The sequence below is a fragment of the Pelomonas sp. Root405 genome (assembly GCF_001425165.1).
In the GTDB taxonomy this organism is placed as follows: Bacteria; Pseudomonadota; Gammaproteobacteria; order Burkholderiales; family Burkholderiaceae_C; genus Pelomonas.
On sequence record NZ_LMDU01000001.1, the window covers coordinates 1,345,530 to 1,402,824 of the forward strand.

The following is a 57,295-nucleotide window of genomic DNA, read 5'->3' on the forward strand; positions in this document are numbered from 1 at the left end:
GATCCACATCCATGTCGCCCGCCATGCGCAGGGCTTCCTGGATGCTGACGACGCCGATGGGTTCGTTCTCGGGGCCGTTCAGACGGACTTCGGGAGCCATGATTTCGCGGTTCAACCGGTGCTTGCGCTCCGGAATAGCACGACGGTCGGCAAACGTAGCGATGGTGTAGACCTTTCAAAGAGCCCCAAGGCGAAGGGCTCAAACAAAACAAATCGCGCCCGGCGGGCTGGTTCAGACCTTGTTGGTGATGTCTGCGGAGATCCGGTTGAGGAAGTCCTGCAGGGGCATCACGCCGAGATCCTGGTTGCCACGGGCGCGTACCGCAACGCTGCCATTCGCCTTTTCCTTGTCGCCTACGACGAGGATGTACGGCAGCTTTTGCATTGAATGCTGGCGGATTTTATAGGTGATCTTCTCGTTGCGCAAATCGGCTGAAGCCCTAAGCCCTTGTTTTTGCAGCGATTTCACAATTTCAGACACGTAATCGGCCTGCGCGTCGGTGATATTGGCCACGACGACCTGTGTTGGTGCGAGCCAGACGGGCAGGGCGCCTGCGTGCTGCTCGATCAGGATGCCGATGAAACGCTCCAGGCTGCCAACGATGGCACGGTGCAGCATGACGGGTGCCTTGTGCTGGCCGTCTTCGTCGACGAACTCGGCCCCCAGGCGCACCGTCATGTTGAAGTCGACCTGCATGGTGCCGCACTGCCATTCGCGGCCGAGCGCGTCCTTCAGCGTGTACTCGATCTTCGGGCCGTAGAAGGCACCGTCCCCGGGCGCCAGGATGTAGGCGACGCCGGCACGGCGCAGGCTTTCCATCAACGCATGCTCGGCCTTGTCCCACAGCTCGTCAGAGCCGATACGCGCCTCGGGACGCGTTGCCACCTTGTAGAGGATGTCGGTGAAGCCGAAGTCCTGGTAGACCTTCTGAAGCAGCTCGGTGTAGGCCACGCACTCGGGCAGGATCTGGTCTTCCGTGCAGAAGATGTGGCCGTCGTCCTGGGTGAAGGCACGCACGCGCATGATGCCGTGCAGGCCGCCCGACGGCTCGTTGCGGTGGCACTGGCCGAACTCGCCGTAGCGCAGCGGCAGGTCGCGGTAGCTCTTCACGCCCTGCTTGAAGATCAGGATGTGGCCCGGGCAGTTCATCGGCTTGAGCGCGTACTCGCGCTTCTCGCTCTCGGTCGTGAACATGGCGTCCCGGTACTTCTCCCAGTGGCCGGACTTTTCCCACAGCGTGCGATCCACGATCTGCGGCCCCTTGACCTCCTGGTAGCCGTTGTCCTGGTAGACACGGCGCATGTACTGCTCCACCTGTTGCCACAGCGTCCAGCCTTTGGGGTGCCAGAACACCGTGCCGGGCGATGCTTCCTCCATGTGGAACAGGTCCAGTTCCTTGCCGAGCTTGCGGTGGTCACGCTTCTCGGCTTCTTCCAGGCGGACGAGGTATTTCTGCAGGTCGTCCTTGCTCGCCCACGCCGTGCCGTAGATGCGTTGCAGCATCTCGTTGCGGTGGTCGCCGCGCCAGTAGGCGCCAGCCACCTTCATCAGCTTGAAGTGCTTGAGCTTGCCCGTGCTGGGCACGTGCGGGCCGCGGCAGAGGTCCTCGAAAGCGCCCTCGGCGTACAGCGACACATCCTGGTCGGCCGGAATGCTCTCGATGATCTCGGCTTTGTAAGCCTCGCCCATGGCCTTGAAGTGGGCCACGGCCTCGTCGCGCGGCAGGACGCGGCGTGAGACCTTCTCGTCCTTCTTGGCCAGTTCGGTCATCTTGGCCTCGATGGCCGCGAGGTCCTCCGGCGTAAAGGGGCGCTTGTAGGCAAAGTCGTAATAGAAGCCGTTCTCGATGACCGGGCCGATGGTGACCTGGGCTTCGGGGTAGAGCGACTTGACCGCATAGGCCAGCAGGTGAGCCGTCGAGTGGCGGATCAGCTCCAGGCCGTCGGCGTCCTTTTCGGTGACGATGGCGAGCCGGACGTCATGGTCGATGACGTGGCTGAGGTCAACGACCTTGCCGTCGACCTTGCCGCCGAGAGCGGCCTTGGCGAGGCCGGCGCCGATGCTGGCGGCGACGTCGCCGACAGACAGCGCGGCGGGAAACTCACGGCGCGAGCCGTCGGGAAGTTGGATGGAAATCATGGGGTGCTCCGTTCGGGGCAGAAATGAAAAAGCGCGGCCAGGTGCCGCGCTTTTGTTCGTTGCCCGAAGGCGAGAAGACGTGACGTGCCGCGGCCGACTAGTTACCGGTGAAGGTGGTGGTCGTAGTTCGCGGTGTCATAACCAGGGTGCCTTTCTCGCTCTTGTAAGGGGAGGGAGGCGCGATTCTAAAGCGGCAGGGCCGAAACGGAGTCGCGCTGCGCCAACGCCGCGAATTGGTCGGCCAGGCGCTGACTTTCCACCGCGGCCATGCGCCAGCGGCGGCGGCGCTCCTCGGCGTCCAACGCAATGAAGTCGTTGCGGTCGGGCAGTTTGGCGCCTGGCAGCCCGGCGATCCACTCGGGCGACGGGCAGAGCAGCACGACGTTGTCGAGAAAGGCCGTCGAGCCGTGTCTGGATTTAAGCGCCTTGTCCAGCCACCCCGGCACCACCTGGCGCTGGAAGTGCGGGTAGAGCACCAGCGGTGCGGTCGACGACTGCAGCGCGCGGTAGTCCAGATGCAGGTGGTAGTCGGTGATGCCGCCGTCCCAGTAGGCGCCGCGCGGCGCGCCGGGCAGGTCGTGCTGGGCCTGCAGCCAGAAGGGGATGGAGCAACTGGCCAGCAGCGCACCGCGCAGGTTGGCGCGCGACAGATGCACCTCGCGGGTGGTGAAGTCGTTCAACTTCAGCGGCAGAGGGTCGCGTGGGTCGGAGAAGACCACGCGCTCAAGAAAGCGGCCCAGCAACGGGCGCGACACGGCGTTGGCCGCAAACGCGCCGAGGTAACCCAGAGGCGTGCGCAACCTCCCTTCGCGCGCCAGCAGACCAGCGCGGCCGCGCGACGTGATCACGTGCAGCCGCAGCCGTGGATGGGCCAGCACCTCCGATTCACGGCCTTCGAAGATCTCGCCCAAGATCTCGCCGAAGCGTTTGCTGACGCCCTCGGGGCGCGGGCGCTTCTCGCCTGGCAGCACGTCGTACTGCTGCGTCACATAGGCCTCGGCCATCACATTGAACGCTTCGGCAACGTCGCGATGGGCCAACGCTGCGGTCGCCATGCGCCATGCGCCGATGCTGGCGCCGACGAGGTGGACGGTCTGGCGGCTCTGCGCCAGCCAGTCGCCAAAGATGAAACGGTCCAGGCCGTTGAGGATCAGGCCCTTGGGACCACCCGCAGCGGCCGGAATCAGGCCGACGTCCTCCGCGCGCAGGCCCCGCTCGGCCAGCCGCGCTTTCGCGGCCGGGCCGGCAAAGACCTGCAGGGCGCCCGAACTCATGCCGGGAAGATAGCCGCGATCAGAACTTGTGTTCCCAGTTCACCGACCACCAGGCCACCGGCTGACGACGGTTCAGGTTGTAGTCCGGCGTGTCGATGATGACGACGCGCGTGCCCTGCTTGGGCTGGAACAGGCCGTTGACGCTGACTCGCACGCTGTCCTGCTTACTGACCTGCATGGCCGCAAAGGCGTCCAGCGAACGCGAGGCCAGCGAAGTCTGGCTTTGGATGACGCTCTGCCTGACATCGAACTCCGGGGCGATCTGCGCGCTGAAGCCCATGTTGATCGGCAAGCTCTTGAGTCGGTAGTCCGCGCCGAAGTTGAACTGCCAGGGTTGTTGGCCCTCCAGCCGGTTGTCGGGGCCGGGAATATCAGCCACCCGCGAGCGGTAGACGTTCAGCGAGGCGCGCATATTCAGCGCGGTGCTGGGATCGAAGAGGCTTGGGAAAAGCTCGCTGGCGCGGCCCTTGATTTCCAGCTCCAGGCCCTGGGTCGTCGCCTTGGCGAGGTTGACCTGGGTGATGACGTAGCGCTGGGTGTCCGCGTAGTCCACAGTCATCAGGCGCGGGCGGTCAGTGCGGATCAGATTGGTGATGCGACGGTGGAAGACGCCGACCGACACCAAGCCACCGGCTGGCAAGTATTTCTCGTAGGCGATGTCCAGACCGGTGGCCAGCTCGGGCTTGAGGCGCGGGTTGCCGATGCGGTCGGGGCCCAGCTCGGTGTTGATGCGCGCATCCGGGCCGCGAACCTCGTAGTCCGTGTTGACCGTCGGGCGGGCGATGAGCTGCTGTACGTCCGCTGCCTTGTAGCTGCGCGTCAAGCTGGCGCGCACCAGGTCGCGGCCCTTGGGGTTGGGTTTGAAGTTCAAGTGCAGCAGCGGGGTGGTGACCTTGCTGGTGCTGCTGAACTGGCTCCCGATGCCCTCGCTGCCCATCTTGATCTGCTCATGGCGCACGCCGCCATACGCCGACCATTGCGGGTTGATTTCCCACTCGTCCTGCACGTAGATGGCACTGCGCATGATCGTTGCGTCAAAGGGTTGTCCTTCCACGCCGGTCAGCAGGTCCTCGAGTGCAGGGTTGGCCTTGCGGTAGTCGATCTGCTTGGTGCTGCGCGTCTCGTCGCGGGTGCGACGCTCCAACTCGGCGCCGGTCGTGACGGTATGCGCCTCGCCAGCGTACTGGCTGTACTTGCCCGACAGCGTCGCATTGCGGTTGCGGTTCTTGCCGGAAGTGAAACGGTCGATGGCCGGCGCGCCGGCGGCATTGCGGCCGAAGAAGCCGAAGTCGAAGTCGGCGCCACCGCTGCCCGCACCGGCGCGCAGCTCGATGCGGCGGTCTTCGCTGAACCGGTTGTTGTACTGGAGGTTGACGCGTTGAGCGGCGAAGGTGCCGCGGTTGCGCGTGGTGTCGAGCAGGCTGGGCGGCAGCACGCTCTTGCTGGGCGTGGCCGGGTCAGAGAACAGCACATCGGTGGTGTTGCTGCCCTCGTTGCGGAACTGGTTGTTGATGAAGAAGCCTTGCAGGCTCAGCGTCTCGTCGTCGCCCAGCTTCCAGTTCAAGCGTGGCGCGATGTTGATGTTGTGGCCGTAGGCGCGGTCGCGGCCGGCATTGCGCAGGCCCGTCAGGCCGCCATCGCGAACGCGCTCTCCCTCAGATTTGTTGACGAAATTCCACTGCTGGAAGTTGATGGGCAGCACGAAGCCCAGGCCGCCCACGATGCGGTCACCGTAAGTGAATCCGGCGTTCACGACCGGCTTCTCACTCGCATAGGCGAGGCCGACCCGCAGGTCCTTTTGCACCACGCGCGGTGCGTCCTTCAAGATGATGTTCAGCGTGCCGGCGATGGCCTGGGCGCTCTGGTCAGCCGTCGGTGCCTTGCTGACTTCCAGGCGTTCGACCTGGGCGGGGTTGAGGTTGTCGAGGCTGAAGCCCGGGGGCGCGGGCTCCCCGTTGACGAGGATTTGCGTGTAGGCGCCGCCGAGGCCACGCATGCGCAGCTGACCGCCGGAGACATTGATGCCGGGCAGCCGCTTGAGCACGTCGCTCAATTGCGTGTCGCCGTACTTGTCCAGCTCGTCGCGCCCGTAGAGCTGCTTGGCCACGGGCTCGCGGCGGCGCAGGTCGGTGTCGGTCTGCTGGCGCGTCACCGAGACGCGCTCCAGCTGGTTGCCGGGCGCGGCGGGGGTGGCAGCGCGGTCAACCTCCTGCTGTGCCAGGACCAGGGCGGGGCTGAGCAAAAGCAGCGAGGCGAAGACGGGGGATTTCAAAGGACGCTCCGGAAGACGGGGTGGGGGCGGCGCGCACATTAGCGGCGCGTGTGCCGGGGCGCAGCGATGCTGCGACCGGTTGCAAGTTCCGAGGCATCAATCGACGCTCGGCGGTGCAGGCCGCAATCATGGCAGCCGCTGGTGAATGATGCCGAAGGTCAGCCTTTCAGCGCTTGAGCTTGGCAAACGCAGCAGCCATCGCGCCGCCGGCCGGCTGGGCGTCGCGCCCGCCGCCGCTCGGGCGCTCATTGCGGGCGGCGGGGCGGAAGGCGTTGTCGGGCTTGGGCCCGCGCGGCGCCTGCGCATCCAGCTTCATCGTCAGCGAGATGCGCTGGCGCGCCAGGTCGACCTCCAGCACCTTCACCTTGACGATGTCGCCGGTCTTGACCACCTCGCGCGCGTCGGTGACGAACTTGTTCGACAGCTGGCTGACGTGGATAAGGCCGTCCTGATGCACGCCCAGGTCGACGAAGGCGCCGAACTGCGCAACGTTGCTGACCGTGCCTTCCAGCAGCATGCCGGGCTGCAGGTCCCTGACGTCCTCGACACCCTCGTTGAAGCGCGCCACCTTGAAGTCCGGACGCGGGTCGCGACCGGGCTTCTCCAGCTCGGCCAGCACGTCCTTGACGGTGATGAGCCCAAACTTCTCGTCCGCCAGCAATTCGGGCTTGAGGGTGCGCAGCACCTCGCTGCGGCCGACGACGTCGGCGGCCGGGCGCTGCAGGATGCCGAGCGCCTTCTCGACCAGCGGATAGGTCTCGGGATGCACGCCGCTGAAATCCAGCGGGTTGTCGCCGCCGCGGATGCGCAGGAAGCCGGCGGCTTGCTCAAACGTCTTGGGGCCCAGGCCCGTCACGTCCAGCAGCTGCTGGCGGCTGCGGAAGGCGCCGTTGGCGTCGCGCCAGCGCACGATGCTGCTGGCCACCGACGCCGACAGGCCCGACACCCGCGCCAGCAGCGCCTGCGACGCGGTGTTCAGGTCCACGCCGACCTTGTTCACGCAGTCCTCGACAACCGCATCCAGCGCGCGCGCCATCTCGCTCTGGTTGACGTCGTGCTGGTACTGGCCAACGCCGATGCTCTTCGGGTCGATCTTGACCAGCTCGGCCAGCGGGTCTTGCAGTCGGCGGGCAATGGACACCGCGCCGCGCAGGCTGACATCCAGGTCAGGCAGCTCCTTGGACGCGAACTCGCTCGCCGAGTAGACCGACGCGCCGGCCTCGCTGACGACCACGCGCTCGATCTGCACGTTAGCGTCCAGCGCCTGCAGCTTCTTGATGAGCTCACCGGCCAGCTTGTCGGTCTCACGGCTGGCCGTGCCGTTGCCGATGGCGATCAGGTTGACGCCATGCGTGGCGCAGAGCTTGGCCAGCGTGTGCAGGCTGCCATCCCAGTCGCGCCGCGGCTCGTGCGGGTAGACGGTGGACGTGTCCAGCACGCGGCCCGTGTCGGAGACGACGGCCACCTTCACGCCGGTGCGGATGCCCGGGTCCAGCCCCATGACGACGCGCTTGCCGGCGGGCGCCGCCAGCAGCAGGTCGCGCAGGTTCTCGGCAAAGACCTTGATGGCCGTGGCCTCCGCCGCTTCACGCAGGCGGGCGAACAGGTCGCGCTCCAGGCTCAGGCTCAGCTTGACCTTCCAGGTCCAGCCGATGGTCTTGCGGATCAGCGCGTCGCCGGGGCGGTTGGCGTGGCGCCAGCCGAGGTGGCTTGCGATGCGGCCTTCCGCCAGCGTGGGCTGGCCTGCGACGACTTCTTCGTCCAGCACCAGCTTGGCGTCGAGCAGCTCCAGCGTCCGGCCACGGAAAACGGCCAGCGCGCGGTGTGAGGGCACGGTCTTGATGGTTTCGGCGTAGTCGAAGTAGTCGCGGAACTTGGCGTGGTCCGGCACGTCGGGGCTCTTGCCGTCCATCAGCTTGGACTGGAACAGGCCGACGTCCCACAGCCACTCCCGCAGCTTGCCCACCAGCACGGCGTCCTCGGCCCAGCGCTCGGCCAGCAGGTCGCGCACGCCGTCGAGCACCGCATGGGCGTCGGCAAAACCGGCCTCGGCGTTGATGTAGCTGGCGGCTTCATCGAGCGGCGTCAGCGCCGGGTTGGCAAACAGCTTGTCCGCCAGCGGTTCTAGCCCCGCCTCTCGGGCGATCAACCCCTTGGTGCGGCGCTTGACCTTGTAAGGCAGGTAGAGATCTTCGAGTTCCTGCTTGGCCGGCGCAGCGCGTACCGCGGCCTCCAGCTCGGGCGTCAGCTTGCCTTGCTCGGCGATGCTCTTGAGCACCGCTTCGCGACGTTCGGCCAGCTCGCGCAGGTAGACGAGGCGCGAATCCAGCTCACGCAGCTGGATGTCGTCGAGGCCGTCGGTGGCTTCCTTGCGGTAGCGGGCGATGAAGGGCACGGTGGCGCCGCCATCCAGCAGCTCGACAGCGGCCTGCACCTGGGCGGGCCTGACCTTCAGCTCGGCGGCAATCTGGGAGACGATCAGTTGGGAGATCAAGTGGTCCAAAACGGGGGCCTCGGAATGGCGGTTCAGCGCGGCAAAAAGCCCGCGATTTTGCCATGCGGCCCCCGCGCCGGCCCTGCTCAGGCGGCCTGGGCGCCGAGCCGCGCCGCGGCCACGTCGCGCACCGGCGGCTGGCCGAACAGGCGACCGTACTCGCGCGTGAACTGGGGCACGCTTTCGTAGCCCACGGCAAAGGCGGCGCTGCTGGCGAGCAGGCCCTCCGCCAGCATCAGCCGCCTGGCCTCGATCAGCCGCAACTGCTTCTGGAACTGCAACGGCGACAGTGAGGTCGTCGCACGGAAATGGCGGTGGAAGGCGGAGGCGCTCATGCCGGCCACGTCAGCCAGTTGCTCGACGCTCCAGCGGCTGGCGTATTCGCGCCGCAGCAGCGCCACGGCGCGGCCTATCCGTTCGGCATGCCCGCCCGGCCAGCCCAGTCGGCGGATCGCCGCGCCATGCCGGCCGGCCAGCAGCCAGTAGTGCAGCTCGCGCAGCAGCGAGGCCTGCAGCACCGGCACGGCCTCCGGCCGGTCCAGCAACTGCAGCAGCCGCAACCCCGAGCCGGCCACTTCGGCGTCGGTAGGCAGCGTGCGCACGGCCGCGGTCTGCGCTGGTGCGCCGGCTTGCATCTGCCCGGTCAACTCGGCGATGACGGCCGGGTCCAGCTCCAGCACCAGCGAGTAATAGGGCTCGGCCAGCGATGCGCGCGTGACCTGGCTGACCGTTGGCACATCGGCCGTGATCAGCAGCGACTCGCCGGCCGACAGGTCCAGCACCTGCGCGCCCTGCGTGACCTGCTTGCCGCCCTGCATGAGCAGCGCCACCAGCGGCCGCGAAATGGCATAGACCAGACCGCCGGGCACGGTGGCCCGCACGGTGGTCAAGCCGGCGATGGAGGTGGGCGCGATGCCGTGGGCGTCGGCCCGGGCGTCGGCGTGGCGGCGGACAGCATCGAGCAAGTCGTTCATGGCCGGCAGCCTACAGCGGGGGCGCACGTTGGATGCCTGCTGCGGCGGGATCAGGCAAGGGATGGGCAGCTTCCGGCAACCGCGCCGGGGCTTGCGCGCCGAGCATGAAGGCCTTCGTTCAAAGGAGCCTTCATGACCACCATCAGCCTCATCACCGGTGCCAGCCGCGGCCTCGGCCGCAACACCGCCCTCAGCATCGCCCGCCGCGGCGGCGACGTCGTCATCACCTACCAGCGCCGCGCGGATGCGGCCGAGGCCCTGGTGGCCGAGATCCGCGCGCTCGGCCGCCAGGCGGTCGCGTTGCGCCTGGACGTGGCGGACGTCGCCGGCTTCGCTGCCTTTGCCGAACAGTTGCGTGCGGCGCTACGCCAGCACTGGGCGCGCGCGACGTTCGACCACCTCGTCAACAACGCCGGCCATGGCGACCATGCGCTGATCGCCGACACCACCGAGGCGCAGTTCGACGGCCTCGTCAACGTCCACTTCAAGGGCGTGTTCTTCCTGACGCAGGCGCTGCTGCCGCTGCTGGCCGACGGCGGTCGCATCGTCAACCTGTCGTCGGGCCTGACCCGCGTGTCCTTTCCCGGCTACGGCGCTTACGCCGCGGTGAAAGGCGCGGTCGAGGTGCTGACCGTCTACCTGGCCAAGGAGCTGGGCGCGCGCGGGATCGCGGTCAACACGGTGGCGCCGGGCGCCATCGAGACCGATTTCGGCGGCGGCGCGGTGCGGGACAACGCCGAGGTCAACCAGCTGTTCGCCGGCATGACGGCGCTGGGCCGCGCCGGCGTCCCCGACGACATCGGGCCGATGGTGGCCAGCCTGCTGTCGGCGGACAACCGCTGGGTGAACGCCCAGCGCATCGAGGTGTCAGGCGGCCAGGCGATCTAGGAGACCTTGAGCCGCCACCCGACCGCTGGCCATGCTGGCGGTCAGCAGGTAGCCGCCGGTGGGTGCTTCCCAATCCAGCATCTCACCTGCAACGAATACGCCGGGCAGCGCCTTCAGCATCAGGCCGTCGGTCAGCGCCTCGAAGCGCACGCCGCCGGCCGTGCTGATCGCTTCAGCCACCGGGCGCGGGGCATGCAGCGTTAACGGCAGGTGCTTCATCGCGGCAGCCAGCTGCACGGGATCGAGCATCTGTTCGCGGGTCAGCAGCTCGTGCAGCAGGCCGAGCTTGAGCGGGTTCAGGTGCAGGCGGCTCTTCAGGTGCGACGACAGCGAGCGGCTGCCGCGTGGGTGCCTCACCTCGGTGAACACACGCTCGGGGCTGAGCTGGGGCAGCAGATCGAGGTGCAGCGTGGCCGAGCCGGTGCGCGTGATCTGGTCGCGCAGCAGGCTGCTGACCGCGTAGACGAGCGAGCCCTCGATGCCGGTGGCCGTGATGACGAACTCGCCGGCGCGCTTGGCAAAGCCTTCGGCCTCCAAAGCGACCGGTTTGATGGGCTGGCCCGCAAACTCGGTGGCGAAGCGCTCGCTCCAGCCCGCGCCGCTCGGGTGGGCGGCCGTCGGCCCGACATCGAAGCCGCAGTTGGCCGGCTGCAGCGGTGCGATGTCGACACCGCGCGCCGCCAGCCAGGGCGCCCAGGCGCCGTCGGAGCCGAGCTGCGGCCAGGAGGCGCCGCCCAACGCCAGCAAGGTCGCGCGCGGCTTGACGAGTCGCTCGCCATCGGGCGCGTCGAAGCGCAAGGCGCCGTCCTCCGCCCAGCCGGTCCAGCGGTGGCGGATTGCGAACTTCACGCCCGCAGCTCGCAGGCGATGCAGCCAGGCCCGCAGCAGCGGCGCGGCCTTGAGGTCCGTGGGAAAGACGCGGCCGGAAGTGCCGACAAAGGTCTCGACGCCCAGACCGGCAGCCCAGTCACGCAGCATGTCGCCATCGAAGCTGCGCAGCAGCGGCTCGATGTGCGTCGCGCGCTCGCGGAAGCGGCCGACGAAGAGCTCGAACGGTTCGGAGTGGGTCAGGTTGAGGCCGCCCTTGCCGGCCAGCAGGAACTTGCGGCCGACGCTGGGCTTGGCGTCGAAGACGGTGACGGCGTGGCCCGCGGCGGCCAGCCCCTCGGCCGCCATCAGGCCGGCGGGGCCGCCGCCGATGATGGCGATGTCGGCCATGAGAACTTCATTGGGATGCATGCCGGATTCTAGGAACCCGTTCGGTCAGCGCCCCGATGGAGACGTTCCCGCCGTTCAGGCCCTGACCGTCGCGTTCGACCCCTCGGGCGCCAGCGCGTTGTTGCCCCAGCACTGTTCGTACTTCCAGCCGGTCAACTCCTCCGCGACGGCGCGGGCTTCGGCAGGGGCGTCGGCGATGCGGCCACCGGCCTTGATGCGGGCAATCTCCTGCAGCAGGACCGCATGGTTCTTGCGGTCCAGCTTCATCTGGTAGGTGTAGTAGACGCCGCCCAGGCCCAGGGCGATCACGCCCAGCGTGAAGATGCCGACGATGGCGTTGACGGCCGTGTCCGGCTGTGTGGCCTGGCCCGACAGGAAGCCGAATTGACCCAGCACCCAGCCCATCGCGAAAACGATGATCGAGCGGGTGATCTTGCCGGCGAAGGTCATCGCGCCGGCATAGATGCCTTCGCGCCGGCGGCCGGTCAGCACCTCGTCGACATCGGCCAGGAAGGTGTAGACCGTCCAGGGGATGTAGTAAACGCCGCCGGTGCCCAGGCCGAACACGGCGGTGATGGCGAACAGCGCGATGACGGTGGTCTCCTTGGACCAGCCGAGATAGAACAGCGCCGCGTAGGCCAGCACGCTGCCGCAGACGACCAGCAGGGCAATCCGGTACGGCCGGGCAAAACCGAATTTGATGCACAGGCCGATGAACAGCATGGTCGATATCAACTGCATCACCGAGCTGAAACTGTTCAGATAACCAACCGTGGCCTTGTCCTGGCCGATGGCGAAGATGATGAAGTAGGTGAATATCGAGGCGAACAGCCATTCCGCACCAAACCCCAGCAGATACATGCCGAGGTGCTTGCGGAATATCTTCAGGTGGAAGGTGGACAGCATGTCCTTGCACAGCTTCTTGAGCGCTTGCCACAAGCTGCCGGCACGCTCCTGCACCACCTCGTGCACGGGCCGCTCCCAGGACATGAAGTAGAGGGCCGCCATGGCGCCACACATGATGAGGGCGTAGATGATGCCGGTCAGCAGGAAGGGCGTGGCCGAATCCTTGCTGTAGACCAGGAACAGCTGGGCCGGGATGAAGGCGGCCAGGAAGTTGGCGACCTTGCCGAACATGGCCTTGGAACCCGTGAGCTTGGAGCGCACGGCGAAATCGTCGGTCATCTCGGTGGCTAGGGTTTCATACGGCACCATGATCATGGTGTAAACCAGCTCGAACAGCACGAACATGCTCAGGTAGTACCAGAACCCGAAACCTTCGAGCCACAGCAGCGGATAAATCAGGACCGCCGGAATACCGAGCAGGATGAAAAATCGTCGACGCCCGAATTTGCGGCCCAGTCGCGTGTTGTAGAAGTTGTCGCTGACATAGCCGATCACCGGGTTGCTGATGGCATCGATGATGTTGGCCACCGCGAAGATCGTGGCCGCCTCGACCACCGTGAGGCCGCAGAAGGTCGTGTAGAAATAGAGCAGCCAGGCCGATGCAATGGCCAGGGCGCCGCTGCCCAGCAGGTTGGCACTGCCGTAGCTCAGCGTGTGCTTCAACGAGATCGTTCTGCTCATGAAATGCTGTCTCTTGTTGGAATGGAAGGCAGTTTCATTTTTTGTGGCCTGTCGTTCCGTGAGACAAGTATCCCATTTGCTGATGCGTCGTGGCCTGTCGTGAACCCTGAGCGCCGCCACGATCAACGGCGGAATTTCAGCGCCTTCCAGCTGTCGCGACGCGCAGCGCGGCCGCAGGCCGCGCCCGATCCGGCGCGCCTGTCATTGGCTTGATCAGCAAAAGCGTGTCGTCCCGCTAGCGTGGCGCCAGCGGGGGCGAGGCCGCCCGGCGGTCGGCCCCGCCGGGCGGGCTCAATCGGCCCGCAGCTTGGCCCGCAAACCGGCGCCGATCTCGGGCCGGTCGGCGAACGGGTCGGTCGGGTTGCGCAGCAGCATGACGTCTTCCAGCCGCGTCTGCACGCCGGCCAGCGCCTGGGGGTGGCTGAAGATGTAGAACTTGTTGTGGTCGATGGCGTCGAAGACCATCGCCGCCACGTCGGCAGCGGTCAGCTTGCCGGAGGACACGGCCTTGTCGGTCTGCGCCTGGGAGATCAGCTGGCTCTTGGTGGGCTTGCTGACAGCGAACTCGCCCGGGCGGTTGCGGTGGCTCTGGTTGATGCCGGTGGGCACGAAAAAGGGGCAGAGCACCGAGGCGTGGATCTGGTCGGTGACGAGGGACAGGTCTTGATAGAGCGTCTCCGACAGCGACACGACCGCGTGCTTGGACACGTTGTAGACGCCCATGTTGGGCGGGTTCAGCATGCCTGCCATGGAGGCGGTGTTGACGATGTGGCCCGCGTAGTTCGCGTCGGCTTTTGCCGCGGCCAGCATCATGGGCGTGAACAGGCGCACGCCGTGCACGACGCCCATCAGGTTGACGCCCAGCACCCATTCCCAGTCGGCCAGCGAGTTCTCCCAGATCAGGCCGCCCGAGCCGACGCCGGCGTTGTTGAAGACGAAGTGGGGCGCGCCGAAGCGTTCCTGCACGGCGTCGGCCAGCGCCTGCATCTGGTCGGCCCTGGCGACATCGACGACGCGGGACAGGACTTCGACCTGGCTGAACTCCGCGACGGCTTTCTCCAGCGCATCGGCCTGCACGTCGACGAGAACGAGGTTCATGCCGCGTGCTGCGGCGAGGCGGGCGGTTTCGAGGCCGAAGCCGGAGCCGGCGCCGGTGATCACTGCGGTTTTCTTCGTCATGGCTTTCTCATCTCGATGTGGGGGATGCCGTCCTCGATGTAGGGATCGCCGACCGGCCCGAAGCCGAAGCTGCCGTAGAAGCGCTCCAGATGCGCCTGGGCATGCAGCGTGATGGCATGGCCAGGCCACAACCGCTCGCACTTCGCGACGGCCTCGGCCATCAGCACACGGCCGGTGCCGCCGCCGCGCGCGGCAGGCGACGTGACGACGCGGCCGATGAGGGCGTCCGGCGCCTTCACGTCAGGCGGGATCAGCCGCGCATAGGCCTTGAGGGCGCCGTCGTCACTGCTGCCGAGTAGGTGCAGCGTCAGCGGGTCCAGCCCGTCGATGTCGAGAAACACGCAGTTCTGCTCGACGACGAAGACCTCGGAGCGCAGCGCCAGCACGTCGTAGAGCTGCTGCACGCTCAGCTCATCAAAGCGCAGGCAGGTCCAGCGCATCAAGTCAATTTCACCAGCTGCTTGCCGAAGTTCTTGCCCTTGAGCAGACCGATGAAAGCTTCGGGCGCCGAGGCGAGGCCTTCGGCGATGGATTCCCGGAACTTGAGTTTGCCGGTGGCGACCATGCCGCCCAGCTCCTTCAGCGCCTCGGGCCAGACTTCCATGTGCTCGGACACGATGAAGCCCTCGACCTTCATGCGGTTGACGAGGATGAGCTGGGGCGCCGCCATCGGAATGGGCTGGCCGTCGTAACCCGAGATCATTCCGCACATGGCCACGCGGCTGAAGGCATTGGCACGCAGCAGCACGGCGTCGAGGATGTAGCCGCCCACGTTCTCAAAGTAACCGTCGATGCCGTTCGGACACTCGGCTTTCAATGCCGCGGACAGCGAGCGCACATCGGCGTGCTGCTTGTAGTCGATGCAGGCGTCGAAGCCCAGCTCCTCGACGACGTAGCGGCATTTGTCGGTGCCGCCGGCGATGCCCACCGCGCGGGCGCCGCGCGCCTTGGCGAGCTGGCCGACGACGCTGCCCACGGCGCCGCTGGCGGCGCTGACGACGACCGTTTCACCGGCCTTCACGTTGATGATCTTCATCAGGCCGTACCAGGCCGTCACGCCGGGCATGCCGACCGAGCCGAGGTAGGCGGACAGGGGGATGTGGGTCGTGTCGACCTTTTGCAGCACGCCGCGCTGCGTCGCATCGACGGTCTGGAATTCTTGCCACCCGCCCATGCCGACGACCTTGTCGCCGACGGCGAAGTTGGCGTTTTTCGACTCGACCACCTCACCGACCGTGCCGCCGATCATCACCTCGTCCAGCGGCTGCGAGGCCGCGTAACTCTTGCTCTCGTTCATGCGGCCGCGCATGTAGGGGTCGAGGCTCAGGAAGTGGTTGCGCACGCGCACCTGACCGTTGGTCAGCGCGGCGAGCGGCGCCTCGACGAGGCGGAAGTTCTCGGGCGTGACCTCGCCCTTGGGGCGCGAGGCGAGGACGATCTGGCGATTGATTTGGCTCATGGTGGGCTGTCTCTTCAAGCAACAGCCGCCATTGAAGCACCGCGCCAGGGCCCCCTGCGTCCCTGGGGCGACAACGAACTAGGGCCTGTTAACGCTACGGCAATGGGTCGCGAAGGCCTGCCGCCAGGGGCCAATCAAGGCGCGACACGCCGCCCGCACTGATGTGCGGGCAAGTGGCGCAACGCCGAGTGGCCCCTGGCGGCAGGCCTTCCCTTCGGGTTGTGGCCAGAAAGGCCGCGCGCGGCGTTGCAAATGCTCGCCGGGTGTCCAACCCGGCTCCGCTTTGCGCCTTGCTCGCGGCCTTTCTGGCCACAACGCGACCCACTGCCGCAGTGTTAACAGGCCCTGGGCGTCAGCTCAACCGCCGATCGTGATCGGAAAGTTCGTGCAGCCGAGCTTCTCGGAGATGTCCTTGCTGGCGTTCTGCAGCATCTTGACGACCTCGGGCGCCTTCTCGACATCGAAGCGGAAGGTCGGGAAGGACACGCTCATGCCCGCGATGGGCTGCCCCAGGCGGTCGAAGATGGGAACGCCCAGGCAGCGGATGTGGTCGTCGAATTCCTCGCGGTCCTCGCCGAAGCCTTGGCGCTTGACGGTGGCCAGTTCGGCCAGGAAGGCCGGGCGTTCGGTGATGGTCTTCTCGCGAAAGCGCGTGAAGGTGGCGCCGTCGAGGATGCGATCCCGGCGCTCGGGGTGCTCCCAGGCCATCAGCACCTTGCCGATGGCCGTGCAGTGCAGCGGCGCGCGGCGGCCGATGCGCGAGTACATGCCCAGCATGTGGCGCGAGTCGACCTTGTGGATGTAGATGATCTCGCTGTCGATCAGGCTGCCCAGGTGGACGGTCTCGCCGGTGGCGTCGGCCAGCATCTGCATGTGGTGCTTAGCCAGGTCGACCAGCTCGGGCGAGGGCAGGGCCTTGGCGCCAATCTCGAACATGCGCATGGCCAGGCCGTAGCGCTCGCTGTCGGCCTCCTGGCGCACATAGCCCAGGCTCTTCATCGTCTGCAGGAAACGGTAGACCGTGGCCTTGGGCATGGCCAGGCGCACCGACAGTTCAGTGATACCGATGTCACTGCGTTCGCCAAGCGCATTCAGGATGGCGAACACCTTGAGTACCGCCGCAACCGATTCCGGTTGCTTTGAATCGCCAATGTCTTCGTCCATCGTTTTGATTCTTTCGGGCGCTTGTTCCGGGATTCGGAGAGACGGATTCTGACTCAGGCGCGGCGCGGACCCGCGCCAGTGCGTATTTGCTCAACAAGACGATTGGGGTCGGCCGGGCGCAGCGCCGTGGTGTCGTAGACGTCCTCCGGCCGCCAGCCGACGTCGGGTGACAGGCCCTCGGTGGACAGCACCACGGGTCGGCCATTGAGGCGGTTGCCGCCGCGGTCGGCGAGTGCCGTGCCCTTCAGGCGCCGGATCAGCTGGCCGGGTGCGATGCCGGCGGGCAGTTCCCAGGCATTGGATTCCGCGACGACGCGCGACTGGAAGCCCACGCCCAGGGAATAGCCGAAGTCCTCGGCTCGGTCGGCGCTGTAGAGATTGCAGGCCAGGTGCACGCGGCCGAAGCGCACCCGCGGCGTGCGCTCCTTGCAGGCGTGGAAGTGGTTGTGGTGCAGCGTCACGCGCAGCTTGCCGTCGTCGCCGACGTTGCTGTCGCTACCGCCGATCAGCATGGTCTTGTCGTGGTCGCGGAAGCGGCACCAGGACACGGTGACCAGGTCGCTGGCAAGAGTGATGTCGAGCAGGCCGTCGTGGTGCTGCACGCGGCGCCCGAGCCGGACGGGTTCGAGGTGGTCGGGGCGCTTGCCGTCGTCGAAGTGGCAGTGGTCTACCCAGACGCGCTCGGCACCGGTGAGGCTCAGTGGGTCATAGGCCGAGTTCCACTCGCCATGGCCGTTGTCGCGCGGCTCCCACGCGGGGAAGTGGTCATACGCGTCCGAGAAGCTCAGGTCCCGGATGATGATGTTGCTGACCTTGTTCAGGATCAGCGCGCCGTGCTGGAAGCCGGCGCCTGGCGCGGCGCCGATGAGCGTCGTGTTGGACGGCAGGCGCACGGAGATGGCCTGCGCCTGCCGTTTGGCGGAGCGGGCGCGGGCGTCTTCCAGCGGGCCCTTGGGATCGTCGCGGCCCCAGGTGGCGGGATTGAAGGCGCGGTCGAAGGCGTCGAAGTCGAAGGCCGGGTCGCGGAAGGACTCGACGCCGCCCGGGCCCAGGTCGATCAAGGTGTGCACGCGGATGATCTTGGGTACGTCGCCCAGGCGCAGCGCTGCATCCAGGCCGGCGCGGTCGCGCACGTCGACGATGTGCTCCGGCCTGGCACCGGCGCCGCCGGTGGTCTTGCCGACACCGGCCCAGCCCAGCGGGCCGGCTTGTTCGGGCAGCGTCGCGCAGGCGCCGACGGCGGGCAGGGCGGCGAGTGCGATCAGGTCGCGGCGGGTCAGGTTCATGGGCGGTTGTTGAACTCGAAAAGGCGGTTGGTCGCGGCGTCGAACGGCCGGCGCGAGGTGCTGGTGGTCCAGGGGCCGATGTGGGCGCCGATCTCGCTGTCGCGCACGACGGCCACCCCATTGGGGCTGACGCTTGCCGCCCAGGTGCCGTGCTTGACGCCTGCATCCCAGGCCCTGCCGATGGCGGCGCTGCCGACGGCAAGACCCGGTTCGCCGACGAAGCGGCTGTGCGTGACGAGAAAGCCTTGCGGCGTGTCGGGCGCCGTGCTGGGTGCCAGCACGATGCCGCCCTGGCCGGGCGCGCGGCGGTTGGCGCGGCTCAGGATGGTGCTGTGGCTGATGACAAGCACGGCATTGCCGAAGATGAAGTCCACGTCGCCGGCGACGAGGCTGTGGCGGATCAGCTGCCGTGCGGGCGCGTCCGGTGCGCGGCGTTTGGCATACAGCGTGTCCTGGTGGCCCAGCAGCCGCACGCCTTCGAGCTGGATGCGGTCGCCCATCAGCGTCAGTGCCACCGCTTGTGCGCCGCCGCTTTCACCGACGCCGGGCGGGTAGGCCTCGCCGCGGCGCACGCCGTCCATGGCGTCGTTGGCGATGGTCAGCGAGATCAGCTGCACGTCGTTGCTCTGCACCAGCATGCTGGTGCTGCCGCTGGTGCCGATGGTCGTCTTGCCCAACTCGGGCCAGCACGGGTGGGCGGGCTCGGTCTCGCCCTTGGGCTTGCCGGAGAAGCGGTTGTCCACCAGCACGACGGCGCCGGCGTCCAGCGCCGAGCCGACCAACGCCAGCGGCGGTTTGTCCTTGATGCACAGCGGGCCGCGGTAGGTGCCGGGCTGGATGTGGATCACCCAGCGCTTGTCGCCCTCCTTGGCCTGATCCGGCACCTTGTCGATGGCGGCCTGCACGGACTCGCCCGGCTTGACGACGAAGTCGGGCGGCGTGACGCCGAGGTCAGCCAGCGCTGCGGGCTGCCAGTCGCCGAGGTAGGCCGCCGCGGTATGCGCGGCGGCCCGCTCGGCCGGCAGCTGCGGGCGTGCTTGCCCGTGAACTGCCGTGACTGCAAGCAAACCCAGCAGGGCCAGTGCGCGCTTCACAGGTCCGCCAGGTAGAGGGCCGGCTCGACGCCGCTGTCGCGCTCCTTGTCGCAGCTGAACAGCACCTGCTTGTTGTCCGGTGTGAAGCTCGGGTGAGGGTGCGTGACCTGGCGGTTGTCCTTGTAGACGTCCCAGCCACTGTCATGCCTGGCGATGGGCCGCGTCGTGCCGGCCTTCAGGTCGAACAGGTGCAGATAGGGGTCGCCCACCAGCATCGCGTTGCTGGCCGTGCTGTCATGGCTGACTTTGCCCACGCCATCGCCGACGATCAAGGTGCCGTCGTGGTTGCTCATCAGGTGCGAGCACTGCGGCATGGCGGTCAGCAGCTTGTTCTCCAGCGTGACCGGGTCCAGGCTGTAGATCCAGCGCTCGGGCGACTTGACGTTGTAGCTGACGTAGATCATGGCACTGCCGTCCGGCACCCAGAACTCGTGCGTGCAGCTCTCGCCGTCGAGGTGTTCCTTGCCGCAGCGGCGGTTAGTGCCGTCCTCGTTGATGAACCACATGCGCGCATCGATCAGGTCGTGCGGGCCTTCGTGGCAGTAGGCGACGGTGTTGTCGTCGAAGGGGCGGTACTGCGGGTGGCCCAGCCAGCCGCGCTGTTCCAGGATGACGGTGCGTTTGCCCGTCGCCAGGTCGACGCTGAACAGGCGGCACAGCGGCCGCTTGTGGAACATCTCGTTGAACTTCTGCCAGGTGTTCAGCGGGAACCAGTCGGCGGCCGAGATCTCGATGCCGACCATCTTCGTGCAGGCACTGTTGGACACCCAGGTGCCGTAGCCCACCCAGCCGTCGGGCACGACGTAGGCGACTTCTTCCTTGAGAGTCGACAGCTCCAGGCGGATCAGGTTGCGGTCGCCGCGCACGAAGTAGACGAAGCGGTCGTCCGGGCTCATGAAGGCACCGAACGTGTTCTCACCCGCGCCGTCGGTCAGCTGGATGGCCGTCTGTGAGGGCAGGTCCAGCAGGTGCAGGTTCCAGTTCGGGCTGGGCTGCGGGCCGAACTCACCGCCGAACATCAGCTTGGCGCCGTCGTTCGTGAAGCACTTTTGGTAGAAGTAGTTGCGATGGCAGGTGACATCGGGCGGCGTCAGGCGCGTGACGCGCGCGCCGGTGTCGGGGTCCTCGCGGGTGAGGAATTCAAACTTGCGTTCCGTGGATTTCATGGCGTGGATGAATCAAGTGCAGAAATGCAACCACGGAGCCACAGAGGCACAGAGAAGCAGCCGACTTGCATTTGCTCCGTGGCTCTGTGCCTCTGTGGTTGCCTTTGGTTTTTTCTCAGCGCGCGAGCCAGCCGCCGTCCACGGCGATGGTGTAGCCATTGACGTAGTCCGACGCCGTCGATGCCAGGAACACGACCGGGCCGGCCAGGTCCTCGGGCTTGCCCCAGCGGCCGGCGGGGATGCGGTCGAGGATGGCGCCGTTGCGCTGCTCGTCGGCGCGCAGCGCGGCGGTGTTGTTGGTGGCCATGTAGCCTGGGGCGATGGCGTTGACGTTGATGCCGTGCGAAGCCCATTCATTGGCCATCAGGCGCGTGATGCCCATGACACCGCTCTTGCTGGCCGTGTACGAAGGCACGCGCACGCCGCCCTGGAAGCTCAGCATCGATGCGATGTTGACGATCTTGCCGCCCTTGCCCTGGGCCATGAAGACCTTGGCCACGGCCTGCGACAGGAAGAACACCGACTTCAGGTTCAGGTCCATCACATCGTCCCAGTCCGCCTCCGAGAACTTGATGGCGTCCTCTCGGCGAATGATGCCGGCGTTGTTGACGAGGACGTGCACCTCGCCGTTCAGCGCCTTGGCCTGGGCCACCAGGTCAGGGATGCAACTGGTGTCGCCCAGGTTGGCGCGCAGGTCGAGGAAGCGGCGGCCCAGGGCCTCGACGCCGGCCTTGGTCTCGTCGGGTTCGGAGACGTTGACGCCGACGACGTCAGCGCCGGCCTGTGCCAGCGCCAGCGCCATGCCCTGGCCGAGGCCGGTGTTGCAGCCGGTCACGATGGCCGTCTTGCCGGCCAGATTGAAGTTGTCGAGCACCATTTTGTTTTTCCGTTCAGGGCAGGGTGGTCATGGGCTGGAGGCCATGGCCCAGTGGGTCGGCGTGGCCTGTGGTGGCTGTCGCCGTGACTTGCGTGGCAGATTTCCGTGCAGGGCGTTGCGGGCTTGCAGGTGAGACCGGTAGAGTTGAAACGCGGTTCCAAATTCCTGGACAACCAGAGCTTAGGTGGGCTCCAAGTGTTGCGGAATCATGGTTTCTATTTAGTGAACCGGTGTTCCGATTTTGCCAGCTTGCACCTATCATCGTTCACAAGCCAGCCAAACGAGCACGACCATGAGCACTTGCTTCCCCGACGACGACGCGATCCGGAAGTCCCGCCGCGTTGCCGCGCCGGGCGCCGCTGCGGCTCTGCTGGAGCAGTTTTCCCCTTGTCGCAGCGCCTACCTGTAGGCGCGACGTGACAAGAGCCGGCGCTCGCACTGCAGCGTCGCCGGCGCAGAGATTACGGGTGCCCTGCGTGCGCCCGGGTTTGACACAAAGCCTTGCATAACCCGAGAGCCGCCGACGCGCCAAAGCGCGCAGGCGGCCTGTACCAGGAGACACCCATGCCCGCATTCCGTTCATCCCACCGCCCTGCCGTGCGCCCGGTCGCCATGGCCGCCGCCCTTGCCGCGCTGTCCGCCGCGCCTGCCTGGGCCCAGACCGCACCGGCCGCGTCGGCCCAGCTGGAGACCGTCACGGTCACCGGCATCCGCGCGTCGCTGGAAAGCGCGCTGAACGCCAAGCGCCAGGACAAGGGAATCGTCGATGTCATCAAGGCCGAGGACATGGGCAAGTTCCCGGACACCAACCTCGCCGAGTCGCTGCAGCGCATCCCGGGCGTCGTCATTGACCGTGACGCCGGCGAAGGCCGCAACATCACCGTGCGCGGCCTGGGCGGCGACTTCGCCCGCACTCGCATCAACGGCATCGAGGCGCTGGCCACCACCGGCGGCACCGACAGCTCCGGCGGCGCGAACCGCACCCGCGCGTTTGACTTCAACGTCTTCGCCGCCGACCTCTTCAACTCGCTGACCGTGCGCAAGAGCAGCTCGGCCGACGTGGACGAAGGCTCGCTGGGCGCCACCATCGACCTCCAGACCGCGCGCCCCTTCGACATGAAGGGTTTCGTGGCCGCCGTCTCGGTCAAGGGCACCTACAACCAGCTGTCGGGCACGACCACGCCCAAGACCTCCTTCCTGATCTCCAACACCTTCGCCGACAAGAAGATCGGCGTGCTGCTGTCGGGCGCCTATTCGCAGCGCAAGATCTACGAAGAAGGCTTCAGCACGGTGCGCTGGGACAACGGCCCGTCCAGTGGCAATGCCGTCAGCGGCTGGTGCCCGCCGCAGGGCGTCACGGCCAACCTGCCGACCGGCTCCACCGCCACCACCTGCGGCCCCGCTGCCCAAGGTGTGGCCCGCCTGCCCAACACGCCGGAGAACCTGGCCGCCTACAACGAAGCCAGCAAGGCCACCAACTTCCACCCGCGCCTGCCGCGCTACGGCCGCCTCACGCATGACCAGTCCCGCCTGGGCCTGACGGGCTCCGTCCAGGTTCGGCCGTCGGACACGATGCTGCTGACCTTCGACATGCTCTACAGCAAGCTCGATGCGACCCGCCAGGAAGACTTCCTGGAAGCCATCTCCTTCAGCCGTGCGCTGTCGGCCGGTGGCAAGCAGCAGACCAGCGTCGTTGCGGCCGAGTTCGCGCCCAGCGGCCAACTGGTCTACGGCAAGTTCAACGGTGTGGACATCCGCTCCGAGCAGCGTTTCGACGAGCTCAGCACCGAGTTCAGCCAGCCGACCCTGACCATCGAGCAGGACATCGGCGACGCCATGAAGCTGACCGTGCGCGGCGGCCGCGCCACGTCGCGCTTCAACAACCCCGTCCAGACCACCACCACGCTGGAGGCGCCCAACGTCAACGGCTACGAGTACGACGCCCGCAGCGACGACCGCGCGCCGCTGATCAAGTACGGCACCCTCAACCCCAGCACGTCCAGCGGCGGCTTCGCGATCTACGGCGTGCCGGTGGGTGCGACCAGCATCACCAACTTCACGCCCAGCGAAGTCCGCATCCGCCCCAACGGCGTGAAAAACCGCCAGGACGTGCTGACCGTCGACCTGGCCTGGGATGTGAACTCGGCGCTGACGGTCAAGGGTGGCGTCAGCTACAAGCAGTTCAGCTTCAACAGCTTCGACATGCGCCGCACGGTCGAGACCATGACCGCATTGCCGGCCAACGTGCTGCCCAACAGCCTGGTGACGACGCTTGACGGCTTCGGCAAGGGCCAGAACCTGCCGGCCGGCTCGGTGACCTCCTGGGTCATTCCCAGCCTGCCCGCCATCGCCTCGGCCTACGACATCTACTGCAACTGCCTGCAGAACGGCCCCGCCGGCGGTCCCGGCGACTACCGCCTGACCTCCATCACCAACGGCAATGCGCGCGGCGGCAACCGCGCCATCACCGAGACCGACACCGGCGCCTGGCTGCAGGCCGAGTTCGACACCCGCCTGGGCGGCTTCCCGATCAAGGGCAACCTCGGCGCCCGCCATGTGAAGACGGCCATCTCTGCCACCGGCTACCTCGCCACCGGCGGCGGCAGCGCGGTCACGGCCGAGCGCACCTACAAGGACTGGCTGCCCTCCGCCAACCTGTCGGTCAGCCTGGCCCGTGACCTGATGCTGCGCGTGGCAGCCGCCAAGGTCATGTCGCGCCCGCCGCTGCAGAGCCTGAACCCCGGCGGCACGCTCAGCACCACCGGCACGCTGAGCTACACCGGCGGCAACCCCGCGCTGGACCCCTATCGCGCCACCACGGCCGACGCCAGCCTTGAGTGGTATCACTCCAGGAACGCCTTCGTCGGCCTGGGCGTCTTCCACAAGGACATCAGCAGCTTCGTGTTGACCCGGGGTCGCGACATGGCCTTCAACCAGACCGGCCTGCCGATGTCGTTGCTGCCGACGAACTTCACCGGTGATGAGATCTTCCGCGTCAGCGCGCCGATCAACAGCAATGGCGGCAAGCTCTCCGGCTTCGAGATCAACGTGCAGCAGCCGTTCACCTTCCTGCCCGGCATCGGCAAGAACTTCGGCGTGCTGGCCAACTTCACGCAGGTCAAGTCCAAGATGGAGTACGTGCTGTCGGCCACCGCGTTGACCACGACCACGGTGACCGAGGACCTGATCAATCTGTCGCCGCGCTCCTGGAACCTGTCGGTCTACTACGACGACGGCACCTTCAGTGGCCGCGTGTCCGGCTCGGCGCGCTCGGCCTTCCTCAACACCGTCCCGGCCGGCAACAACCAGGACGTGGCGGGCAAGAACAAGACCTTCAACGTCGACATGTCGCTGGGCTACAAGTACTCCAAGCAGCTGGAGTTCACGCTGGAGGCCATCAACCTGACCAACCAGCCCAACGACCAGTTCATCTCGCGTGCGATGAACAACGTGGTGGTCAACCACTACACCGGCCGCGAGTTCGCGGTTGGCGCCCGCTACAAGTTCTAGCCCGCTCTCGGCATAGATCAGCGAGGAGCCCAGACCAGCCGTCTGCGCTCCTGTTTGCTTGCGCGACCCTGCAGGTCCCGCGGAATCCACAGAAGAGTCGGCGGCCGATCGGTACGCCAGACCTCACCACGGAGACAAGTCATGAAGACGCAACTGACCCTGGCGGTCGCAGCCGCCGCATGCCTGGCGACTGCCGCAGCCCACGCGGCCGACCCCTTGCCCGCAGGCACCCTCATCACCGGCCAGGTCAGCGGCGCCAGCCAGGCCCTGCTGGGCCAGGACCACCTCTTCGCCGATGAGCCTGGCAGCCACATCACGACCCTGGCGCCAGCCGAACCGGAATTCCTGACCGGTGACTACGCCATCGCGGTCGACTTCTTCAGCGACGGCCGCGTGCAGGTCTGGAACAACAGCGGCGCCGCCGGCCTGGCCGGCAGCTACACGCTGACCTTCAGCTTCGCCGGCCTGGCTGCGCCCATCAGCGGCTTCACGCCGCTGGACCTGGGCGGCGTGGGCAGTGGCACGGTCGGCCTGCAAGTCGTCGGGCCCGACAGCGTCAGCCTGACGTTGAACAACCTGGTCTTCACCGGCGAGTTCGGCAGCTTCACGACGCAGATCGCCGTCACGGCCGTGCCCGAGCCGACCAGCCTCGCGCTTCTCGCCGCGGGCCTGGGCCTGCTGGCCCTGCGTCGGAGGGCTGTCGCATGAAGGCCTTCAAGCACCTCAGCTGCATTGCCGTGCTGCTGGCGGCGAGCCTGCCGGCGCATGCCGTGGACGTGGCCCAGCAGGTCGCACCCGCCGACGGCTGGGGCGCCGGCACGGTCGGCGGCGCCGCAGCCACGCCCGATCACATCTACACGGTGACCAGCCGCACCGAGCTGCTGAACGCACTCGCCAACGGCGGCAACCTGCCCAAGATCATCAAGGTGGCCGGCACCATCGACATGACCGAGGGCACGCCCTTCGCGCACACGGCGGACCAGAAGGTCAGGGCGCGCGTGCGCCTGACGAGCAACACCACGCTGATCGGCGAAGGCCCCGGCGCCGGCTTCGTCAATGCCTGGATCGACATCACCAGCGTCAGCCAAGTCATCGTGCGCAACCTGCACATCGTCGCGCCCTGCGACGTCGGCCCCGTGTGGGATCCGAACGACGGGTCACTTGGCAACTGGAACTCGGCCTATGACGCCATCGGCATCGTCACGGCCACGCAGGTCTGGATCGACCGCAACACCATCACCGACGCGCCGGTCACCGACGACACCTTGCCCATCGAGAACGGCAAGACCAAGCAGTGCCATGACGGCGCCATCGACATCACCAAGGGCGCCGACCTGGTCACGGTCTCCTACAACCTGGTCACCAAGCACGACAAGTCCATGCTGATCGGCGGTTCCGACAGCCAGACCAGCGACGCCGGCAAGCTGCGCGTCACCATCGCCAACAACGTCTTCAGCGGCGTGAGCCAGCGGGTACCCCGCGTGCGCTTCGGGCAGGTGCACGTGTTCAACAACTACTTCGTCGGCAGCAAGTCGGCCAGCCCCTATGCACACAGCTACAGCGTCGGCGTGGGCAAGGCGGCCAACATCCTGTCGAACGCCAACGTCTTCGCGGTCGATGGCGCGGTCGGCTGCAACGGCGTCGTGGTCTACGCCAGCGCTGACCGCACCGGCGTATTCCAGGACAGCGGCTCCACACTCAACGGCGCGCCACTCGGCACCTGCAGCGTGGCGGCGGGCACGCCCTTCACGCCGGGCTATGCCTTCAAGCCGCGGCCGGTGATGCTGGTCAAGGTCAATGCGCTGGCGCAAGCAGGCGCGGGCAAGCTGACGACCCAGATCAGCGGCAACGGCAATGTCAACGACGTGGCGGGCACCAAGGCGCCCGCCGCCAACGAGACCGGCGTGCACACCGACACGCGCCTGTCGCTGTCCTTTGATGCGCCGCCGGCCATCGGCACGACCGGCAAGGTCAACGTCTTCCGCGCCAGCGACGACGTGCTGGTGGACAGCATCGACCTCAGCAACGCGCCGTCCAGCACCGACACGCAGACCGTGCTGGCCCGCACCAACCTCGAGATCGATGCGCTGGCCTTGGGCGCCATGCCCGATGGCGCCACGTTTGCGCGTTATGTCTGGTACCGCCCGGTGACCGTCAAGGGTGCCACGGCCTCGGTCAAGCTGCGCAGCAACAAGCTGGACTTCGGCACGACCTACTACGTGACCATGGACGCCTCGGTGCTGGCCGGCACCATCAAGGGCGCCGCCTTTGCCGGCATCAGCAAGGCCGACAACTGGAAGTTCACGACCCGCGCCGCCCCGGCGAGCTACACCACCTTGAACGTCGACGACGGTGGCACGGCGGCCGACTTCCGCACGCTGCAGGGCGCGCTGAACTGGGTCATGAAGCACTGCTCGACGAACAGCTCGCCGACCTATGGCTGCAACACCGTCGCCACGCCCAAGACCATCCACCTGGCCAACGGCAGCTATCCCGAGCTGAACGTCCTGCGCAAGGTCTCCAACCTCAGCGTCATCGGCGAGAGCCGCGACGGCGTGGTGGTGGGCGACGTGAACTTCGAGTCACTGAACTCGGGCAGCGGCGCGAGTTCCGCTGCCGCCGGCACCGCGCTCAGCACCTCGGGCCGGACGGTCGGCCACCGCGTGCTTGGCGGCGGCCGTGCGGCCTGGCTGGTCGAGACCTCGGACCTGCTGACGCTGCAGAACTTCACCCTGCACAACCCGCATCAGCGCAGCAGCAGCTGGGACAACCAGGCCGAGGCCATCTACTTCAACACCAGCACGACGGCTGCGGCCGCGCGCTTCGTCGCCAAGCAGATGAACTTCCTGAGCCAGCAGGACACGCTGCAGCTCAAGGGCTACAACTGGATCTACCAGTCGCTGGTCGCCGGCAACGTCGACTTCATCTGGGGCAGCGTGATGGCCAGCCTGTTCGAGGACAGCGAGATCCGCTCCGTCGTCGACACCGGCAGCAACTCGCCCGGCTACATCCTGCAGTCGCGCGCCACGGCCGGCGACAAGGGCTTCGTGTTCCTGAACAGCTCGCTGACCGCAGAGCCCGGCGTGACACAGGCCTACCTCGCCCGCAGCGGCGGCACCGCGGCGACGACCTACACCGACAACATCGCCTTCATCAACACGCGCATCGGCCCGCACATCCTGCCGGTGGGCTGGTGCGTCGGCACCGGCACCAGCAAGACCGGCGTGGGCACGGGCAGCTGCAGCAGCAACCCGCCGCCCTGGGCCGGCACGGCCGACGGCGCCGCCACCGACGCGGCCGGCTGGCGCGAGTTCGGCAGCATGGACCTGGCCGGCGCGCCGCTGGACGTCAGCGCGCGCCTCGGCGTGGCCTCGGTCAAGGTGGCCAACGTGCCGACCAACGTCGTGCTGGCCAAACAGCTCGATTCCGCCGCCGGGCTGGCGACGCGCGCCGAGATCTTCCACAAATCCACCATCGCCACCGGCGCGCCCGGCGGCTGGGCGCCGGCGCCCTGAACGCCCGCAAGCATTCGACACAAGAACCCACGGAGACCCCATGAGCATCAAACCCTTGCAAGCCCGCGCCCGCCTCACCCTGTGCGCTGGCGCCGTGCTGAGCCTGTGCGCTGCCGCCCAGGCCCAGACTGCCGATGCGCCCGTGACGATGGAGCGCATCCAGGTCACCGGCTCGTCCATCAAGCGCGTGGCCGGCGAGACGGCGCTGCCGGTGTCGGCCATCCGCTCCGAGGAGCTGGAAGCGCGCGGCCACACCGAGCTGAAGGACCTGGTGCTCGAACTGCCGCAGTCCCAGTCCCTGGGCACCAACTCGGGCGCCGCCGGCCCGGTGTTGAACCTGCGCGGCCTCGGCCCGATGCGCACGCTGACGCTGCTGAACGGCCGCCGCATGGCCAACGAGCCGCTGCAGGACCAGTACGTGTCGGCCAATGTGATCCCGCGCATGGCGCTGCAGCGCACCGAGATCCTGCGTGACGGCGCCTCGTCCATCTATGGCTCCGATGCCATCGGCGGCGTGCAGAACTACCTCACGCACGAGAGCTTCAAGGGCGCCAAGATCAAGGTCGAGCTGAACGCGCCCGACCGCGGCAGCCGTGGCCAGACGAACGCCGTCGGCCTCATCGCCGGCATCGGCGACCTGGGCAGAGATGGCTGGAATGTCTACGGCAGCTTCGACCACCAGACCAAGACGGCCCTGTTCCAGGGTGACCGCCCCGAGCTCTATGACGGCTCGGCGCTCAACCAGCTCGGCCTGCTGGTGACGCCCAGCAACAAGAACCAGAGCCCCATCGCCAACTACGGCTTCAGCGCCAGCGCCAACAGCAACTACAACTCCAGCTTCGCGACCGGCTGCGTGGCGCCGTATGCGCTGCCCACGCTCGGCGCCGGCAGCGTCGCCACGCCGGCCACCTACGGCAACGCCGGCTGCTACCGCGACCCGAACTTCTTCACGGCGGTGACCGACGGCAGCAAGATCACCAACATGTTTGGCAAGGCCAGCCTGAACCTGGGCAAGGGCCATCGCCTCAGCATGGAAGTGCTGCACTCGGCCTTCACGGTCGAGAAGTTCCGCGGCATGCAGCTGCCCAGCGGCAACGAACCGGCCGCCACCTACTCCATCCCGTCGACCAGCAAGTTCTATCCCGGCAAGGGCATCACGCCGCTGGTCAACGTGGTGGGCAGCAACACCGGCGCCAACTCACCGGCCATGTTCATCGACCCGGCCAAGACACCGGGTGTCGTCAGCCCGCTGAACATGAACAACCGGCTGGTCCATTTCGCCTGGGGTCCGGGCGAGCTGGGCTCGGCCTACCGCAACGACGAGCAGATCAACGACCGCGTGGTGCTGAGCGCCGAAGGCTCGGTGTGGAACTGGGACTACCGCGTCGGCCTGAACTACGGCCACTCGCAGCGCGACACGCGCACCGGCGGCGGCTACATCCTCTACAGCAAGGCGCAGGAAGGCTTCACCAAGGGCATCCTCAATCCCTTCGGCCCGCAGGACGCGGCCGGCCTGGACTACCTCAAGAGCATCGAGCTGCGCGACTACACCTACCGCTTCAACGAGGCCTACAACAAGGCTGTTGATTTCACGCTGACCCGGGAGCTGATGGAGCTGGGCGGCGGCCCGCTGACGGTGGCCGTGTCGGGCGAGTTGCGCCGCGACGAGGCCAAGGTGCATGCCGCGCCGCTCGACTACGTCGCCAAGCTGCCCAACGGCAACTACAGCATCAGCAGCGCCGGTGTGGTGCTCAAGGACGACATCGTCGGCGAGAACCCCACCGGCGTGGCCGCCAAGCTGCACCGCAACATCAAGTCCGCCGTCATCGAGCTGGATGCCCCGCTGACCAAGATGTGGAGCGTCAACGGCGCCGTGCGCTCCGACACCTACAGCGACCTCAAGACCACCACGGTCAACCCCAAGCTTTCGCTGCGTTTCCAGCCGATGACCGAGGTGATGCTGCGCGCATCGGCCAATACCGGCTTCCGGGCGCCCTCCATCATGGACATCCAGAACCCGACGCCCGAGGTGCGCCAGGTGGCCATGGACGACCCCGTGCTGTGCCCCAGCCCGACGCCGCTGACGGCCAACACCGGTACACCGGTGGCGGCCTGGGCGGCGCCCGACAAGGTCGGCCTGGTCTGCAACGCCATCACCGACTACTGGACCAAGTCACCCGACAACAGCCACCTCAAGCCGGAGAAATCCAAGGGCTGGAGCTTTGGTGGCGCCTTCGAGCCCATCCGCGGCGTTCTGCTGACGGTGGACTACTGGGGCATCAAGCTCAACGACGTGCTGGGTGCACTGTCGCTGGCCGAAGTGCAGCAGCAGCCCGGCAAATACGGCGCCAACATCCTGCGCAAGGCCGACGGCACCATCGACCACATCCTGACCAGCCAGGCCAACCGCGGCGACATGGACATGCGTGGCCTCGACATCGCCGCCACCTACCAGCTGCGCACCAGCAACTGGGGCAGCTTCAGCTTCAAGCTGGACGGCACCTACTACGACAAGTACGCCTTCTCGATCGAGAAGGGCGGCGAGATGCTGCAGGACGTCGGCATCCTGACCAACGATGCCAGGTACACCGGGCCCAACATCGGCTTGGCGACCATGCAGCAGATCATCTACCGCTGGAAGCACACCGCCTCGGTGAACTGGCGTGCGGGCAGCTGGTCGACCCAGCTGTCACAGCGCTACAGCAGTGGCCTGAACGACCTGACCCCGCGTCCCGGCTCCAACTACACCGACGTCAAGGCCTACAAGCAATACAACCTGAGCGTGGCCTACAACGGCTTCAAGGATCTGAAGCTCAGCGTGGGCATCAACAACCTCACTGACGCCTACCCGGTGATGACGGCCAACGCCGGCTACAACGGCTATCTCACCAGCGGCGCCGATGTGCTGGGGCGCAGCTTCCGCTTCGTCGGCGAGTACAGCTTCTGACGGCATGACCGGTCTGCGAACCATGAGCCTCAAGACCATCGCCGCGGCTGCGTTGGCCCTCGCCAGCCTGCTGCCGGCCGGGGCCAACGAACAGGCGTCGGCCGGCGCGCCGTCGGCCTTCGCCGGCATCGCCACCCGCGGCTGGACCCAGACGCAGGGGGGGCGCGGGGGCCGCATCATCAAGGTCACGACGCTGGCGGCCTCCGGCCCCGGCAGCCTGGCCGAAGCCATCGCGGCGAGCGGCCCGCGCATCGTCGTCTTCGAGGTCGGCGGCGTCATCGACATGGCCGGCCAGCCGCTGAAGATCACGCAGCCCTTCCTGACGCTGGCCGGCCAGACGGCGCCCGACCCCGGCATCACTATCCTCAAGGCCGAGACGACCATCTCGACGCACGACGTCGTCATCCAGCACCTGAGCTTCCGCCCCGGTGAATTCGGCCGGCCCAAGAAGGGCGGCGGCGACCAGGACGCCATCTCGGCGCTGGGCGGCGCGCACGACGTCATCGTCGACCACTGCAGCTTCTCCTGGGCCACTGACGAGAACCTCTCGGCCAGCGGCCCGCGCTTCGAAGGCAAGACGCCCGACGACTGGCGCAAGGCCACGTCGCACCGCATCACCTACAGCCACAACCTGATCTACGAGGGTCTGGGGCACTCGGTGCACGAGAAGGGCGAGCACAGCAAGGGCAGCCTCATCCACGACAACACCAGCGGCGTGCTGATCTACGGCAACGTCTACGTGTCCAACCGCCAGCGCAATGCGCTGTTCAAGGGCGGCGCGCACGGCGCGATGGTCAACAACTACATCTTCAACCCCGGCGACCGGGCGGTGCACTACAACCTGCTGGCCAACGAGTGGGCGGGGCAGCCCTACCAGAACGGTCGGTTGACACTGGTCGGCAACGCGCTGCGCCATGGTCCCAGCACCGTGCCGGGCACGGCCTTCTTCACGATGCTGGGCCAGGGCGACCTGGAACTGCACATGACGGACAACCTCGCCCACGACAACCAGGGCCGGCCCGTGCCGCTGCTTGGCAACGGCCCGACGACGACCGGCAAAATCATCGTCGCGCCCAAGGCCGACCTGCCGGCCGGCCTGGCCATCCGCCCGGCCGCCGACCTTGCGCGCGAGCTGCCGCCGCTGGTCGGCGCCCGTCCCTGGGCGCGCGACCCGCTAGACGCCCGCGTGCTGGCCGACATGGCCCAGGGGCGCGGCAAACTGATCGACTCCGAGCTGGAGAACGCGCTGGGCTTTCCGCGCCATGCGCCCACGCGGCGGGCCTTCAATGCCGACGCCTGGAACCTCGACGACATGAGTCCAAAAGCTGGCTGGCCAGCCCCCGCAAAACCATGAAGCGCTTTGCCCTGTTCATCACGCCGCTGCTGCTGGCCGGTGCCGCCATCGCGCAAGCGCCCGCCGCCTCGGCGCCCCGCGGCGAAACCATTGCCAACGTCGCCACAGGCCCGCGCATCATCCTCGTCGGCGACTCGACGATGGCGCCGCGCAGCGGCTACGGCAACACGCTGTGCGCACGCTTGCAGCAGGTCGCCTGCATCAACCTTGCGCGCGGCGGTCGCTCCAGCATGAGCTTCCGCGCCGAGGGGCTCTGGGCCACCGTGATGGCGCTGCTCAATGAAGGCACCAGCAAGCAGAAGACGCTGGTGCTGATCCAGTTCGGCCACAACGACCAGCCCGGCAAGCCTGGCCGCTCGACCGACCTGGCCACCGAGTTCGGGCCCAACATGGCCGGCTATGTGAAGGAAGTGAAGGCTGCGGGTGCCGAGGTCATTCTCCTCACGCCGCTCACCCGTCGGACCTTCAAGGCCGGGGAACTACCCAACGACCTGCGCCCCTGGGCCGAGGCCCTCATCAAGGTCGGCGCGGAGCAGGGCGTGCCGGTGCTGGACCTCAACGCCATCAGCCACGCCGCCGTTGCCGCGATGGGCCAGCCCGCCGCCGACACACTGGCCGAGGCGCCGCCACGCTTCGACCGCACTCACCTCGGCCCCAGGGGCGCGGCGCTGTTCTCGGAGCAGGTGCTGGAGGGGTTGCTGAAGCTCAAGCCGGAGCTGGCGGGCGCGAAGACGCTGGCGCCCTGAGCGCCATTGCGCCAGCTTCCTGTACAACGCGGGCGCATCAACAGAAGGCCCGGCCCTTTCGCGGCCGGCAGTCGCCGAGCATGGCGGACCGAATTGAAACGTTTGTCGAGTCGATGATGATTCGACCCACCGACCGTGTGCTCGAGATCGGCTGCGGTCACGGTGTCGCGGCCACGCTGATCTGTGCCAGTCTGAGCGCGGGCAGTTATCTGGCGGTCGACCGCTCCAGGAAGATGGTGGAAGCAGCCGCCAGGAGAAACCGGGCCTTCGTGGACGCCGGCATCGCCAGGTTCATGCAGTCGACGCTGGAGTCGCTGGATCTGGGCGAGCAGCGGTTCGACAAGGTGCTGGCGATGCGGGTCCGCCTCTTCCACGACCAGCCCGAGCAGGCGGAGCAACTGGCCAGGCGCTGGCTGGCGCCCAGCGGCAAGTTGTTCGTGCAGTACGACGAGCCCGAGAGGCGGTAAGCTGCCCGCCTCAGCGCTGTTCAAGTCCCCCGGTTCGGTGGGAACCACAGGTCAGGCGCGCGTCGACGCGTGCCTTACGTTCGCGACCGACACCGGAGGGCGCCGCATGGGCGGCGGCCTCTCAGAGCGGGTTCCTCGCCCTGGCTTCAATGGGTAGCGTTGGACGCAATCTGCCCAAAGCGACGTAAACGTGCCGTTCCACGAGGCACTCGGTCACCTGCAGGCCAAGGAGGATGTCCTGAGCATCGGGTGGATTTGAAAAATAGCTTGCTGAAGAATGAGCAAGCCCTTTGTGCGCCGCCACGATCAACCGAGCAAGAGCCCGCTTGGCGCCCTCCGCATCGATTGGATGGATAGCGCCGACCTCGGCTGGTGAAACCAGATGCAGAGGCCCCGCGATTCCGACGATTTTCTCGATACCAGCATCGTCGCTTTGACGCGTAGCAGGAGAAAGTTGAATGAGTTCACCGGCTCTTGACACCTTCAGGCCCACGAATTCAAGCAAGGCCCTGGCGTGCAGCACGCCGACCTCCACAGTTGGATTGGTGAACATGGTCGTCAGCCCTTCAAACTGAAGACTTCCGTCGACAAAAATCTGCATGGGTTTGGACTCTTCCCACTTGAGTCGAAACTTCAGCATCAGGATCGCAATTGAAAGTGCATTAAGTCGATGCGGCAGCAAGCGCGAGAGGTAGTCGTTTACGTCCATGCCGATAGCCAACACGCTCTGTTCACTTCTTCGCTGCCGGCCGGTGGATCATGGTCCTCTGGAACCACGCCTCGTTCATGCGAGTCAGAAACTCGGGCGTGATCAGGAAGCCGCAGCCATCCCCGATCACGGCCTCGCTGCCGCAGTGCGGGCACATGGCGGTCTGCGCGTCGATGGCCTTGGGATCGTCCATGTTCTGCACCGTCAGGCCGGTCCAGCCGACGATGGCATCGGGCTTGAAGATCTGCACGCAGTTGCAGCAGCCGCAGCGCTTGCTCTTCTCGATCTGCGCGTAGTTGTTGGTCGTGTAGCGGTAGGCGGCGAGCAGTTCGTTCATGGCAATGGCGGTGCGCTTCGGTAGCCGAGTGTGGCCCCGCCCTGCTTGAAAAACCATCGCGCTTGTGCGGAGCTGGCCACGCGTCAAGCGGCGTGACGTCGAAGCCAGGCCGTTGCTGCGCGCTGTTGTTCGACGTCGAAGCGGTGCCCGCCCGAGGTGACCTGGGTGCGAAAGCCGGTGTTGCCTCCCCAGGCCGGTGCTAGCCGTGCCCATGCCTGCTGCGCTGCATCCCACGGAAACAGCTTGTCTTCCTTGGAGCCCAGCAGCATCAGCGGCCTTGGCGCAATCAGCGCGGCCACGTCCGGGTGGTCCAGTTCAGCGGCGAGTCGCGGGTGGGCCATGCTGAACGCCGACTGCCCGACCAGCGTGTGCTCGCCCGGCCGCAGCAGGCCCTCGCGCGTGCACATCCAATGCGCGCTGACGCAGGCCGACACCTCGTCGCTGACGGCGGCCAGCTGCCACGCCCGGAAGGCGCCCATCGAGAAGCCGAGCACGGCCACGCGTTGCGGATCGATGCCGGGTTGCTCGCGCAGCCAGCGGTGCGAGCGCAGGTCGTCGCTGGCGATGACGCCGGCCCAGCTGTGGCCCAGCTGCAGCAGGTGGTTCGCCACCGCCTGCTGGTCGTCGCGTGCGAAGCCGGGGCGGCTGCGTTCACCCCAGCCCAGGGCGTCGATGGCCAGCACCGCGAACCCGGCCTCCACCAGCGGGTCGCCGACGAAGGCGCCACCGTAGTAGCGCTGCACCCAGGCGTCTGCGGACGGGCTGGCGGTGAGCGGCCGGACCAGCTTTTCCTTGCCGATGTCGAAACGCGCGCCATGGTCGTGCATGACGACGACCGCCGGGTGCGGGCCGTCACCCTTGGGGCGCAGGTAGAGGGCCGGCACGCGGTCGCCGAGGGCGCCGCGCAGCGTCAGCGCCTGGGCGGTGTGGCCGTCGCGGTCCTGCTCGGCCAGCACTTCGGTGGCAAAGCCACGGCCGTCGTTACCGGGTTGCAGGATCAGGCGGCGTGCAATGGCCAGCGCTTCGGCGCGCCAGCCGGGGTCGGGGCGCCAGGCCAGGCGCGGGCGCCAGCGGCGCTGCAAGCCGGCCAGCGTGGCGTCCAGCGTGTCGGTGCGGCCGAGCAGCGGCCAGGCGGCCAGTGCGGCCAGCAGTTGTCGGCGCAGTGCTGTCATGGTAGGCGGGGGCAGCGAAGGCGGCCGCACTGTGCGAGAGTCGGGCGATGCACCCACGCCGCCGAGATGTCTGCCTGTTGCCACTGGCTCTGCCGGGGCTGGCGCCAGCGTGGAGCGAGGAGAGGGCGCCGCTGCGCATCGGCTGGAGCGACTACCCGCCCTTCCAGTTCAAGGACGCGGCCGGTCAGCCCCAGGGCCTGGATGTGGACCTGCTGGAGCTGATGGCCGCCGCTGCCCGCGAGCGCCTGCAGTGGTCGCGCCGGCCGTGGGCGCGACAGATCCCCGACATCGCCCTGGGTGAGCTGGACCTGATGTCCTCGGCCACGCACACGCCCGAGCGGCTGGCATTCGGCGACTTCACGCAGACCTACCGCAATGAGCGTGTCGCGCTGATGGGCCTGGCCGGTGCCATCCAGCCGCGCCGGCTGGCCGACCTGAAAGGCCGCGCCGTGAAGGTGGGCGTCATCCGCGGCGTGTCCTTCCCGCTGGCCGTGCGCCGCGAACTTGATGACCCCGAACTGGCGGGCCTGTTGGTGCCGCTGCATGCCAACGACCTGACGCTGTCGGCGCTGCGCGGGCGGCGGGTGGACTACGTCATCGACGACCCGATGACGCTGCTCTACCGCGCTGCGCGCGAGGCCGGCGAGGCTGTGCAGGTGGTGCTGGAGCTGGCCGTCAGCCCCGTGCATGTCTACGTCAGCGGGCGCACCATCGAGCGGCGGCCAGAGCTGATGCAGCGCCTCAACGCCGGCCTGCAGCGGGTGCGCCAGCAGCCCGAGTGGCATCGGGTGCTGGCGCGTTACCCAGGCTATTAGCCACCCACCCATGCCGGCAGCGCCAGCGACAGCGCCGGGATGTAGGTGACGGCCAGCAGCGTGGCCAGCAGCGCGCCATAGAACGGTGCGATCGAGCGCATGACCTGGCCCACGCTGACGCCGCCGATCGCGCAGCCGACGAACTGCACGCTGCCGACCGGCGGGGTGTTCAGGCCTAACGCGCAGTTCACCAGCATGACGACGCCGAACTGTGTCGGGTCCATGCCGGCCTTCATGCAGATGGGCAGGAAGATGGGCGTGCAGATCAGGATGGTGGCGGCCATGTCCAGGAAGGTGCCCAGCACGAACAGCAGCACGTTGACCCACAGGAAGATCAGCCAGGGCTGGTTGCCGCTGAGCTGGGTCAGCCATTCGCCGGTCTTCAGCGGCACCTCGTACAGCGCCAGGAAGTAGCCGAAGGCGGCCGAGATGCCGATCAGCAACAGCACGACGCCGGTGGTCTTGCAGGCCTTGGCGCAGGCGGCCAGGAAACCATGCCAGCTCAGCGACTTGTAGGCCAGGCCGGTCACCAGCAGCGCCCAGCAGACGGCGGTGGCGGCTGACTCGGTGGCCGTGAACACGCCGCTGAGGATGCCGCCCAGGATGATGACGATGACCAGCAGACCGGGCAGCGCCGCCATGAAGGCCGCCAGCACCGGGCCCCAGCCAGGGAAAGCGCCGTGCGTGGGGTAGCCGCGCTTGACGGCCACCGTGTAGGCGGCGACGAGGTTGGCAACCGTCAGCAGCAGCGCCGGGATCAGCGCGGCAAGGATGAGGTTGAACACGCTCACCGCCGCGATGCCGGCCGTGGCCAGCACGTAGATGATGAGGTTGTGCGAGGTGGGCATCAGCGCGCCGACCAGCGCCGCATGCGTCGTCACGTTGACCGCGTAGTCGGCGTCGTAGCCTTCGCGCTTCATCAGCGGGATCATCACCGAGCCCATCGCCGACACGTCGGCCAGCGGCGAGCCGGCCACGCCGCCGAACAGCGTGCAGCCCAGCACGTTGCTCATGCCTAAGCCGCCGCGCACATGACCCACCAGGCGGTTGGCAAAGGTGACGATGCGCTCGGCGATGCCGCCGTGCAGCATCAGCTCACCGGCAAAGATGAAGAACGGGATCGCCAGGAAGGAGAAGATCTGCATGCCGCCGACCATCTTCTGGAAGACGATGGCCATCGGCAGGTCCGCCGCCAGCACGGTGGCCACCGAGGCGAGGCCGATGGAGAAGGCGACGGGCACGCCCAGCAGCAGCAGCAGCACGAAGCTGCCGCACATGACCCAGAGTTCCATGCCTTCCATCTCAGACCCCAGCCTCTTTGACTTCTTCGTTGCGCCAAAGCGCGATCAGGTGTTCGATGCAGAACAGCACGATGAGCACGCCGGCGATCAGCAGCGGCAGATAGTCCAGCCCTTCGGGCACGCCCAGCAGCGGCTTGGGCTCGGCCCACTTCAGCGTCAGCCACTCCCAGCCCGCATAGGCCATCAGCATGGCAAAGGTCATCACGCAAAGATGGATCAGTCCCTCGGCCACGCGTTGTGCGGTTTTGGGCAGCAAGGCGACCACTGACTCCATGCCGAGGTGGCCGGCGTCACGCACGCCCACGGCGACCGCCAACCCGGTGATGTAGAGGACCAGCAGCAGCGCCACCGGCTCGGTCCAGGTCGGTGAATCGTTGAGCAGGTAGCGGCCGATCACCTGCCATTGCACGCAGACGACCAGCAGCACCAACCCCAGCACGGCCGCGCGCAGCGACCAGCGCGAGAGGGCCGCGCACAGTCGGGTGTAGGCGCTCATTTGATGTCCTGGATCGCCTTGACCAGTGCCTGCAGTTCCGGCGTGCTGACGAACTTCGCGTTGACCGGCTGCACGGCCTTGCGGAAGGCTTCGCGGTCCGTCTCGACGATCTCGCTGCCCGCGGCCTTCACGATGGCCAGGGCCTTGGCCTCCTGCGCGTCCCAGCGCTCACGCTGGACGGCGACCGAGGCTTTGGCGGCTTCGCGCAGCTGCGCCTGCTGCTCGGGCTTGAGCTTGTCCCACACGCGCTTGCTGATGAACAGCGCGTCCGGTGTCATCGAATGTTCCGTGCGGCTGTAGAACTTGGCCGCCTCGAAATGGCGGAAGCCTTCGTAGCTGGGAATGTTGTTCTCAGCCGCGTCGATGAGGCTGGTCTTGAGGCCGGTGTAAACCTCGCCAATAGGCATAGGCGAGGGGTTGGCGCCCAGCGCGGTCATCGCGGCCACCCACAGGTCGGTCTGCTGTACGCGGATCTTCAAGCCCTTCATGTCGGCCAGCGTCTTGATGGGCTTGCGCGCATAGACCGAGCGTGCGCCGGAGTCGTACAGCGCCAGACCCACCAGGCCCTGGTGCTCGCAGGACTTGAGGATCTCGGCGCCGGGTGCGCCGTCGTAGGCCTTGCGCATGTGGGCGGTGTCGCGGAACAGGAAGGGCAGGGCGGGCACCAGTGTCTTGGGGCACATCGACGACAGCGGCCCGAGGTTGACCCGCGTCATGGCCAACGCGCCGATCTTGACCTGGTCGATGGTTTCCTTCTCGCTGCCCAGCGCGCCCTTGTTGAAGACCTTGACGGTCAACGCGCCGCCGCTGCTCTTGGCCAGCACCTGGCCCAGGTGTTTGACGGCGGCGACGGTGGGGTAGTCGTCGCTGTTGTGGACGTCGGCGGACTTCAGTTCGAGCGCGAAGGCGCTGGAGCCGAGCAGTGCGGCGGACAGCAGGGTGAGGTGATTCTTCATGATGTTTGTCTCCTTCAATCGACGGCGCGATAGCGCAGATTCGAGAAGCGCGCTTCGCCCTGACCGGCGGCGTAGATCGCCGGGCGCAGGCTGGCGAAGCCGCCGGCGGTGTTGTGGTGGTAGCCGCTGACGTCCATCTGGACGGGGAACTTGGCCCACGGCAGTGAGGGGTCGGCGCGGCTGAAGAGGGTGAGCACGTGGCGCGCGCAGCGCATTCTCAGCTGCATGCGGCGGCCGATGCCTTCGCCTTTGGGCACGGCTCGTATGTCCTGCCCGTAGCGCAACAGCCGGAAGCCCTTGGCGTTGGCGCCCATGCCGGCGTACAGGCGCGGGCTGTAGAACATCATGAGTCCCATCTGCACGCCTTCGTCGAAGTCCACGTCGACCTCGACCTCGAAGGCAGGGTCGCCCTGGATGAAGCCCAGCGGCGGGCTGTCGCCCGGGTCCTTGCCGGTGGCGCGCAGGTGCAGCTTGCCGTCGGCCACGCGCACGCGCACCTGTTGGCCAGGGCCGCCGCTGAGGAACTGCCAGTGGGGCTTGAGCTTGGTGCCAGCGAAGTCGTCGGACAGCGGCAGGCCATGCTGAACAGCCTTGCCGCCGGCGGGCATCGGCAGCGGCTGGCCGTCGTCCGCGTCGACATGGAACCAGCCATCGGCGCTGAAGCGCGCCGGCGCCAGCAGCATCTGCCGGCCCAGCGTGTGGAAGCTGTTCTCGTAGCCGTGGTACAGCATCCACCAGTCGCCGCGCGGCCCCTGCACCAGGCTGCCATGGCCGCGCGACCACCAGCGCTCGCGCGACGAGGTCGTGCGCATCAGCGGGTTGTGCGGTGCCTGTTCCCAGGGGCCGGAAAGCGTGCGGCTGCGCGCGGCAATGATCATGTGGCCGGTCGGCGGCCCGGCCGTGCCGCCCACGGCCAGCAGCATGTGCCACCAGCCGCCGTGGCGCAGCATCTTGGGCCCCTCGGGCGAGAAGCTCTCGACGTCCCAGTCCTCCGGGTAGCGCCAGGGGTCGTAGATGTGCTCGATGGGGCCGGCCAGCTTCATGCCGTCGGCGCTCAGCTTCACGCGGTCGCCGCCGCTGAGATAGAGCCAGCGCTGGCCGTCCTCGCCCGCCACGTGCGTCGGGTCGATGTGCTTGTGCAGGCCGAGTGCGACGGGCTTGGACCAGGGGCCCTCGATGCGGTCGGCCCACATGACGAGGATGTCGTTGGGCTGCGCCTTGACCGGCAGGTAGAGGTAGTAGCGGCCGCCGTGCTTGCACAGGTCGGGCGCCCAGACGCTGCCGACATGGTCGTGCAGGGCGTTCGCCACCGGGCGCCAGTTGACGAGGTCGCGCGAATGCCAGATCAAGAGCCCCGGCACCGCCTCGAAGCTGGAATGCGTCAGGTAGTAGTCGTCGCCATCCTTCAGCACCGACGGGTCGGGCCGGTCGCCGGCGAGCACGGGGTTCAGATAGCGGCCATCGCCGAGATCGGCCTTGCGCTGGCCCTCGATGCCCTTGGGCCAGGGCTTGCATGGCGGCAGATAGGGCAGGCCTGGCGCATCGGCGCAGTCGACGGCGCTCCAGGCCGGTGGGGCCGCAAGCAGGGCGAGCAGGCCGCGGCGGTCCAGGCTCACTTGACCCCCCGCGCGAACAGCGACGCCCACCCCGCCTTCGGGCTCATGTCGGCCAGGTTCCAGTCCGCCTCGACGAAGGCGCGCTGCGTCGCCTTGCGCTTGGGCAGGCCGTCGGCGTTGTTCTGGGTCTCGTCGTCGATCAACTGGCCGCGGTCCTCGGCGATGTCGGACAGCTGCTTGAAGTCCAGCGGGTCACGCGCCCAGGGCCGTGCGCCGACATACAAGGGCAGCAGCTTCTCCAGCTCGCGCGGCGGCACCCAGGACAGACCCGGTGGCAGATAGGCCTCGCGCACCGGCACGATCTCGGCGCTGGTGGTGTAGCGGCCGGTGATGGGCAGGGGCTGGCCATGGCGGTCGACGGCGAGGTTGTCCTGCTCGAAGAGCTGCACATCGCCCACGCCGCCCAGGGTGAACAGCGGCAGCCGCTCGGCGGTGCCGGGCCCGGCGCGGTAGACATTGCCGACCAGCGTGACCTTGCCGACCTGGTAGGGCTGGCCGACCCACTCGTGCGCGACGAGGTTGTAGTGCACGGCCTTGCCACCGGGGTTGTAGATCAGGTTGTTGACCATCGCGCCCCAGACCCCACCCTTGAACAGCGCGTTGCGCTCGCGGTTGGACGCGTAGACATTGCCCAGCAGCAGGATGCGGTTGGCGTTGTCGTGCACCAGCGTGCCCTTGCTGTGCTCGCCCTTCGTGTGGACGGACTCGCCCAGGCCTTCGTAGATGAGGTTGTGGCTGTAGGTGATGGCGTGTGAGGTGCTTTCGCGCCACGCATCGGGCGTGGCGCCCTTGAAGCGCGGGCCGCCGACCGACAGGTTCTCGTCGGTGGCCCAGGAGAAGCTGCAGTGGTCGACGATGAGGCGGCGCGCGCCTTCGGTCGTTGTGAAGCCGTCCTGGTCGCGGCCGCTGCGCTTGGCACGCCCGTAAGCGCCGGGCCGGATGCTGAGGTGCTGCACGATGACGTCGGCCGCGGCGATCTCGAACTCGCCACGCACCAGCGTGATGCCGGGGTCCGGCGCGGTCTGGCCGGCGATGGTCACGCGGCCCTCACGCAGCTTGTAGCCGGTGCCGCCCATGTCGATGACGCCGCCGACCTCGAACACGACGATGCGCGCCCCTGGCGTGTCGAGTGCCGCCTTCAGGCTGCCCGGGCCGTCGGCCGCCAGCGTCGTCACGCGGATGATCTTGCCGCCCTGGCCGCCCGTGGTCTGTGCCCAGCCGCTGTGGACATAGGTGGCGGGGTGCAGGGGCGCCGTCGTGTCGGCCGCGTGGCAGAGCCCGGTGGCCAGCACCAGGGTCAGGAGAAGTCGCATCAGTCGCCGATCAGGTCTTGCATGGCCTCGCGCGGGATCAGCGCGCCGGGATGCTGGATGACGCGCGCCGCGAGCCGGTTGCCGAAGGCCGCCGCCTCGGCGGGTGCCGCGCCGCGCAGGCGCCGGCTGAGGTAGCCGGCGGCGAAGGAATCGCCCGCGGCCGTGGTGTCGACGACGCGCGGCACCGCCTCGGTCGCGACGTCCTGCCATTCGCCGTTGACGCCCACGCGAGCGGGCAGCGCGCCGCGCTTGATTGCGATCTCCGCCACCGGCAGGGCCTGAGCCGCGCTAACGGCCGTGTCCAGGTCGGGCGTGGCATGCAGGGCCTGATGGTCGTCGGCGGTGACCAGCGCGATGGTGGACGCCGCGAACGCGCGGCCGTACCAATAGCGCGCATCGGCCGCCGAGTCCCACAGCCGCGGGCGGAAGTTGTTGTCGAAGGCAACCACCTTGCCGTTGGCGCGCATGCGCGTCATCAGCGCCAGCACGCGCTCGCGCCCCGCCTGCGGCAGGATGGCCAGGCTGATGCCGGACAGATACAGGGCGTCCAGTGCATCGGCCTGTTCTTCCAGCGCCGTGGTGGCGGTGTCGAAATAGGAGCGCGCCGCCGCCTGCCCGCGCCAATAGTGAAAGCGCCGCTCGCCGCCGGCGTCGAGTTCGATCAGGTAGAGCCCCGGCACGCGGCCGACCAGGCGCTGCACCAGGCCGGTCTGCACGCCCTCCGCAGTCCATCGCTCCAGCAGGCCGGTGCTCAGGGAGTCATCACCCAGCGCGGTCGCGTAGTGCACCCGCAAGCCGGCGCCGCCGCAGCGCGACAGGTAGACAGCGGTGTTCAGCGTGTCGCCGCCGAAGGTCTGGCGCAGGTTGCCGAAGGCCTGGCCCTGCAGTTCAAGCATGCATTCGCCAAGGGCGGCGATCGACACCGGCCGAGCGACGGCCGAAGGGGTTGGGTTCACAGGTCTGGAAAATGAAACGGCGGTTCAATAAAGATACCGTGAGCGGTTCAGTTACCGGCACATGGTTTACCCAGGCCTTCAAGCGCCGCGAAGAATCGCTCAAGCCGCTGCGCGATGCCGGGTCGCAGGCATCGGCGCATGGCCGCGCGCAACTCGCCCGAGGTGGATCAGGTTTCGGTCGTCAAACTCAGCGGTCCATCTGCGATGAGCCGGTACTGGCCGCGCCCGGCGCGCTCGATGTGCAGGCCGAAGTCGCGCTCGGCCAGACGGCGCTCCAGCAGCAGCAGGCGCACGCCGAGGTTGTCCTGCACTTCCGGCAGGCGCAGGTCTCCGCCGGCCAGGCGCAGCTCGCGCGTGCTGAAGGCCTCGCGGCCGGTGTCGATCTGGTCGCGCACCAGCTTGGCAACGATGGCGCCGGCGACGCCCTTGATCAGGTACTCGTCGTTGACGAAGACGCTGTGGTCGCGCGGGTAGTGGCGCAGGCGCAGCGGGGCGTCGGCGGCAGCGGGCGCGTGGGCAGGGGGTGGCGCCACCGCGGGCTCCTCCACCAGCTCCGCCGTGCGCAGCGCGGCCAGGCCTTGCGCCAGCTGGGCGCCCACGGCGGTCAGCGCGTCTTCATCGTCATAGCTGAAGAACTGGTCGTTGTCGCTCTCCACCAGCAGCGCGCCCACGGTGCGGCCGCGCGCGCGCAGCGGCACCGCCAACTGGCTGCGCGGGCTGGCCAGGCCGGGCAGGGGAATGGTGTCGGCCATGGCCGCCTGCAGGCCGAGTTGCTCGGCCTTGGCGCGCCAGGACATGCCGTAGCTGTACATCTGGCTCATGTGGCCGATGCGGATGGGGATGTTCTCGCGCAGCGCGACGCCGGCCAGGCCGGCTTCAGCCAGCGGCAGCTCGGCGCCGCTGCCAGCCTGCTCGTAGCCGATGCTGGCCAGCGTGTAGAGACCCTGGCGCTGTTCGTCCAGCAGCCAGACGATGGCGTGCGTGATGCGCAGCTCGCGCTGCAGGCCTTCGGTGAAGGCGTTCAGCAGGCTGCGCAGGTCGGCGGCTTCGGACAGTTGCTCGCTCATGTTGCGCACGCCCACGGCGAGGTCGCAGCGCGGCGCCATCGCAGGCAGCGGGTGCACCGGGTCGAGCTTGCGCAGCGACTCGACACGATAGACGTCGGCACCGCGCAGGTGGAAGACCTTCTCCATGCCGGTCTGCGCCGCAATGCCGGCGAGCTTGGCACGCAGGCGCTCGTACACCGGGCCCTCGGTATCGGTACGCTCATAGCGCAGCTGCAGCAGAACCGACACGCCGGTGATCGGGTCCTCCACGCTGAGCGCGACGCGTCCGGTGGCCAGCACGTTGGCGCGCGCGCGGTTGAGGAACTGGTAGGTCAGCGCGACATGCTCTTCGTCGATGTACTCGGCATGCGACAGGTAGTTGACATGCGGCATGCCGTCGGCAGCCACCGAGCACATGGCCGGCGGGATGACGCCTTCGAGCAGGCGGCGCACGTCGCGCAGCTTGAGCGCGCGGCGCTCGGTTTGGGGGGATGGGGTGTCGGTCATGGCATCAGGTCGATGGGCTGGCCGGCGCCGGGGCCGGGTGTCTGGTCCCAGGCCGCCAGCGGCGTGAAGCGCACGCAGCTCAGGTCGGCCAGGGTGAGTTCGCCCATCACCGCCATGATTTGGCGACGGTCGGCACCGAACATCTCGATCTGCCGCAGCCAGGCCTCAAAGCATTGTGCGAACTTCGGACCTTGCTCGGCATAGGCGGGCAGCACCTCGGCGTCCACGCCCTTGACATGCAGCACGCGGTAGTTGCTGGGCCGGCCGGCAGAGACGGCGACGCGGCCGGTTGCGCGGATGGCATCGAGCAGGTCGGCCCCCGGCACGCTGCGCACCAGCAACTCCATACGGCCGTCCGGCAGCGTCCAGGCGCCGTGCGCGAAGTGCAGCTCGGGCTGGCCCTGCAGCGTGCTCGAACCCACCCGCAGCGTGACACCCTGCTGCAGGTGCGCGATCCAGTCGTCGGGCAGGCGGGCCATCAGCGCAGCAGCTCCACGGCCTGGCCGGCACCGGGGCCGGGGGTCTGGTCCCAGGCACCGCAGGGCGTGAAACGGATGCCGGTCAGGCAATGCACGTCGAGGTCGTACCAGATGGCCATGATGGATGCGCGCGAAAAGCCGTAGGGCTCGACCCGGGCGATGAAACGCTCGCGGCAGCGCTCGAAGAGCTGGCCGTGGGCCGGCGTGGTGGCGAACACCTCGGCATCGAGCCCCTTGACATGCAGGGTGCGGTGGCTGCCCGGCTGCGCTGCCACATAGGCGATGCGGCCGTTTTCGCGCACGGCGTCCAGCAGGCGGTCGGCGACGTTGGCTGCCAGCAGCACCTCGACGCGGCCGTCCGGCAGCGCCTGCGCGGCAAGGCCGCGACAGATCTCGGGCTGGCCATCGGCATGGCTGCCACCCAGGCGGTGCGAGACACCGCTCTCGAGATGGGCGGTCCAGTCGGTGGGGAGTCGAGGCAAGGCGAGGGCGGATGAGTGGCAGGCGCGAATGATAGGCAGGCAGGCGCTTATCAAACACTTAACAAACGCTTAGCCGAGAACTAGCAGCGCGCCCGACGCGGCCCAACCACAGTAGAGCCCACGCCGGACAGACGCCGGCACCACCGACGCAACCCCCAAGCAACCGACCGGCCGAAGACTTCTGGATCTCGGCAGGGCGGAGCCTTGACCCCAACGGACTGACTTGCCATGAACCGCCGCCTCAATCCCTTGCTGAGCGCCTTGCTCGCCACCGCCCTGCTGCAGGCCTGCGGTGGCGGTGGCAGCGATGCCGGCCCGAATTCGCAGCCGACATCCACGCCAGCGCCAGCGCCTTCGCCTTCGCCAGCGCCTGCTCCGGCCCCGAGCCCGGCACCCGCTCCCGCGCCGACCCCGGCACCGGCCCCTGCGCCTGCAGCCACTGCCGTCGGCGTGCCGCTGGGCCCGGTCGTCGCCAGCGCCCGCATCGGCGCCGCGGGTGGCCGCCTGGACGCACCTGACTACGGCCTCGCCATCGTCGTGCCGGCCGGCGCCCTCCAAACCGAACAGCTCGTCACGCTGCAGCCCATCGCGAACAACGCTCCCGGCGCCCGCGGCGGCGCCTGGCGCATCCAGCCCGAGGGCCTGCAGGCCGCCAAGCCCATCACGCTGGAATGGCTGCCCAGCGCCGCCGAGCGCAACGGTGCCAAGCATCTGCGCATCGCCACGCAAGGCGCCGACGGCATCTGGCGCAGCGCCAAGGCGGGCACCGACACCGATGGCGTCGTGCGCACGACGACGACGCACTTCAGCGACTGGTCCCTGGTGGCCGGTGTGCAGCTGCGCCCCGGCACCGCCGATGTCGGCGTGCAGCAGACGCAAGACCTGACGGCCATGGTCTGCGGCCGCGGCGACGACACGGCGCTGCCCGGCCAGGACCGGCACTTCGCCTGCGACGCCGATGGCGGTGCGGCGCTGTCGTCCAATGGCTGGGCCGTCAATGGCGTGGCCGCCGGCGACGCCAGCGTCGGTACGCTGACCGGGACCGACACCATCGGCCCGTTGAAGCGCACCTACCGCGCCCCGGCTGCGCTGCCGGCGCAGAACCCGGTGGCTGTCTCGGTCAACTACCAGGACCCGTTCGACACCATCGACGGCCCGGTGCAGCTGGCGGCCCACCTGACCGTCATCGACCCGCAGGCCGGCTGCGACTGGCTGCTGGGCGTCAACCAGCTCAACGTCGAGCTGGAGCAGGACTACCACTGGGCCGGCGCCGACGCGCAGGGCAGCGCCCGCTACGCCCACCGCGCCCGCGTGGTGGGCAAGCTGCAGCGAGACGCGGTGTCGCCCGTTGGCCAGGTGTGGTTCGCCGGCAATGTGAAGACCGGCAGCATCAGCGTCGACCAGTTCTACAGCAGCGCCATCGTGCCCGACACCATCCAGGTCACGGCGCAGGGCGAACCGCTGACGCATCCCGACGTGCAGCTGCTGCGGGCCTTCGTCAACCTGCAGACCTGCAAGCTGGACTTCAACGGCTATGTGCCCGTCACGGCCAAGCATGTGCGCACGCAGAGCCAGGGCACGGCCGTGATGGAGGCCAAGGTCAGCGGCCTGTCCTTCCGCATCGCCGGCTACGCGCTGGCCGGCCGCCGCCAGTTCGGCGAGGAACGCCTGCTGCCCGTCGAGCTGGGCCGGCGCGTCAACACCGAGCTGGTGGCGCCTGACAGCCACAAGGAAATCGACGGTGTGTCCGGCGCTTCGCGCCTGCGCTGGTCGCTCGCGCCGCAGTGAAGGAGTCAGCCATGAAACACGCCTTGCTGTTCACGCTGATGCTCGCGGCCGGCGCCGCGAAGGCCGGTTGCTGGGCCCCCAACGCCGTCGAGCCGCGCAGCAACGACGGCCTGCCGGTCAACCATGCCTCGTTCAAGCCGCTGCACGCGGCCATGGATGTGTTCGAGGCCCAGGCCAAGCCCAACCCCGGCCTGCTGGCCCTGCCCGAAGTGAGGCTGCGCATCACGCGTGCGGTGCTTGATTCCGACGAGCCGACCCGCCGCCCGCGCGAGGCCGTCATCCATGCCCAGGGCTTCGGCCCCAAGACCTGGACGGGCTCGGGCTGCGACATCCATGCCCAGGCCGCCAACCGCATCGGCCCGCGGGCCGGCTTCAGCGTCTTCGTCAACTCGCCGCTGGCGACCATGAACCGCTGGGCGCATGACGATCAACTCAGCGCCTACCTCGAAGGCGAGCGCGGTGAGGCCATGCAGGGCTGGCCCGTCTACCGCGAATGCGCCGTCATCGGGCCCGGACGCCGCCTGCCCTGGGTGCCGGTCACGGTCGGCGAGATGCTGGCTTACTTCGAACGCGAGCAGCAACGCGGGATCGCCGATCAGGACCGCCGCAACGAGCGGGCGTTGCAGCCCTTCGACCTGGCCGCCGCCGAGCGCAAGGCGGAACAGATGCGCCCGTTGGACGCCAAGCTCGCCGAGCTGACGCTGATGTCAGCGCGCCAGCGCAAGGCAGGCGAAGCCGAACACCATGCCCAGCTGGCGCGGGTTCGGCAGACGCTGGTGGACGAGCTGGAGGACCTGCGCCGCACCCGTGCCGCGATGACGGCCGATCAGCTCGGCGAGCCCTACCGCCTGGGCGCCGGCCGCCACCGCCTGCCCACGCCGGATCAGCCCGTCGGCACGATGAAGCGCCTCGTCAAGCTGGACCCGTCCTTCCCCTGGGACGCCCGCAACCGCACGCGCATCCAGTTGCTGACCGTCTGCGCCAGCACCCACCCGAACAACCCCGCCTATGCCCAGCCGATGCGCGACGCCGTCGCCGCGCTGGATCTGTCGCGCCTGGCCGCGCTGCTGAACTGAAGAGCCCCCCTCATGACACCGCACACCCTTTCCACGCCGCGCGAGCTGCCCGCCGTGCCCACCCCGCAGCCAGCCACGCCGGACGCACGCGGCCCGGCGCCGCGCAGCGATGTCTTCTGCACGCTGGCTTGCCTCGGCAAGCCGCAGGGTGCCGCCTTCAGCCTGGCGGGTTGAGCATGAATCCCTCGACCGCCTCGACCGCCTCCTCGCGGCTGGACGCCATGCTGCTGATCCGCGCCTACGAGCAGCAGCTCATCGCCGCCGCCTCGCCCACCAATCCCGGCACCTGCACCTCGGTCGGCCAGGAAGCGTGCGCGGTCGGCGTCGTCAGTGCACTGGGCCCGCAGGACAAGCTGCTGACTCACCACCGCAGCGCCGGCCACCTGCTGGCGCGCGGCGCCGACCCCGAGCGCCTGTTCGCCGAGGTGCTGGGCCGCGCCACCGGCTATTGCCGGGGGCATGCGGGCTCGCTGCACATCTCGGTCAAGGCGCTCGGCGTCGTGCTGACGTCCACCATCGTTGGCGGCGGCCTGTCGCTGGCGCCGGGCGTCGCGCTGGCGCAGAAGCTCGGCGCGCAGCCGGAAGGCATCACGGCGGTGTTCTTCGGCGACGGTGCGGCCTGCCAGGGCATCTTCCACGAGGCCGTCAACCTGGCGGTCACCTGGCGGCTGCCGGTCCTGTTCGTCTGCGAGAACAATCAGTGGCAGGCCTATGTGCACCGCCGCGAGACCATGCCGGGCGAGCATGTCGCCGACTGGGTGCAGGGCCACGGCCTGGTGGCCGAGGTCATTGACGGCAACGACGTCGAGGCCGTGCACCTGGCGGCGGTCGAGGCCGTGGCCGCCATCCGCGACAGCGGCTCGCCGCGCCTGCTGGAGCTGACGACCTACCGCCAGCGCGGCCACTTCGAGCCCGACGACCAGGCCTATGTCTGCGCCACCGAACACGCGCAATGGCTGGCGCGCGACCCGATCCAACGCCAGGCCGAGCGGCTGATGTTGAGCGCCGATGACCTGGGGCGCCGCGAGGCCCGGATGCGCGGTCGCATCGCACAGGCCTACGCGGCGGCGCTGTCGGCGCCCTGGCCGCAGGTCGCATGAAGGAGCACGCGATGCCAACGATGACCGCACAACAGGCGCTGATTGCGGCGCTGCACCGCGCGATGGCCGCCGACGAGCGCGTGATCTTCCTCGGCGAGGGCGTGGCGACGAAGAACCCCGCCCTGCTGGCCGCCTTCGGCGCCGAGCGCGTGCGCAACACACCGCTGGCTGAGGCCAGCATCGTCGGCTGCGCCGTGGGCGCCGCGGCCATGGGCTTGCGCCCCGTGGTGGACCTGCTGTTCTCGCCCTTCCTGATGCTGGCCATGGACGCGCTGGTCAACAGCGCCGGCAAGCTCGGGGCCTTGAGCGGCGGCCAGTTCGAGTTCCCGCTGGTGGTGCTGGCCCAGACCGGCGCCGGCTGGGCCATCGGTGGCCAGCACAACCACAACCTGGAGGCCTTGTTCGTGCACGTGCCCGGCCTGCAGGTGCTGATGCCCAGCACGCCGGCCGACAGCGCCGGGCTGCTGACCGGCGCGTTGGGCCAGCCGCGGCCCAGCCTGCTGTTCAGTGACATCGGCCTGGCTCATGAGCGCGGTGAGGTGACAGGCGAAGAGCTGCAGCTGCCGGGCCTCGCGGCGGTGCGCCGCCGTGGCGAAGCGCTGACGCTGGTGGGCTATGGCAAGACCGTCCATCACTGTCTCACGGCGGCGCAGACGCTGCAGGCGGAAGGCGTGGCGGCCGAGGTCATCGACCTGCGCAGCTTGAAGCCCCTGGACACCATGACCTTGCTCGCCTCCGTGCGCAAGACCGGCCGCCTGCTGTGCGTCACCGAGGCCAGCGGCCTGTGCGGCCTGGCCGCCGAGCTGTGCGCCGTCGTCGCCGAGCAGGCCTTTGCCGACTTGAAGGCGGCACCCCGGCGCCTGACCGGCCCCGACGCTGCGGCGCTGGCCAGCTGGCCGCTGGAGCAGGCCGCCGTGCCTCAGCCCGAACAGATCGCCGCCCACGCAAGGGCGCTGCTGCAGGACCGTCTCTCAAACACCTCGTCCTCCTGAACCTTCCTGATCGGAAAGCACCATGAACAAGACCTCGATGACCCTCTTGCTGGCCCTGGCCAGCGCCACCCTGCTGGCCACCTCGCCGGCTCGTGCCGCCACGCCCAACTACGGCAGCTATGCCGGCACCAGCGGTGGTGCCCGTAGCGGCGGCGAAGGCAGCTTCTCAGCCATGGCCAACACACCGTCCTACTACAAGTACTCCTATGCCTGGGGCATGGCCGGCCTGGGTGATGGCACGCTGCACGCGGCCGCCAGCGCCACGCCTTGCCCGGGCTGCCATGCCAAGACGGGTGCCGAATCGTCGGCCCGCTTCTGGGACACGGTGAGCTTCCGCAACGGCCAGAACCTCGGCCTGGCCAACCTCAGCGTCACCATCGATGGCACCCTCACGCCGGGCGGCAATGCGCAGGCTTGGGCGCGCTTCTATGTCGGCGATCCCAAGGCCGACTTCTTCGACCGCCTGAACCACTATGCCCCGGCCGTGGCGCTGAAGTCCGGCACGACGGTCCTGGGCGACGAGCTGGTCATTCCCTTGGGCGACAGCAGGTTCTTCATCTATGCCGAGCTCTACACCTCGGCCGTCGCGCTGCCCTATCCCGGCAGCCCCAACACCAGCGCCGACTTCGGCAACACCCTGCACTTCAACTGGACCCTGCCCGACGGCGTGACAACGAGCTCGGCTTCGGGCCAGTTCATGACCAGCGCCGTGCCAGAGCCATCGAGCTGGGCGATGAGCGGCGCCGGCCTGCTGCTGCTGAGCTGGCTGCTGCGTCGCCGCCGCGCGGCTTGAATCAGCGCAGGCCGGCGAGAGCCACGGCCATGGCCTGCCGGTAAGCGGGCATGTCCTGCAGGTCGTTGTGGCTGCCGCCTTCGATGCGCAGCAGCCGGGCCCCCGGCAGCACCGCCTGGAGCTTGGCGCTTTCGGCGAAGGGAATGACCTCGTCGCGGTCGCCATGCACCAGCAGCACTGGGCCGCGTATGCGCTCGATCACACGGTCAGTGCGCAGCGGGTAGCGCAGTGCCAGCGTCGGCACCCAGGGGTAGTGGTGGCGTGCCAGGCCGGCGATGCTGGCATAGGGTGACACCAGCACCGTCAGGTCGGGCTGCACGGTCGCCGCCAGCTCGGCGGCCAGGCCGGTGCCCAGCGAGCGGCCATAGATGACGACGCGCTTGCCGGCATAGCGCGGTGCGACGCTGCGCCACACCGCCATCACATCGGCATGCAGCTGGGCCTCGCTCTCGATGCGCCCCGTGCTCTTGCCGTAGCCGCGGTAGTCCGGCATGACGAGATCGAAGCCGGCGCGGCGGTAGAAGTCCGTGTCGGTGAACCAGTTCTGCAGGCTGCCGCCATTGCCATGCAGGAAGAAGACCACACCGCGCGGCTCAGGCAGGCGCAGCGCCAGGACCGACAGCTTGGCACCTGGCACGTCGACAAGGCGCTCGTGCACATCCGGCTCGGTGGCCAGGCGCGTATCGGCGGGCAGGGCCTGGGGGAAGAAGAGCAGGCTTTCCTGCTTCCACCACAGCAGCGCCACCACGGCCAGCCAGGCCAGCAGCGGCAGCAGCAACAGGGCCGCAACGACGCGCATCCCGCGGCGGCGCGGCGCGTTCAACGGCAGCTCGCCGCCAGCCAGTTGGCCAGCTGCGGCAGCCAGTCGTCCACCGCCAGCGCGAGCGTGCGCACGGCGCCGGGCGCGTCGGGCGGGGCAGGCCGCTCGATGCGCCAATGCTGTTGCTGCGCCGCGCCGGCGGACCACAGCGTGGCGTGCACGCGCAGCACGACCTGGCTGTTGCCCGGGCTGCTGAACACCTGCTCGAACTCGTCGAGGTTGACGGACAGCAGCGCTGCCGGCCGGCCGGCGCAGGCGGGCGAGACGGGTACGGCGGCCAGATGCTGCCGCAGACGCTGGGTCAGCAGCGCGGCCGGTGGCGCGGCCCACAGGCTGTCGCGGTAGTGCTGAAGGCGCTGGGCCTGCTCGAAGGCCAGGCGGTAGGCGATGCCTTCGCTGGCCACGGAGGGGGCTGCGGTCACCTCGGCAATGCGCCAAGCGAGCGCGCTGCTGGCCGCCATGAGCGCTGGTGCGGGGCCGAGGTCGTAAACCGCGCGCGTCGGCGCGGTGGGGGTCAGTGAGCAGGCGCTCAGGAGCAGCGCCGCGGCCAGCAGGGTTGTTGATGTCGCTTTCATTTGTTGAGCCGCTCCGCAAAGCCGGTTTCGCCAGGACCGGGCGACTGGGCGCCGCGGCCGAAGATCAGGCTTTGCGGCTGGGCGCCGAGGTCGGTGGCGGCGCGCTCGATGCTGCGGCTGGCGGCCGACAGGTCGCCCAACAGCGGGCGGGTGCGCTGCGGCGTGTCGCCGACCAGCGCGAGTTCGAGATTGCGGCTGGTGGCCTGCACTTGCGCTGCGGCGCCGTCGATGCGGTCCAGCACGGCCACGCGCGCTTTCAGTTCCTGCGTCAGCGCGCGGCTGTCGGCGGCCAGCGCCTCGATCTCGCGCAGGGCGGCGCTGGCGCGCTGGGCGGTCGCGTCGGCGTCTTTCAGGAAGACGGGCAGTTCGCGTGCGCCCGGCTGCAGTGCGGCCATCAGCCGGCTGGTGTCGGTGGCGGCCTGCTCCAGCTGCACCAGGCTGCGGTTGAGCTGCGCGCGGTTGCCCTCGCTGAGCAGGGCATTGAGCCGGTCGGCCGTCTCCGCAAAGCCGGCCAGCAGCAGCGGGCCGCTCTCGGCCAGACGGTCCAGCAGTGTGGGCTTGAGGGCGATGCGGGCGCCCGGAGGCGCGCGCGTCAGTGGGGCCTTGGCATCCGCCTCTTCCAGGCTGACGAAGGACAGGCCCGTGACGCCTTGCAGGCCGAGCTGTGCATGGGTGGTGGCCGACACGGGTGCGGCCGCATCGACGGCAATGCCGACGAGGATCTGGCGCGGGTCGGCGGGGTCGAAGGCGATGGTGTCGACATAGCCGACCTGCACGCCGCGCAGCTTGACGGGCGCCTTCAGGTTGAGGCCCGGCACGCCGCTGCGGGCGACGACGGTGTAGTGCACGCGCTCGGTCCGGTCGCCCTGGAACCAGGCGACGCTGGCCGCCAGCGCAAGGCCGAGCAGCAGCAGGAAGAGACCGGCGGCAATGGCGTGGGCTTTGTTTTCCATGGCTTTCAGTTGAGGGCTTCTTCGCGGAGCACCGCGGGCACGCCGCCTTCGTCGCTGGTGTCATCGAGACTCAGGCGGAAGCGCCTGACATCCTCTTCTGCGCAGCGTTCGATATGGCCCAGGAAGAAGTTGCGCACGAAGTGATGCGGCAGCCGCGCGACCTCGGCGAGCGGGCCGCTGGCGATGATGTGCTGGTCGGCCAGCACGGCCACGCGGTCGGCCACGGCGAACAGCGTGTCGACGTCGTGCGTGACCATGACGACGGTCAGGCCCAGCTCCTGGCGCAGCCGCCGCAGCAGCTTGACGAACTGCTTGGCGCTGTCGGGATCGAGGCCGGCGGTGGGTTCGTCCAGGAAGAGCAGCTGCGGGTCGAGGATCAGCGCGCGTGCCAGCGAGACGCGCTTGATCATGCCGCCCGACAGCTCGGCCGGGCGCTTGAGCGCGTCCTCGGGCTTGAGGCCGACCTGGGCCAGCTTGAGCATGACCAGGGGCTTGAGCAGGTCGGGCGGCACGCTCTTCAATTCACGCAGCGGCAGCGCGACGTTGTCGAACACGCTGAGCGCCGAGAACAGCGCGCCGGCCTGGAACAGCACGCCCCAGCGGTAGCGCACGCGCTCCAGGTCGCGCACCGCGCAACGGCCCAACGGGTGGCCGAAGATCTTCACGCTGCCGGCCTGCGGCACCTCCAGCCCGAGCAGCAGGCGCAGCAGCGTCGTCTTGCCCGATCCGGAGCCGCCGATGAGCGCAACCACCTCGCCGCGGTGCACCGTCAGATTGAGGTTGCGGTGGATGACATGGCCGCCAAAGGCCGTGGTCACGTTGTTGACTTCGATGATGGCTTCGCTCATTTCTGCCGCTCCATCGCGCCCCGAACGCCATGCAGAAATGCAACCACAGAGGCACGGAGGCACAGAGAAATTCGTTGTCTATACGGCCTCTGTGTCTCTGTGCCTCTGTGGTTGCCTTTGAGTTTCACTTCAGACCCCTACGTCGGAGAACAAGACGGCGAACACCGCATCGACCACGATGACCAGTGTGATCGCCGTGACCACCGACTGCGTGACGCTCTGCCCCAGGCTCTCGGTGTTGGGCTTGACCCGCAATCCGAAGTGGCAGGCCAGCAGCGCGATCAGGCCGCCGAAGAGCACGGACTTGGCCGAGCCCAGCCACAGGTTGACCGGCTCGACGACGCTGGGCAGGGTGTGCATGAACTGCGTCGGGTCCAGCCCCAGCTGGGCCGCGGCCGCGGCCATGCCGCCGAGCAGCATCATGGCGCTGGTCCACAGCGCCACCAGCGGCAGCGACACGGCGAGCGCCACCACCTTGGGCAGCACCAGGCGCACGGTGTGCGAGATGCCCATGACCGACAGCGCGTCGAGCTCCTGCGTGACGCGCATGACGCCGATCTGCGCCGTCATGGCCGAGCCCGAGCGGCCGGCCACGATGATGGCCGCCAGCAGCGGCCCCAGCTCGCGCAGCACGGCCAGGCCGAGGATGTTGATGACGAAGATGTCGGCGCCGTAGGTCTTGAGCTGGCGCGAGATCAGGTAGGACAGCGTCAGGCCGACGAGGAAGCCCACCAGCGCCGTGATCGGCAGCGCCTGAGCGCCGGTGCGAAAGACATTGGCCGAGATCTCGCGCCAACCGATCAGCGACGGGTGGCGCAGCACCTGCACCAGGTCCAGCAGCAGGCGGCCGACCAGGGCGACGAGGTCGACCGCATGGCGGGCGAAGGCCAGCAGGCTGAGGCTCGCGCGTTCCAGGCCGGGGCCGACACGCGGGCCCCGTTTGGGCAGGGCGACCGGCTGCATGAACTGCGCGAACAGCGTCACATGCTCGGGCAGCCACAGCAGCCGCGGCGGTGGCTTGCGGCCCCAGCCCTGCCACAGCGTCAGCGCGCCGGCGGTGTCCAGGCGGTTCAGGGCGCGCAGGTCCCACAGCGCCTCGGGCGTCTCGGCCACCGCGGCGGCCACGCGCTGGCGGAACTCGGCATAGCGCTCGCGCAGGGCCAGCACGGTCCAGTCACCGCTGACGCGCCATTCGCGCGCAGAGCCCGGGCCGCCGCCGGCCTGCAGCTGCGGCGCGGCGTCGGCCGACGCGTCCGCCCGCGCCGCGGTCGGGCTGTCCACGGTGGGCAGGGGCAGGGCGCCGGCTTCGCTCATGGTGCAACGATAGCGCCTCCGACGCCTTGATGAGGCAAGCTGCGCTGGCAGTTGCTAGCGTCGCGCCTTGCCCAGAGGAAAGCCCACCATGGACCGTTTCATCCGCCGTGCCGATCCCAAGTCGTTGAGCGTGCGCGACCTGCTCGAAGCCCGCGACCACTACCACGTGCACATCGCCAACCTGCCGACGGTGCTGGGCACGGCGGTGGGCCGCTACCGCATCCGGCTGGACGATGCCAACTTCCAGGACGAGCAGGCCCGCCAGACCGGCGAGGAGCTGGGCCCGAGAACGCTGGACAACAGCGACTTCCGCCCCTGGTCCTGGCCCTGCGTGCTGGTGTTCGTCAGCGAGTGGCTGGACCGCGCGACGCTGGCCCGCCACCCCGAGCTGGCGGTGCCCCCGGTGCTCTACCTGCCCGACGGGCGCCAGGTGCGCACCTGCCCGGTGCTGGTGCAGCGGCGCGAGCACAACCTGGCGCCGGCCGACACGGCCGTCTATGCGGCCGACAAGTTCGGCCCCAACTTCCAGGTCCATGTGGCCGACCAGGGCCGCACGCGCATGGGCGTGGCCTCGGCCATCGTCGAGGACGGCGCCTGTGCCTTCGCGCTGGTCAGCCGCCACCTGACCGCAGGCATCGACGCCGGCGCCGACGTCCACGCCCTGCCGCGAAGCCGCAAGCAAGTCATCGGCCGCACCACCTCGCGCAGCGTCGACGCCGTGCCGCTGACCGACATCTATCCCGGCTTCTCCAGCCGCGGTGCGCAGCTGACGCTGGACGCCGCGCTGGTGAAGCTGGACAGCATCGCGGCCACGCAGTCGCACTACCTGGGCGTGGGCGCCATGGGGGCTGCCGTCGACCTGAGCTCGGACAAGATGAGCCTCAACCTGCTCGGCTGCCCGCTGTTCACCGAGCTGCCCGGTGGCATCCGCGTGCAGGGCTGCGTGCACGGGCTGTTCTACCGGCACGCGAGCGTGGGCGGCGTGGATGCGCTGGCCGAGTTCCTGATCGGCCCGCGCCAGTCCGGCGGCAGCGTCGAGACGCGCCCGGGCGACTCGGGCGCCGTGTGGTTCTGGGACGAGGCGGCGGACACGCCGGCCGTGCCGGGCGCGGCGCCGCCGGTCAGCTTTCGCCCCCTGGCCGTGCAGTGGGGCGGCCACGGGTTCGGCGCGCTGAACGCGGGGCGGTCGACCGAGTTCGCGCTGGCCACGGGCTTCAGCTCGCTGTGCAAGGCGCTCAAT

49 protein-coding genes (2 of these 49 only partly in view) are annotated in these 57,295 nt (G+C 68.3%); 16 read left to right on the forward strand and 33 right to left on the reverse strand.

The window, feature by feature from the left end; translation table 11 throughout:
• From infC to ASC81_RS06155, 6 genes are all read right to left on the reverse strand, one after another.
• Positions 1-163: the start of a translation initiation factor IF-3 gene (gene infC / locus ASC81_RS06130; protein WP_082532663.1), read on the reverse strand. It extends 383 nt beyond the left edge of the window; 163 of the gene's 546 nt are visible here — the first part of the coding sequence; its start codon is at positions 161-163; the stop codon falls past the left edge of the window.
• Positions 164-232: 69 nt separating this feature from the next.
• Entirely contained in the window at positions 233-2,140 is a 1,908-nt protein-coding gene (gene thrS, locus ASC81_RS06135) for a threonine--tRNA ligase (RefSeq protein ID WP_056263793.1), read from the reverse strand.
• Between the two features lie 185 nt (positions 2,141-2,325).
• Complete coding sequence (locus ASC81_RS06140) at positions 2,326-3,414, reverse strand: patatin-like phospholipase family protein (protein ID WP_056263794.1); 1,089 nt, start codon at positions 3,412-3,414, stop codon at positions 2,326-2,328.
• A 19-nt stretch (positions 3,415-3,433) separates the two neighbouring features.
• Positions 3,434-5,686, reverse strand: a complete 2,253-nt coding sequence (locus tag ASC81_RS06145; protein ID WP_162245861.1) for a TonB-dependent siderophore receptor — start codon at positions 5,684-5,686, stop codon at positions 3,434-3,436.
• 166 nt (positions 5,687-5,852) lie between these two features.
• A complete protein-coding gene (locus ASC81_RS06150) occupies positions 5,853-8,180 on the reverse strand; it encodes a Tex family protein (protein WP_056264374.1) in 2,328 nt (775 codons plus the stop codon).
• Between the two features lie 86 nt (positions 8,181-8,266).
• On the reverse strand, positions 8,267-9,154 hold the full coding sequence (locus ASC81_RS06155; RefSeq protein ID WP_056263798.1) for an AraC family transcriptional regulator: 888 nt from the start codon (positions 9,152-9,154) through the stop codon (positions 8,267-8,269).
• 132 nt (positions 9,155-9,286) lie between these two features.
• Between ASC81_RS06155 and ASC81_RS06160 the strand changes: the two genes are divergently transcribed.
• The gene (locus ASC81_RS06160) at positions 9,287-10,042 is read left to right on the forward strand and encodes an SDR family NAD(P)-dependent oxidoreductase (protein WP_056263800.1); all 756 of its coding nucleotides are present in this window, start codon (positions 9,287-9,289) and stop codon (positions 10,040-10,042) included.
• Here ASC81_RS06160 and ASC81_RS06165 read toward each other — a convergent pair.
• The 10 genes from ASC81_RS06165 to kduD form a co-directional block, all read right to left on the reverse strand.
• On the reverse strand, positions 10,022-11,281 hold the full coding sequence (locus ASC81_RS06165) for a TIGR03862 family flavoprotein (protein ID WP_056263802.1): 1,260 nt from the start codon (positions 11,279-11,281) through the stop codon (positions 10,022-10,024). The genes ASC81_RS06160 and ASC81_RS06165 overlap by 21 nt on opposite strands.
• Positions 11,282-11,335: 54 nt before the next feature.
• Positions 11,336-12,847, reverse strand: a complete 1,512-nt coding sequence (locus tag ASC81_RS06170; protein ID WP_056263804.1) for an MFS transporter — start codon at positions 12,845-12,847, stop codon at positions 11,336-11,338.
• 291 nt (positions 12,848-13,138) lie between these two features.
• Entirely contained in the window at positions 13,139-14,026 is an 888-nt protein-coding gene (locus tag ASC81_RS06175) for an SDR family oxidoreductase (RefSeq protein ID WP_056263806.1), read from the reverse strand.
• Positions 14,023-14,466, reverse strand: a complete 444-nt coding sequence (locus ASC81_RS06180) for a GNAT family N-acetyltransferase (protein ID WP_056263808.1) — start codon at positions 14,464-14,466, stop codon at positions 14,023-14,025. Before ASC81_RS06180 ends, ASC81_RS06175 begins: the two co-directional genes overlap by 4 nt.
• Positions 14,466-15,485, reverse strand: a complete 1,020-nt coding sequence (locus ASC81_RS06185) for an NADP-dependent oxidoreductase (protein ID WP_056263810.1) — start codon at positions 15,483-15,485, stop codon at positions 14,466-14,468. The genes ASC81_RS06180 and ASC81_RS06185 overlap by 1 nt, the downstream gene beginning before the upstream one ends.
• Before the next feature lie 357 nt (positions 15,486-15,842).
• On the reverse strand, positions 15,843-16,649 hold the full coding sequence (gene kdgR / locus ASC81_RS06190) for a DNA-binding transcriptional regulator KdgR (protein ID WP_056263812.1): 807 nt from the start codon (positions 16,647-16,649) through the stop codon (positions 15,843-15,845).
• A 53-nt stretch (positions 16,650-16,702) separates the two neighbouring features.
• On the reverse strand, positions 16,703-17,935 hold the full coding sequence (locus ASC81_RS06195; RefSeq protein ID WP_056263813.1) for a polysaccharide lyase family 1 protein: 1,233 nt from the start codon (positions 17,933-17,935) through the stop codon (positions 16,703-16,705).
• Positions 17,932-19,029 carry a pectinesterase family protein gene (locus ASC81_RS06200; protein ID WP_056263816.1) on the reverse strand — a complete coding sequence of 366 codons (1,098 nt, stop codon included), beginning with the start codon at positions 19,027-19,029 and terminating at the stop codon, positions 17,932-17,934. The genes ASC81_RS06195 and ASC81_RS06200 overlap by 4 nt, the downstream gene beginning before the upstream one ends.
• Positions 19,026-20,195 carry an oligogalacturonate lyase family protein gene (locus ASC81_RS06205; RefSeq protein WP_056263817.1) on the reverse strand — a complete coding sequence of 390 codons (1,170 nt, stop codon included), beginning with the start codon at positions 20,193-20,195 and terminating at the stop codon, positions 19,026-19,028. Before ASC81_RS06205 ends, ASC81_RS06200 begins: the two co-directional genes overlap by 4 nt.
• 115 nt (positions 20,196-20,310) lie before the next feature.
• Positions 20,311-21,072, reverse strand: a complete 762-nt coding sequence (gene kduD, locus ASC81_RS06210; RefSeq protein ID WP_056263818.1) for a 2-dehydro-3-deoxy-D-gluconate 5-dehydrogenase KduD — start codon at positions 21,070-21,072, stop codon at positions 20,311-20,313.
• Between the two features lie 564 nt (positions 21,073-21,636).
• Here kduD and ASC81_RS06215 point away from each other — a divergent pair.
• The 7 genes from ASC81_RS06215 to ASC81_RS06245 all read left to right on the forward strand — a co-directional run bounded on the left by ASC81_RS06215 (position 21,637) and on the right by ASC81_RS06245 (position 33,611).
• Positions 21,637-24,582 carry a TonB-dependent receptor gene (locus ASC81_RS06215; protein WP_082536282.1) on the forward strand — a complete coding sequence of 982 codons (2,946 nt, stop codon included), beginning with the start codon at positions 21,637-21,639 and terminating at the stop codon, positions 24,580-24,582.
• A gap of 141 nt (positions 24,583-24,723) precedes the next feature.
• Entirely contained in the window at positions 24,724-25,290 is a 567-nt protein-coding gene (locus tag ASC81_RS27475; RefSeq protein ID WP_056263821.1) for a PEP-CTERM sorting domain-containing protein, read from the forward strand.
• The gene (locus ASC81_RS06225) at positions 25,287-28,097 is read left to right on the forward strand and encodes a hypothetical protein (RefSeq protein ID WP_056263823.1); all 2,811 of its coding nucleotides are present in this window, start codon (positions 25,287-25,289) and stop codon (positions 28,095-28,097) included. The genes ASC81_RS27475 and ASC81_RS06225 overlap by 4 nt, the downstream gene beginning before the upstream one ends.
• A gap of 40 nt (positions 28,098-28,137) precedes the next feature.
• Complete coding sequence (locus tag ASC81_RS06230) at positions 28,138-31,044, forward strand: TonB-dependent receptor domain-containing protein (RefSeq protein ID WP_056263825.1); 2,907 nt, start codon at positions 28,138-28,140, stop codon at positions 31,042-31,044.
• 22 nt (positions 31,045-31,066) lie between these two features.
• The gene (locus ASC81_RS06235) at positions 31,067-32,398 is read left to right on the forward strand and encodes a polysaccharide lyase family 1 protein (RefSeq protein ID WP_056263827.1); all 1,332 of its coding nucleotides are present in this window, start codon (positions 31,067-31,069) and stop codon (positions 32,396-32,398) included.
• Positions 32,395-33,144: a rhamnogalacturonan acetylesterase gene (locus ASC81_RS06240; protein WP_056263829.1), complete on the forward strand. Its 750-nt coding sequence runs from the start codon at positions 32,395-32,397 to the stop codon at positions 33,142-33,144. The genes ASC81_RS06235 and ASC81_RS06240 overlap by 4 nt, the downstream gene beginning before the upstream one ends.
• 5 nt (positions 33,145-33,149) lie before the next feature.
• Positions 33,150-33,611, forward strand: coding sequence for a class I SAM-dependent methyltransferase (locus ASC81_RS06245; protein ID WP_255354400.1), 462 nt, complete (start codon positions 33,150-33,152; stop codon positions 33,609-33,611).
• Positions 33,612-33,732: 121 nt separating this feature from the next.
• Here the strand turns inward: ASC81_RS06245 and ASC81_RS06250 are convergent, their stop codons facing one another.
• From ASC81_RS06250 to ASC81_RS06260, 3 genes are all read right to left on the reverse strand, one after another.
• Positions 33,733-34,320 carry a hypothetical protein gene (locus ASC81_RS06250; protein ID WP_156391792.1) on the reverse strand — a complete coding sequence of 196 codons (588 nt, stop codon included), beginning with the start codon at positions 34,318-34,320 and terminating at the stop codon, positions 33,733-33,735.
• Positions 34,321-34,342: 22 nt separating this feature from the next.
• Entirely contained in the window at positions 34,343-34,657 is a 315-nt protein-coding gene (locus ASC81_RS06255) for a hypothetical protein (protein ID WP_056263835.1), read from the reverse strand.
• 83 nt (positions 34,658-34,740) lie between these two features.
• Positions 34,741-35,829, reverse strand: a complete 1,089-nt coding sequence (locus ASC81_RS06260; RefSeq protein ID WP_056263837.1) for a S9 family peptidase — start codon at positions 35,827-35,829, stop codon at positions 34,741-34,743.
• A gap of 47 nt (positions 35,830-35,876) precedes the next feature.
• Between ASC81_RS06260 and ASC81_RS06265 the strand changes: the two genes are divergently transcribed.
• Entirely contained in the window at positions 35,877-36,644 is a 768-nt protein-coding gene (locus ASC81_RS06265; protein ID WP_082536283.1) for an ABC transporter substrate-binding protein, read from the forward strand.
• On the opposite strand, the gene ASC81_RS06270 is transcribed toward ASC81_RS06265, so the two are convergent.
• The 9 genes from ASC81_RS06270 to ASC81_RS06310 all read right to left on the reverse strand — a co-directional run bounded on the left by ASC81_RS06270 (position 36,641) and on the right by ASC81_RS06310 (position 45,796).
• Positions 36,641-37,936 carry a TRAP transporter large permease gene (locus ASC81_RS06270; RefSeq protein WP_056264377.1) on the reverse strand — a complete coding sequence of 432 codons (1,296 nt, stop codon included), beginning with the start codon at positions 37,934-37,936 and terminating at the stop codon, positions 36,641-36,643. The two genes, ASC81_RS06265 and ASC81_RS06270, sit on opposite strands and share 4 nt — an antisense overlap.
• 10 nt (positions 37,937-37,946) lie before the next feature.
• A complete protein-coding gene (locus ASC81_RS06275) occupies positions 37,947-38,441 on the reverse strand; it encodes a TRAP transporter small permease (RefSeq protein WP_056263841.1) in 495 nt (164 codons plus the stop codon).
• Positions 38,438-39,397, reverse strand: coding sequence for a TRAP transporter substrate-binding protein (locus tag ASC81_RS06280; RefSeq protein ID WP_056263843.1), 960 nt, complete (start codon positions 39,395-39,397; stop codon positions 38,438-38,440). The genes ASC81_RS06275 and ASC81_RS06280 overlap by 4 nt, the downstream gene beginning before the upstream one ends.
• Before the next feature lie 14 nt (positions 39,398-39,411).
• Positions 39,412-41,013: a family 43 glycosylhydrolase gene (locus ASC81_RS06285; RefSeq protein ID WP_056263846.1), complete on the reverse strand. Its 1,602-nt coding sequence runs from the start codon at positions 41,011-41,013 to the stop codon at positions 39,412-39,414.
• Entirely contained in the window at positions 41,010-42,326 is a 1,317-nt protein-coding gene (locus tag ASC81_RS06290) for a polysaccharide lyase family 1 protein (protein WP_056263847.1), read from the reverse strand. The genes ASC81_RS06285 and ASC81_RS06290 overlap by 4 nt, the downstream gene beginning before the upstream one ends.
• Positions 42,326-43,282, reverse strand: a complete 957-nt coding sequence (locus ASC81_RS06295) for a sugar kinase (RefSeq protein WP_369820838.1) — start codon at positions 43,280-43,282, stop codon at positions 42,326-42,328. The genes ASC81_RS06290 and ASC81_RS06295 overlap by 1 nt, the downstream gene beginning before the upstream one ends.
• 167 nt (positions 43,283-43,449) lie before the next feature.
• Positions 43,450-44,835: a GAF domain-containing protein gene (locus ASC81_RS06300; protein WP_056263851.1), complete on the reverse strand. Its 1,386-nt coding sequence runs from the start codon at positions 44,833-44,835 to the stop codon at positions 43,450-43,452.
• Positions 44,832-45,314 carry a hypothetical protein gene (locus tag ASC81_RS06305; protein ID WP_056263853.1) on the reverse strand — a complete coding sequence of 161 codons (483 nt, stop codon included), beginning with the start codon at positions 45,312-45,314 and terminating at the stop codon, positions 44,832-44,834. The genes ASC81_RS06300 and ASC81_RS06305 overlap by 4 nt, the downstream gene beginning before the upstream one ends.
• Complete coding sequence (locus ASC81_RS06310) at positions 45,314-45,796, reverse strand: hypothetical protein (RefSeq protein ID WP_056263855.1); 483 nt, start codon at positions 45,794-45,796, stop codon at positions 45,314-45,316. Before ASC81_RS06310 ends, ASC81_RS06305 begins: the two co-directional genes overlap by 1 nt.
• A gap of 228 nt (positions 45,797-46,024) precedes the next feature.
• Between ASC81_RS06310 and ASC81_RS27480 the strand changes: the two genes are divergently transcribed.
• Genes ASC81_RS27480 through ASC81_RS06335 form a run of 6 tightly spaced genes read left to right on the forward strand, consistent with a single transcriptional unit; the run spans position 46,025 to position 51,545 of the window.
• Positions 46,025-47,584, forward strand: a complete 1,560-nt coding sequence (locus ASC81_RS27480; RefSeq protein WP_056263857.1) for a hypothetical protein — start codon at positions 46,025-46,027, stop codon at positions 47,582-47,584.
• 11 nt (positions 47,585-47,595) lie between these two features.
• Positions 47,596-48,660 (forward strand): hypothetical protein, encoded by a 1,065-nt coding sequence (locus ASC81_RS06320; protein WP_156391794.1) that lies wholly within the window; start codon positions 47,596-47,598, stop codon positions 48,658-48,660.
• A 12-nt stretch (positions 48,661-48,672) separates the two neighbouring features.
• A complete protein-coding gene (locus ASC81_RS26895; RefSeq protein ID WP_156391796.1) occupies positions 48,673-48,834 on the forward strand; it encodes a hypothetical protein in 162 nt (53 codons plus the stop codon).
• A 2-nt stretch (positions 48,835-48,836) separates the two neighbouring features.
• Positions 48,837-49,760 (forward strand): thiamine pyrophosphate-dependent dehydrogenase E1 component subunit alpha, encoded by a 924-nt coding sequence (locus tag ASC81_RS06325; protein ID WP_056263860.1) that lies wholly within the window; start codon positions 48,837-48,839, stop codon positions 49,758-49,760.
• An 11-nt stretch (positions 49,761-49,771) separates the two neighbouring features.
• Positions 49,772-50,752: an alpha-ketoacid dehydrogenase subunit beta gene (locus tag ASC81_RS06330; protein ID WP_056263863.1), complete on the forward strand. Its 981-nt coding sequence runs from the start codon at positions 49,772-49,774 to the stop codon at positions 50,750-50,752.
• A gap of 22 nt (positions 50,753-50,774) precedes the next feature.
• The gene (locus ASC81_RS06335) at positions 50,775-51,545 is read left to right on the forward strand and encodes a PEP-CTERM sorting domain-containing protein (RefSeq protein ID WP_056263864.1); all 771 of its coding nucleotides are present in this window, start codon (positions 50,775-50,777) and stop codon (positions 51,543-51,545) included.
• Position 51,546: 1 nt separating this feature from the next.
• Here the strand turns inward: ASC81_RS06335 and ASC81_RS06340 are convergent, their stop codons facing one another.
• The 5 genes from ASC81_RS06340 to ASC81_RS06360 form a co-directional block, all read right to left on the reverse strand.
• Positions 51,547-52,368: an alpha/beta hydrolase gene (locus tag ASC81_RS06340; protein WP_156391798.1), complete on the reverse strand. Its 822-nt coding sequence runs from the start codon at positions 52,366-52,368 to the stop codon at positions 51,547-51,549.
• Entirely contained in the window at positions 52,365-52,940 is a 576-nt protein-coding gene (locus tag ASC81_RS06345; RefSeq protein ID WP_056263869.1) for an ABC-type transport auxiliary lipoprotein family protein, read from the reverse strand. Before ASC81_RS06345 ends, ASC81_RS06340 begins: the two co-directional genes overlap by 4 nt.
• Positions 52,937-53,893: an MlaD family protein gene (locus ASC81_RS06350; protein WP_056263871.1), complete on the reverse strand. Its 957-nt coding sequence runs from the start codon at positions 53,891-53,893 to the stop codon at positions 52,937-52,939. Before ASC81_RS06350 ends, ASC81_RS06345 begins: the two co-directional genes overlap by 4 nt.
• Positions 53,894-53,898: 5 nt before the next feature.
• The gene (locus tag ASC81_RS06355) at positions 53,899-54,741 is read right to left on the reverse strand and encodes an ABC transporter ATP-binding protein (RefSeq protein ID WP_082536286.1); all 843 of its coding nucleotides are present in this window, start codon (positions 54,739-54,741) and stop codon (positions 53,899-53,901) included.
• Positions 54,742-54,870: 129 nt separating this feature from the next.
• Positions 54,871-56,055 carry an ABC transporter permease gene (locus ASC81_RS06360; protein WP_082536287.1) on the reverse strand — a complete coding sequence of 395 codons (1,185 nt, stop codon included), beginning with the start codon at positions 56,053-56,055 and terminating at the stop codon, positions 54,871-54,873.
• 88 nt (positions 56,056-56,143) lie between these two features.
• On the opposite strand from ASC81_RS06360, the gene ASC81_RS06365 reads away from it, so the two are divergent.
• Positions 56,144-57,295, forward strand: the 5' portion of a protein-coding gene (locus ASC81_RS06365) for a hypothetical protein (protein WP_056263872.1). 1,053 nt of this gene lie beyond the right edge of the window; 1,152 of the gene's 2,205 nt are visible here — the first part of the coding sequence; the start codon lies at positions 56,144-56,146; its stop codon lies beyond the right edge, outside the window.

Bases quoted from the DNA above. Each gene is read 5' to 3' on its own strand.
- ASC81_RS06360 (WP_082536287.1), bottom strand. From the start codon at position 56,055: ATGAGCGAAGCCGGCGCCCTGCCCCTGCCCACCGTGGACAGCCCGACC.
- ASC81_RS06225 (WP_056263823.1), top strand. From the start codon at position 25,287: ATGAAGGCCTTCAAGCACCTCAGCTGCATTGCCGTGCTGCTGGCGGCG.
- ASC81_RS06215 (WP_082536282.1), top strand. From the start codon at position 21,637: ATGCCCGCATTCCGTTCATCCCACCGCCCTGCCGTGCGCCCGGTCGCC.
- ASC81_RS06185 (WP_056263810.1), bottom strand. From the start codon at position 15,485: ATGAGCCAAATCAATCGCCAGATCGTCCTCGCCTCGCGCCCCAAGGGC.
- ASC81_RS06325 (WP_056263860.1), top strand. From the start codon at position 48,837: ATGAATCCCTCGACCGCCTCGACCGCCTCCTCGCGGCTGGACGCCATG.
- ASC81_RS06195 (WP_056263813.1), bottom strand. From the start codon at position 17,935: ATGAACCTGACCCGCCGCGACCTGATCGCACTCGCCGCCCTGCCCGCC.
- ASC81_RS06180 (WP_056263808.1), bottom strand. From the start codon at position 14,466: ATGCGCTGGACCTGCCTGCGCTTTGATGAGCTGAGCGTGCAGCAGCTC.
- ASC81_RS06160 (WP_056263800.1), top strand. From the start codon at position 9,287: ATGACCACCATCAGCCTCATCACCGGTGCCAGCCGCGGCCTCGGCCGC.
- ASC81_RS06230 (WP_056263825.1), top strand. From the start codon at position 28,138: ATGAGCATCAAACCCTTGCAAGCCCGCGCCCGCCTCACCCTGTGCGCT.
- thrS (WP_056263793.1), bottom strand. From the start codon at position 2,140: ATGATTTCCATCCAACTTCCCGACGGCTCGCGCCGTGAGTTTCCCGCC.
- ASC81_RS06320 (WP_156391794.1), top strand. From the start codon at position 47,596: ATGAAACACGCCTTGCTGTTCACGCTGATGCTCGCGGCCGGCGCCGCG.
- ASC81_RS26895 (WP_156391796.1), top strand. From the start codon at position 48,673: ATGACACCGCACACCCTTTCCACGCCGCGCGAGCTGCCCGCCGTGCCC.
- ASC81_RS06205 (WP_056263817.1), bottom strand. From the start codon at position 20,195: ATGAAATCCACGGAACGCAAGTTTGAATTCCTCACCCGCGAGGACCCC.
- ASC81_RS06345 (WP_056263869.1), bottom strand. From the start codon at position 52,940: ATGAAAGCGACATCAACAACCCTGCTGGCCGCGGCGCTGCTCCTGAGC.
- ASC81_RS06165 (WP_056263802.1), bottom strand. From the start codon at position 11,281: ATGCATCCCAATGAAGTTCTCATGGCCGACATCGCCATCATCGGCGGC.
- ASC81_RS06275 (WP_056263841.1), bottom strand. From the start codon at position 38,441: ATGAGCGCCTACACCCGACTGTGCGCGGCCCTCTCGCGCTGGTCGCTG.
- ASC81_RS27480 (WP_056263857.1), top strand. From the start codon at position 46,025: ATGAACCGCCGCCTCAATCCCTTGCTGAGCGCCTTGCTCGCCACCGCC.
- ASC81_RS06330 (WP_056263863.1), top strand. From the start codon at position 49,772: ATGCCAACGATGACCGCACAACAGGCGCTGATTGCGGCGCTGCACCGC.
- ASC81_RS06260 (WP_056263837.1), bottom strand. From the start codon at position 35,829: ATGACAGCACTGCGCCGACAACTGCTGGCCGCACTGGCCGCCTGGCCG.
- ASC81_RS06240 (WP_056263829.1), top strand. From the start codon at position 32,395: ATGAAGCGCTTTGCCCTGTTCATCACGCCGCTGCTGCTGGCCGGTGCC.
- ASC81_RS06250 (WP_156391792.1), bottom strand. From the start codon at position 34,320: ATGGACGTAAACGACTACCTCTCGCGCTTGCTGCCGCATCGACTTAAT.
- ASC81_RS06155 (WP_056263798.1), bottom strand. From the start codon at position 9,154: ATGAACGACTTGCTCGATGCTGTCCGCCGCCACGCCGACGCCCGGGCC.
- ASC81_RS06255 (WP_056263835.1), bottom strand. From the start codon at position 34,657: ATGAACGAACTGCTCGCCGCCTACCGCTACACGACCAACAACTACGCG.
- ASC81_RS06270 (WP_056264377.1), bottom strand. From the start codon at position 37,936: ATGGAACTCTGGGTCATGTGCGGCAGCTTCGTGCTGCTGCTGCTGCTG.
- ASC81_RS06350 (WP_056263871.1), bottom strand. From the start codon at position 53,893: ATGGAAAACAAAGCCCACGCCATTGCCGCCGGTCTCTTCCTGCTGCTG.
- ASC81_RS06335 (WP_056263864.1), top strand. From the start codon at position 50,775: ATGAACAAGACCTCGATGACCCTCTTGCTGGCCCTGGCCAGCGCCACC.
- ASC81_RS06305 (WP_056263853.1), bottom strand. From the start codon at position 45,314: ATGGCCCGCCTGCCCGACGACTGGATCGCGCACCTGCAGCAGGGTGTC.
- ASC81_RS06290 (WP_056263847.1), bottom strand. From the start codon at position 42,326: ATGCGACTTCTCCTGACCCTGGTGCTGGCCACCGGGCTCTGCCACGCG.
- ASC81_RS06265 (WP_082536283.1), top strand. From the start codon at position 35,877: ATGCACCCACGCCGCCGAGATGTCTGCCTGTTGCCACTGGCTCTGCCG.
- kduD (WP_056263818.1), bottom strand. From the start codon at position 21,072: ATGGTGCTCGACAACTTCAATCTGGCCGGCAAGACGGCCATCGTGACC.
- ASC81_RS06235 (WP_056263827.1), top strand. From the start codon at position 31,067: ATGAGCCTCAAGACCATCGCCGCGGCTGCGTTGGCCCTCGCCAGCCTG.
- ASC81_RS06175 (WP_056263806.1), bottom strand. From the start codon at position 14,026: ATGACGAAGAAAACCGCAGTGATCACCGGCGCCGGCTCCGGCTTCGGC.
- ASC81_RS27475 (WP_056263821.1), top strand. From the start codon at position 24,724: ATGAAGACGCAACTGACCCTGGCGGTCGCAGCCGCCGCATGCCTGGCG.
- kdgR (WP_056263812.1), bottom strand. From the start codon at position 16,649: ATGGACGAAGACATTGGCGATTCAAAGCAACCGGAATCGGTTGCGGCG.
- ASC81_RS06170 (WP_056263804.1), bottom strand. From the start codon at position 12,847: ATGAGCAGAACGATCTCGTTGAAGCACACGCTGAGCTACGGCAGTGCC.
- ASC81_RS06280 (WP_056263843.1), bottom strand. From the start codon at position 39,397: ATGAAGAATCACCTCACCCTGCTGTCCGCCGCACTGCTCGGCTCCAGC.
- ASC81_RS06140 (WP_056263794.1), bottom strand. From the start codon at position 3,414: ATGAGTTCGGGCGCCCTGCAGGTCTTTGCCGGCCCGGCCGCGAAAGCG.
- ASC81_RS06300 (WP_056263851.1), bottom strand. From the start codon at position 44,835: ATGACCGACACCCCATCCCCCCAAACCGAGCGCCGCGCGCTCAAGCTG.
- ASC81_RS06355 (WP_082536286.1), bottom strand. From the start codon at position 54,741: ATGAGCGAAGCCATCATCGAAGTCAACAACGTGACCACGGCCTTTGGC.